A 56958-nucleotide genomic window follows, 5' to 3' on the forward strand; every position below is an offset into this window, starting at 1 on the left:
TTAACCCGTAGGAGCGCGCTTGCCCGCGATCTGGCGCGCAGCGGCAGCAAACCCAAACGACGCGGTTTGCCTGATACAACGCGATTGTCTGGATCACTGCGTCGGCGAGGTCACCGGCGGCGTTTCAGCTTGAGGGGCTGGCGCTACTTGAGGAGCTGGCGCTACGGCCGGGGCTTGCGCTGCGGGTTCGGTTGTCTCGACCTTGACCGGCTCGGGCTCCGCCGGGGCCGGCATCGGCTCACTGCCTTGCTCGGCTGCCGGAGTTTGCGGTGTCGTCGGCGTGGCCAATGCAGCCGGCGCGACGGCAGCCGCTTCGGCTGGCTTCTGTTCGGCTTGAGCGGGAGGCTCTGCTTGCGCGGAAGCCTTTCCGGCAGCAGGTTCGGGCATGCCCAGATCGGTCTTGGGTTTCTCTTCTATGTGCGCAGCCTGCTTGACTTCAGGCGGCAGGAAGTTTTCCACCAACGCGAAGAAACGGTCGTAGAACTTGGGTGATGCCACGGTCTCGCTGGCCACCTTGACCATGGAGTCGTCGGTCGAGCCAATCGGCATCGACACCGAACCGAGCACCCCGACGCCAAGACTGGCCGAGTTGTTCACCTTCTTCAGCGCATAACGGTCCTGCAGGGCATTGGCGAACATGGTCGCCTTACCATCGGCAGCCCCATCTGCGGCACAGACCACATTGAAGCTGATCTCCATGTGTGTCTCGCCGGTCTGCTGGAAGCTCTTGTGACCGGCGATCATCTTCGGATCGTTGCTCGTGATGATGTACCCCTGACTGAGGAGCGCACGCCGTGCCGCTTCACAAGTGGCCGCATCGGACACCGGGTAATTGCGTGAGAAGGTCCCGGCATCATCGAAGTTTTCATGTTCGTAGACAGCCTGCTTCTTGGACGAGCAGCCTGCGGCAGCCAGCAGGGCGAACACCCAGCACGCGGTACGAAAGCTCAGTAATCTAGACATCGAACATCCCGGGAAATAGGTCAACAGAACAGTAGACCGGAGAAAACGCCGGTAAGTCTGCAACAAAGCCTTGCATGGGATCAACGCGCAGTTTGCAACCCTGACGCCGCAGCACGTTATCCACAACCGCTCGGCGTGCTGCAAAGGGCGCCGGGCGGGGAGTTGAGGAACAAGGCGGCACAATGACCGCCCTCCTTCGCCGTCGAACGGGGGCAGGAATCGACTGACGGTCCAGGGGCCTTCAGACCACGCCACGCTCCAGCCGCACACCGAGAAACTCCAGCGCACGCCAGTAACCCGGATAGGTCTTGCCTACGCATTCCGGATCCTGAATGCGAATGCCCGACACTTTCAGCCCGGCGAGCGCAAAACACATCGCGATCCGATGGTCGGAGTGGGTGTCGATCAACCCCGCGCTGACCGTGCCCGCCAATCCCGGATCGGAAGCCACCAGCAAGTCATCGCCCTCGACCGTTGCCAGGCCCGGCCGCACTTGGTTGAGGCCGTCGTACAACGCCTGCACGCGATCACACTCTTTTACCCGCAGGTTGGCCAGGTCGACGAAACGCACCGGCGTTTCATTGAAAGCCGCCAGAACGGCCAGCGTCGGAATGGCATCCTGCATTTGCGAGCCATTGATCACCGCTTGCATATGAGGAAATTGGGCGATCATTTCCATCGCTTTGGCGTCTGGCTGGGTAAACGCCTGGGCTGCGACGCCCAAATCGATTTTCCCACCGGTCAGGGCTTCAGCAGCCCAGAGGTAAGTGGCGGCGGAAGCGTCAGGCTCGATCTGATAATCGCACGCGGTATAACCCGTCGGCGAAACACGCCACAGCGCATCACTGACGACCTCGACCTCGGCGCCGAAGGCGCGCATGCAGGCCAGGGTCAGGTCAATGTAGCCGCGAGCGCCGATTTCCTTGCCGGTCAGGGCGACTTCGATTGGGGCGGCCCCGCAGGCCGCGACCATCAGCAGTGCTGAAACATACTGACTGGACAGACCACCGTCGATTTCAAAACGCGTCGCCTTGATGGCGCCGCTGCCCTGAATGACCACCGGTGGACATCCGGTGGCGCTCTGGGCACTCAGGCCGCCTTTGCGCAGTGATTCCAGCAGCGGCCCAATGGGACGCTTCTGCATGTAATGGTCGCCATCCAGGGTCACCGTGCCATTGACCGTCGCGACCGCAGCCGTCAGGAAGCGCACTGCGGTGCCAGCGTTGCCCAGAAACAGAGGACCTTCTGGAACGTCCAGACTGCCTTTGCTGTTGACGACGAAGCTGGTGTCGTCCGGCTCTTCGATCACCACGCCCATTTGCCGGAGCGCATTGGACATGTGCCGGGTGTCATCGCTTTTCAATGCGCCGCGCAAGTGACTGGTGCCTTTAGCCAGAGCCGCCAGCAGCAGCGCCCGGTTGGTAATCGACTTCGAGCCTGGTGGCGCGACATGCCCCGTCAACGGTACGCCCGGTGGGATCACAGTGATGGTTTGGTTCATGCCCATGGTCCAGCTCTCCAAAGTCGAAATCAGCGCGGCTCAAACAAGCCGCCAATCATGGCATTTATCGGGACGCAGCGCAGCACCGCATCCGCAGTGCTCAACGAGGGGGTTAAATCGCAGGCACAAAAAAAGCGACGCCAAGGTCGCTTTCTTTGTCATTTCAAGGTGTTCAAGGGGCCTTGAAACTGTATATGGCGCAGCGGACGGGACTCGAACCCGCGACCCCCGGCGTGACAGGCCGGTATTCTAACCGACTGAACTACCGCTGCGTGTCGCACAGACTTGCATCTGTTTAACTCTGTCGAAACCAGCTTGAAGTGCCAGTTTCAATGACTCTGACCAGAAGCGTTCGCTTAACGGTCTCGAACCGGAAACATCCGATTCGTAAAATATGGCGCAGCGGACGGGACTCGAACCCGCGACCCCCGGCGTGACAGGCCGGTATTCTAACCGACTGAACTACCGCTGCGCAGTGGTGGACATGTGTCCTGCTGAATCTCAGTAACCTTCAGCGTTTCAAACAGCTTCTCAACGATGGTGGGTGATGACGGGATCGAACCGCCGACCCTCTGCTTGTAAGGCAGATGCTCTCCCGGCTGAGCTAATCACCCTTTGCTTCGCTGAGGCCGCGAAATTTACGCAGGTGCCAAACCTAAGTCAATAGCCTGCTTGAAGTTTTTTTAAAAAAGCAGTTTTTAGCTGCAAGCTATAACCAGCCAGTTAAAAGCAAAAAAGCGAATACCGGGTTCGCTTTTGTTTTTTCTCTGAGCTTGAAGCTTGCCGCTGCTTCACTCCACATAGATCATCTTTTTACTCATGCCGCCGTCGACGACAAACTCCTGCCCCGTCACGAACCCTGAATTCCTCGACAACAGCCAGGCAACGGTCGCCGCGACGTCCTCCACCGCCCCTACCCTGCCAGCCGGATGCTGCGTATGGTCGGCATCGGACAATGGCTCGGCTCGCCGCTGCGAAGGATCTCTTGCATCGATCCAGCCAGGGCTGACGGCATTGACCCGCACTTGCGGGCCGAGGCTCATGGCCAGAGCATGAGTGAGCGCCAGGAGGCCACCCTTGCTCGCTGCGTATGCCTCGGTGTCGGGCTCCGACTGGCGGGCGCGGGTCGAACTCAGATTGACGATGCTGCCGCCGCGGGCACGCAGGTAAGGCGCGCAATGTTTGGCCAGCAGCATGGGGCCGGTCAGGTTTACCGCCAGGACACGGTTCCACTGCGCAAGCGCGAGGCTTTCCAGGACGGTATTGCGTGGATCGGCGACCGCAGCGTTGCACACCAGCGCATCCAGACGCCCGAACATGCCGAGCACCTCGGCAACGCCCGCGGCCACCTGTTCTTCACTGGCGACGTCCATTGCGATGAAGGACGCGTTGTCCCCCAGTACGCCAGCGACGATTTCGCCTCGCTTGCGGTCCACATCCGTCAGCACCACCTGCCACCCCTCGGTGACCAGCCAGGCAGCGATGCCCAGGCCGATCCCCCGCGCCGCGCCGGTGACCAGCGCCACGCGCCCGTTGTGCACTCGGGCAGGATCCATCGTCAACTCAGTCACGGCCTCACTCACAATGCAGCCAGGCCACGCGACAGGTCAGCCTTCAGGTCAGCCACGTCTTCCAGACCCACGGCGACCCGGATCAGGCTGTCGCGGATACCGGCGGCTTCACGCTCCTGCGGCGACAAACGGCCGTGGGACGTGGTGCTCGGGTGGGTGATGGTGGTCTTGGTGTCGCCGAGGTTCGCCGTGATGGAAATCAGCCGGGTGGCGTCGATGAAGCGCCACGCGCCCTCCTTCCCACCCTTGACTTCGAAACTGACCACCGCGCCGAAGGCCTTCTGCTGACGCTTGGCCAGGTCATGCTGCGGATGGCTTTCGAGACCGGCGTAGTGGACTTTCTCGATACCGTCTTGCTGCTCCAGCCACTGCGCGAGCTCCAGCGCGTTCTCGCAGTGCGCGCGCATGCGGATCTTCAGGGTTTCGAGCCCTTTGAGAAACAGCCAGGCATTGAACGGACTCAGGCTCGGGCCTGCCGTGCGCAGAAAGCCAACCACTTCCTTCATCTGCTCGCTACGACCAACCACGACACCGCCCATTGCACGGCCCTGGCCATCGATGAACTTGGTCGCCGAATGCACCACCACATCCGCACCCATGCGCAGAGGCTGTTGCAAAGCCGGTGTGCAGAAACAGTTATCGACCACCAGCATCGCACCCTTGGCGTGAGCGATTTCCGCCAACGCCGCAATGTCCACCAATTCGGCGAGTGGATTGGAAGGCGACTCGACGAACAACAGCCGGGTGTTTGGCTTGATGACTGAATCCCAGCCGGCGAGGTCGGCCAGCGGAACATAATCGACCTGCACGCCGAACCGTTTGAAATACTTCTCGAAGAGGCTGATGGTCGAGCCGAACACGCTCTTGGAGACCAGGACGTGATCGCCCGCACTGCACAGGCTCATCACGGTCGCCAGGATCGCCGACATGCCGGTCGATGTCGCGACCGCCTGCTCGCCACCTTCCAGCGCGGCGATGCGTTCCTCGAACGCGTGCACCGTCGGGTTGGTGTAGCGCGAGTAGACGTTGCCCGCTCTATCGCCTGCAAACGTGGCGGCCGCGTCGGCGGCCGTGCGGAAGACGTAGCTCGAGGTGAAGAACAGTGGATCGCTGTGCTCGCTCTCCGGCGTACGGTGCTGGCCTGCCCGTACGGCGAGGGTATCGAAACCCACGCCGTCCAGATCGCTGTCCAGTCGACCGGCATCCCATTGCTGAGTCATGCCGCTCACTCCTTGTCAGAATTAGTTGTTGTACAGATCGATGATCGCACTGACTGCCTGATTCTTGGCCTTGGACGCGTCGTTACGCGCCTGCTCGATCTTGTTCAGGTAATGCTCGTCGATGTCACCGGTCACGTACTTGCCATCGAAGACCGAGCAATCGAAGTTATCGATCTTGATCTTCTTGCTACCGCTGACCGCCTCGATCAGGTCGGTGAGATCCTGATAGACCAGCCAGTCGGCACCGATGAGATCGGCCACGTCCTGGGTGGTACGGTTGTGAGCGATCAGCTCATGAGCACTCGGCATGTCGATGCCGTAGACGTTGGGGAAGCGTACGGCCGGGGCCGCGGAACAGAAATAAACGTTCTTGGCACCGGCTTCACGGGCCATCTGGATGATCTGTTTGCAGGTGGTGCCGCGCACGATGGAGTCGTCGACGAGCATGACGTTCTTGCCGCGGAACTCAAGCTCGATGGCGTTGAGCTTCTGGCGCACCGACTTCTTGCGCGCGGCCTGCCCCGGCATGATGAACGTCCGACCGATGTAACGGTTCTTCACGAAGCCTTCACGGAACTTGACGCCCAGGTGATTGGCCAGCTCGAGCGCCGCCGTGCGGCTGGTGTCGGGAATCGGGATCACCACGTCGATGTCGTGGTCCGGACGCTCGCGGCGAATCTTGTCGGCCAGTTTTTCGCCCATGCGCAAGCGCGCCTTGTAAACCGAGATACCGTCGATGATCGAATCCGGACGCGCCAGGTAGACGTGTTCGAAGATGCAGGGCGCGTAGCGCGGGTTGGCGGCGCATTGGCGGGTGTGCAGCTTGCCATCTTCGGTGATGTACACCGCCTCGCCCGGCGCCAGGTCACGAATCAGGGTGAAGCCCAGCACGTCGAGCGACACGCTTTCCGACGCGATCATGTACTCGACGCCTTCGTCGGTGTGACGCTGACCGAACACGATCGGGCGGATGGCGTCCGGGTCACGGAAACCGACGATACCGTAGCCGGTGATCATCGCCACCACGGCGTAGCCGCCACGGCAGCGGTTATGCACGTCAGTCACGGCAGCGAAAATGTCTTCTTCGGTCGGTTGCAGCTTTCCGCGCACGGCCAGTTCGTGGGCGAAGACGTTGAGCAGCACTTCCGAGTCGGAATTGGTGTTGACGTGGCGCAGGTCGGATTCGTAAATCTCCTTGGCCAACTGCTCGACGTTGGTCAGGTTACCGTTATGTGCCAACGTGATGCCGTACGGCGAGTTGACGTAAAACGGCTGGGCCTCGGCCGAGGTCGAGCTGCCCGCCGTTGGATAACGGACATGACCGATGCCCATGTGACCGACCAGACGCTGCATATGGCGCTGCTGGAAGACGTCACGGACCAGACCGTTGTCCTTGCGCAAGAACAACCGGCCATCATGGCTGGTCACGATACCGGCAGCGTCCTGGCCGCGGTGCTGGAGGACGGTGAGCGCGTCATACAGCGCCTGATTGACGTTCGACTTGCCGACGATACCGACGATGCCACACATGCGACACAACCCCTACTTAGTGGAACTGGATTTACCGATCACATCCTGCGGTGCTACCGAAGGCAGGAGGTGATCCTTGAACGGGATATCAACAGGTACGCTGACCCCGCTGGCTAGCCACTTGCTGGACATCCCGAGAATCAGGTTTTTCGACCAGTCAGCGACCATCACGAACTGTGGCAGCAGTCTGGACTGCTGCCACCATTGATCCTGTTGTACCGGGCCCAGGCTCAACAGCCCTACCGCAACGACGACCAGCAGGCCGCCGCGCGCCGCCCCGAAAACCATACCCAGAAAACGATCGGTTCCGGACAGCCCGGTGACCCGAATCAGTTCCCCGATAAGAAAGTTGACCATGGCGCCGACCAACAACGTGGCGACGAAAAGGATGGTGCAGCCCGCAATCACGCGTGCCGAAGGTGTTTCAATGTAATTGACCAGATACTGGGCCAGCGAACCGCCAAACATCCAGGCGACGACACCTGCGATGATCCAGGTCAGCAAGGACAGCGCTTCCTTGACGAAGCCGCGCTTGAGACTGATCAAAGCGGAGATGGCGACAATCGCAATGATCGCCCAGTCAACCGGAGTAAATGACACGTTGCAGCCTACAGACTGATGAGGCGGCGCATTTTAGCAGAGCACTGGCCCGCCGGTAAGCGGGGATTGATCGTCGTCGGCAATTAAGGCGAATGATTGGACTTTGGGATCCTGAACAGGACAGGCCGGGGCAAGGGTTCGCCACACCCGCGGCAGCGATGGCCGGAGGGCCAATCGACCGACGCTGCCGGACAGGCGGAGCCCTGGGTTACTTCCGCTCCGGCTGGAAGCGCACCACGATGCCATTGAGCTTCTGCTGCTTGTTCAACTGATCACGCAGACGATCCGCTTCAGCGCGCTCGATCAACGGACCGACGAACACCCGATTGACGCCATCGGCGGTTCGGATGTAGGCGTTGTAGCCTTGGGAACGCAAGGTTTTTTGCAGGTTGTCGGCGTTTGCCCGGTTGGAGAGGCTCGCCACTTGCACCGCCCAGGTGATCGACAGGCCATTGGCGTCGACCCGATTGGTGTCGGCTGACAGCGGCGCAGGCGACGTCGCAGCCGCGGGGGGCGCCGAGGTCGCAGGCTTTGACGGCGTGGGAACAGGCGTGGTCTTGACCGCGGGCGCAGCGGCCGCAGGTTTTGCGGGTGCGGGCGCAGGGGCAATAGGCATCGACGGTGGCTGCTGGCTCGCTGGCGGCTGCACAGGCTGGGCGATTTCCTCGTCGGAAGGCACGGGCTCCTGTGTCAGCGGCTGCTGTTCAGGCACGGTGACCGGTTCGACCTTGACCGGAGCGACTGCAGGCGCTTGAGGCGCGGCCGGCGCCTCGACCTGCACATGGCGGGCCTCGTCCTGACGGGAAAACAGCATCGGCAGGAAGATCACCGCGATGGCGATGAGCACCAGAGCACCCACCATGCGCTGCTTGTACGCCCTATCCAGCAAAGCCATGTGTCACTTCCTCCGTGACGTGTTCGCCAGCCATTCCAAAGCTTCGGCGACGCAATAAAAAGACCCGAACAGAACGATTTCATCGTCCTCTGTCGCCCGTGCGCATTGAGCCTCCAAGGCCTGCGCGACGCTGGAGTAGGACGCCACGTCAGCGCCAAGGTTCTGCAAGGCCTCCGCAATTTCCTGCACCGAACGGCTGCGCGGCGTCGGCAATGGCGTGACAGCCCAATGGTCGAAACCGTCGCCGAGTTCGGCCAGCACGCCGTCCAGATCCTTGTCGCCCAGTAGCCCGAACACGGCCAGACGTCTGCCCGCCACCGGGCGCTGCTTCAGACGTTGAGCCAGGAAGTGAGCCGCATGAGGGTTGTGACCGACATCCAGCAACAGGTGCAACGTCTTGCCCCGCCATTCGACGGTCCGACGATCGAGCCGACCGGTCACCTGGGTCTGCGCCAGCACTGTACCAATGGACGCTTCCTGCCAAGGAAGCCCCGACAAGAGATAGGCCTGCAGCGCCAGTGCGGCGTTCTGCATGGGCAGGTCGAGCAAAGGCAGGCCACGCAGTTCGACACGCTGACCGCCTGCGTCGGTGCCGAACCAGTTCCAGCTTTCGGCGCCAATCGTCAGGTCGAAGTCGCGGCCTCGCAGCGACAATGGGCAGTGCAACGCAGCGGCTTGCGCCAGCAAGGGCTGCGGCGGGTCCAGGTCGCCGCAGAGGGCAGGAAGGCCCGCGCGGAAGATACCGGCCTTTTCGAATGCCACCGACTCACGGGTGTTACCCAACCATTCGGCGTGATCGACGCCGATGCTGGTCACCAGCGCCATGTCCGGGTCGATCAGGTTCACTGCATCCAGCCGCCCACCCAGTCCCACTTCCAGCACGACAGCATCCAGCGCAGCCTGCTCGAACAACCAGAAAGCCGCGAGCGTACCCATTTCGAAGTAGGTCAGGGAGATATCGCCCCGTGCCTGCTCCACCATGTCGAAGGCAGCGCACAGGGCCTCGTCGGAGACCTCGGCACCTTGCACAAGGACACGCTCGTTGTAGCGGACAAGGTGCGGCGAGCTGTACACGCCGACCTTGAGGCCTTGGGACTGCAGAAGCGAAGCCAGAAACGCGCACGTTGAGCCTTTACCGTTCGTCCCCGTCACCGTGATGACGCGGGGCGCCGGACGACCGAGACCCAAATGGTGCGCAACCTGGCGCGACCGCTCCAGCCCCATGTCAATGGTGGAAGGATGCAGTTGCTCCAGGTAGCTGAGCCAATCGCCCAGAGAGCGTGCGGTCATACGTTCGCCGGTGCTGGCGGAACCACGATCGGCTCGAGTTTCGGTGCAACGAATTTCGGCGTCGGCAGGTTCATCATCTGCGCAAGCAGATTGCCCAGACGGGGACGCAGTTCGGCACGGTGGACGATCATGTCGATGGCGCCGTGATCCAGCAGGAACTCACTGCGCTGGAAGCCTTCGGGCAGCTTCTCCCGAACGGTCTGTTCGATCACGCGCGGACCGGCGAACCCAATCAGGGCTTTAGGCTCGGCGACGATGACGTCACCCAACATCGCCAGACTGGCGGATACGCCGCCGTAGACAGGGTCCGTCAATACGGAAATGAAGGGCAGGCCCTCTTCGCGCAGGCGCGCAAGCACCGCCGACGTCTTGGCCATTTGCATCAGGGAGATCAACGCTTCCTGCATCCGCGCACCGCCGGAGGCAGCGAAGCAGACCATCGGGCAGCGATTTTCCAGCGCGTAATTGGCCGCCTGCACGAAACGCTCGCCGACGATCGCGCCCATCGACCCGCCCATGAACGAGAACTCGAAAGCGCTGCACACCACGGGCATGCCCAGCAGCGTGCCACTCATGGAAATCAGTGCGTCCTTCTCGCCGGTCTGCTTCTGCGCAGCGGTCAGGCGATCCTTGTACTTCTTGCTGTCACGGAATTTCAGACGGTCGACCGGCTCCAGATCAGCGCCGATTTCCTGACGACCTTCGGCATCCAGAAAAATATTCAAACGTGCACGCGCATCGATGCGCATGTGGTGATTGCACTTGGGGCAGACGTCCAGGGTCTTCTCCAGCTCTGGACGATAGAGCACCGCCTCGCACGACGGACACTTGTGCCACAAGCCTTCAGGTACCGAGCTTTTCTTGACCTCGGAACGCATGATCGAGGGGATCAGTTTGTCTACCAACCAGTTGCTCATGCTTTCTTTCTCCAGTACCGGTGGGGTGAGCGCAATGGCGAACAATGCCACGCGCAGGCCCTTAAACCCAATTCATGTGCGGTACCGCATCCCTTACACGGTCGGCCTTCGTGCCTGACCTGCCAGTGATCCGGATACCGCGCTTATTCCTTGCTGCGAGACGCCTCGCGTCGTCGCTCGTTCAATCCTGGCGGCTACTGACCGCATTTCGGTCGCCGCAGGCTAGTGGACGGCGACAGGCGATCTGCCGTCACATCGGTGGCCGACGCCGTGGCGAAAACCCTCAGGCCCCATGCACAGCGCTCATGAAAGCACGGATCTTGTCGTGGTCCTTGAGCCCCTTGGCTCGCTCGACTCCGCCACTGACATCCACGGCGTACGGCCGCACCTGGGCAATGGCCTGGGCGACGTTGGCCGAGGTGAGACCGCCGGCGAGTATGATCGGTTTGCTCAGATGATTAGGAATCAGTGCCCAATCGAAGGCTTCGCCCGTGCCACCCGGGACCCCAGCGACGTACGTGTCCAGCAGGATGCCGCTGGCCTTGTGGTAGAGGTCGCAACTGGCGGCAATATCGTCGCCAGCCTGCACCCGCAACGCTTTGATCCACGGACGAAGATACCCCTCACATTGCTCCGGAGTTTCGTCGCCGTGGAACTGAATGAGGTCCAGAGGAACCGCTTCGAGCAGCGCCTCGAGGCTTTCCCGGTCTTCGTTGACGAACAGACCGACCGTACTGACGAAAGGTGGCAACTGAGCGATGATCGCCTGCGCCTGCTCGATCGTCACCGCCCGAGGGCTTCTGGAATAAAAGACGAAGCCGATGGCGTCAGCTCCCGCATCGACAGCGGCCAGCGCATCTTCTATGCAGGTAATCCCGCAAATCTTGCTGCGAACGGCTGACATGTCGTGAATACCTCTAGCCTTGCGAAAGCCCCGGATGTTAGCAAATGCTACTCCGGGCGTCAGCCGTCAAGTTCGGTGAACCCTGTAAGAAAATGCGGCCCTATGTAACGTTCGGGCAGCGGAAACTCGTCGCGATACTCGACCTGCACCAGATACAGACCGAATGGGTGAGCGGTCACTCCGCCCGTCCGGCGAACACGGCTCTCGAGCACATCGCGAGCCCATTCCACAGGCCGCTCTCCTGCCCCGATGGTCATGAGCACGCCCGCAATGTTGCGGACCATGTGATGCAGAAAGGCATTGGCGCGTATGTCGATCACGATCATCTGACCGTGACGGGTCACGCGCAGATGATGAATCTGCTTGATCGGGGATTTTGCCTGGCATTGGCCTGCCCGGAACGCGCTGAAGTCGTGCGTTCCTACCAGACACTCGGCCGCCAGCGCCATCCGTGCGACATCCAGGGGCCGGTGATTCCAGGTGATCTCCTGACCGAGGTGCGCCGGTCGAATCTGGTCGTTGTAAATCACATAGCGGTAGCGGCGGGCGATGGCCTTGAAGCGGGCATGAAAATGCGCGGGCATCTCCTTGGCCCAGGTGACGCTGACGTCATGGGGCAGGTTGATATTGGCGCCCATGGTCCAGGCCTTCATGCTGCGTATGGCTTGAGTATCGAAATGCACCACCTGGCCGCAGGCGTGCACGCCTGCATCGGTACGTCCGGCGCACATCAGCGACACAGGCGAATCCGCCACTTTCGAGAGGGCATTTTCCAAAGTCTCCTGAACGGTCAGCACACCGCTGGACTGGCGCTGCCAGCCACTGTAACGCGAGCCCTTGTACTCAACGCCCAACGCGATTCTGAAATAGCCTTCGGCTGCCATTTCGGCGGCCGCTGTCTCTGCCTCTGTGGTCATGATTGCCAATGCTCAAAGCCTGTCGATACGCGCAAGGGCGGCCATTATACGGATGACGACAAAAGACGCTATTGGGATGTGCGCGACCGGTGCTCCCTGCCCCCACCGACGCCAGCCCCTATCAGCCAAACGAAAACGACCGCCGAAGCGGTCGTTTTCTGTGTAAGTTGAGCAGCGATCACGCCAGGCGCGACAACATCTCCCGCGCTTCGCTTTTCTGCCCGTCGTCACCCTCGGCAACGACTTCATCGAGAATGTCGCGAGCGCCATCGGCGTCTCCCATTTCGATGTAAGCCCGAGCCAGGTCCAACTTGGTGGCGGCCTCATCGGTACCCGACAAAAAGTCGAATTCGGGCTCGCTGTCGTCGGCCAGTAGAGCATCATCCTCACCGAAGGTCGCCTCGTCGAACGGCGTGGCCATCGGCGGTTGCTCGAGGCTTTGCGAAAGGCGCTCAAGCTCTGCGTTCACGTCGTCGATCTCCGAAGCGAACGCCTTGGAAGCCGGGTCGCTTTCCATCTCGTCGGCCAGCGACAGGTCGAAATCGGCAGGCAGTTCAAGTTCATCCTCTTGGGCGAGCTTGTCTGCCCCGAGATCCGCCGGGTCATCGAACGCCGGGAGCTCGCTCAACTCATCCCGCACGCCCAACAGCCGATCATCTTCGGCCTTGAGAGCAGGTTCATCCTCGCCCAGATTCAGATCGAAATCTTCCAGACCGTCGCCCGCCGCAGGCTGGGCCTCGGTCTGTTCTCGCAGAATCGCGTCGAAATCCAGCTCGTCAGGCGTGGAGCCGCCAAAGGGTGCGTCAAGATCCAGATCATCGAACCCTCTATCCGCGAGTGGCGCGCTGCGGTCTTCCACTTCGGCAGGGGATGCGGCTTCGAGATCGTCAAGGCTCAGATCAAATGCGGTGTCGAAATCATCCGGCGCCTCCGCGAGGGTTTCCGGAGCAGGCTCTGATTCCGGGGCAGGCTCCAATTCCGGCGCTGCCGCTGTCTCAGAGTGGTCGGTCAGCAAATCCTCGACGTAGCGGGCATCCATCTGCTGGGCCGCCAACGCGGCAGTCGCCGCCACACCTGCTGCCGCTACAGCCGCTGCCGCCATCGCAGGGTAGCGGGCTTTCAATTGTTCGACTTCGGCGTGGTTCCTGCCTGTCGCGACCAATTGGCGCTCTTGGGCAACGAAACCACGCTCGTTGCCTTGCTGCGCATAGATTTCCATCAGTTTGAGACGCAATTCGGAACGCTGAGGCTCCTCTTTGATGGCCTCCTCCAGCAACGCTGCGGCCTGATTCATACGGCCATAAGCGATATGGATCTCAGCCTGCACCAGCACATCGGTTGGACGCTCGCGGGTCGGCTCAATGATGACGGCCGCCAGCGGTGCCTGCTTTACCGCGGGAGGGGGCACCTCCAGGCCCTCGAAACTGCTTTCGGGCATGTTCATGTCGGCGGCGAAATCTGACTCTTCCGACAGCGCGCGCGCCATTTGCCGGTGTCTTTCCGCTTCAAGAATGGCATTGCGACGACGCACCAGCAGCAGCACCAGCAACAGCAGCACCAGCACCGCCGCGCCCGCTATCAAGCCCATCAGCATCGGGCTGGCCAGAATCTTGTCCAGCGCGCTCTGATTATCACGTGGTTCAGCCTCGGGCTGCGTGGCCGGAGGCTGATCCGCACCCGCGGTGTCTATCTTCGCGCCCTCGACCGGCAGCGCGTCCTCAGGCGCGATTTCATTCGGCGGCTTGCCAGCGCTGTCCGGGGCAGGCGGCACGATTTGCGCGGCAATCGGGTTGGCGGCGTTATTCGGGTTGGTCACGCTGTTAGGGCTGACGGCGCTGTTGGCGTCACCGCCCGCGGGTGGTACCGCGGCCCCGGCGGCCTGCATCTTGGCCAGTTGGTCGTTCTTCAGCTCAATCAGACGCTGCAGCTTGTCGAGCTGGCTTTGCAGGTCGGTCATGCGGCTCTTCAGCTCGGCATTGTCGCGACGGGTACTGTCGAGATTCTCCTGCGCCACGGCCAATTTATTGGCCAGATCAGCATCGCCTGCCGAGCCCTTGGCGCCAGGGTTGGCGTTGGCTGCCACGAGGCTCAGGTTGTCCTTGGCTTCGATGCGCGACGGCGCCGCACCCGCCCGGTCGCGACGGGTAGCGTCCACCTGACGCGCGCCAGCCGGCAGGCGACGACCTTCTCGCCAGGCGCGATTCTGTTCGGCCACTTCGGCAATCGCCCGAGGCTGCGGCGTCGCACTCACCTCTTGCGCCGTCGGCAGTCGCAGAACCTGGCCTTTCTTCAAACGGTTGATATTGCCCCCGATGAAGGCATCGGGGTTGAGCGCCTGAATGGCCAGCATGGTCTGCTGGACTGTACCGCCACTGCGCACGCGCTCAGCGATCTCCCACAGGGTGTCGTTGTTGGCGGTGGTGTATTGCGTGTACTTGGGTTCGGCAGGTGCCTGTGCGGTAGGCGCTGCAGGTGGCGTTACCTGTGCGGCAGGCGCTTGAGCCGGTGCGACGGCTGGCGCCGTCGAGGGCAATTGAGCAGCAGCGGCAGCGGCGGCTTGAGGAGACGCTTTGGGCGGGTCGAGCAACAGGCTGTATTCACGCAGCGCTCGGCCATTGGGCCAGAGCACCTGAACCAGGAATTTCACATAAGGGTCGCGTACGGGCTTGGTCGACGTAATCCGCAGCACGCTCCTACCACCAGGATTCACCACGGGGGTGAACACCAGATCGTCCAGGATGGCCGTGCGTCCGACACCCGCCTGCGCGAATTCGGCGGAGGTCGCCAGACTCGGCACCACTTGTGCAGAATTCAGGTCCTGCACCTGCGTGAGTTCGATTTCAGCCAGCAGCGGTTGATTCAGGCTCGACTTGACGGTCAAACCACCGAGGCCAAGCGCATTTGCCATCCCCGATGACAACGCCGAAGCTGCTGCGATTGCTAAAACCAGTTTACGAACCTGAACCATAGCCCATCCCTTGTTTAAAATTTCCCCGGCGACCGAGAAGATAAAGCCTGCTAGGGCGTAGGGCGTTTCGACACGCCACAGCTAGAATGATTCTTCGAATTGTTGGCAAGTATCTTTTACGAAACAGCTTTTATCAACAACTCAGCGACCTGCACCGCGTTGAGCGCGGCGCCCTTGCGTGCATTGTCCGACGTGACCCAGAAATTGAGCTCACAAGGATCATCGACCCCGGCGCGTAAACGTCCTACATAGACGGCATCTTGACCGACCGCATCGCCGACAGGCGTCGGGTAGTCACCGGCGTCGACCAGGTCGATCCCCTGCGCAGCGTCCAGTGCATCACTGACGGCCGACAGATCGAAAGGCGTGCCGGTTTGTACCGATACGCTCAGGCTATCGCCAAAGAACACAGGGACTTGAATGCAGCTGACGCCGACCTTGATTAAAGGCAGCGATAGCAACTCGCGCAACTCACTGACCATTCGACGTTCAAGTGGCACATGGCCTTGTTCATCCGGAGTGCCGACCTGCGCCAGTACGTTGAACGCCATCTGCCGATCAAACACCCGAGGCTCCAAGGGTCGCATGTTCAGCAGTTCCGCCGTCTGCCGAGCCAGCTCGGTGACACCCTCACGCCCCTGACTGGAAACCGCCAGGCACGCAGTGACATTCACCCGCTGTATGTCCAGAAGGCCACGAAGTGGGCCGAGCACCATCGCCAGCGCCGTTGCAGCCGGGCTTGGGCAAGCCACCTGGAAGGGTTTGGCCAGCAGGCCCAGCCGATCGCCATTGACCTCAGGCACGGCATTCGGCGCCTGATCCGACGGCAGGCCGCCGGACAGATCGATCACGGCACAACCCGCCTCGATCGCACGGGAAGCGAAACTGCGAGTAACCGCTGGACCTGCTGCAAAAAAGGCCAGTTGCACCTTGGCAAAATCGAAGGCATCGACTTCACGCACGCGGACGTTCTTGCCCCGGTAAGCGACCGAACTGCCTGCTGACTCGGCGCTTGCCAGCAGATGCAACGTACCCGCTGGAAAATCGCGCTCTTCAAGGATCTGGACGATGGTTTCACCTACCGTGCCGGTGGCGCCGACTACGGCGATATCGATGGACTGACCCATGAAAACCTCAAAAAATCGGGGGGCGGCACTTTAACCGCGTGATGAACGCCAAGCAAACCACCTGACGGATGAAGACAGCCGGGTATCAGGGCTCCAGGCCGATCTTGAAAAATTCGCCATGACTCCATACGCCGAGCCAGCGCTGGCCATCGATCTCACGCATCACTGCCAGGTCGACCAACTGGTAAAAGACGTTGCGGTGAATCAACGCTTCAAGGTCGGCGCGTACCAGAACATAGGGTGCGGGCTCTTGGGTCTGGGGGTCGATGCGCACACGCAACGGCCGCTCCGCACTGGCTTCGACCACGTCATCGACGTTCGTGGTGAAACGTAGAACCCGGGATTCGCCCTCGCCTGCCACTTCTAGCAACACTGCAACGAAAGGAGCGTCATCCACGGTGATACCGACTTTCTCGACCGGGGTGACCAGGAAGTAGTCATCGCCCTCTCGACGGAGGACCGTGGAGAACAGACGCACCATGGGTTTTCGACCGATGGGGCTACCCAGATAGAACCAGGTACCGTCCCGGGCGATGCGCATGTCGATATCGCCACAAAACGGGGGATGCCAAAGGTGCACGGGCGGCAACCCCTTGCCGGTCTTGGGAACTTGAGCCAACAGATCATTGGCTTTACCCGAACCACTCATACGCTGCTCCTCAGCGGGCGGCGACGCCCAGTAGACTGCGAGCGTAATCCTCCATGGGTGGGCCGAGCAAATCTTCAGGCTTGGTGTTATACAGCGTCAGCAGGCCGCCCCGCAGATGAATGCGCGCCGAATCGATGAGATAACGGGTATTGGTTTCAATCAACATCAGTTGAACCACACCGTTGTCGATCCCCAGCCGGTCGACAGCCTCCTGATCCGACCACTCGTCGAAATTGCCGATGCGGTCATCCGCCCGCGCAAAACGCGTGTACAGCAAATAATGCGCACCCGCGGCGCGAGCCTCGTTCATCGCATCATCGAGCCCTTCTGCTGCCGGTGCCCGGCGGACCATCGGGAAGTATTCGATGAATCCGTTGAAGGCCTCTTCGGCTACCACGTTCGTGCGGGGGTAGGCGCCACCGGGAGGTGCGAAGGCACCTTGGGCGATATAGATGAAGGAATCCGGCTGCAGGCGGAAATTGTTGATTCGACGGGTCGAGCTATGGTCAAGCAAGCCCGCGTCACTGAGCTCGTCATGAGCCCCTTGTGCCAGATCGCTGACATGCATGCAGCCGCTCAATGCCAGAAACGTCAGCAGTAAAACCAGGCTACGCATCACTTCCTCCAAATACCGGCGACGGAAAACCGGCGAATGGCCGGGTAATGCAGCTTTTGCGCCATGTCGAAGAAAGGGGGAAAAGTGCGTGGCACTCAGCGTGGCAGCGGGCTTCGAGTGCCCGCTCCATCGAGGAGCGAGGCAGGGCACTCGCGGGCCCGCAGCGCGCGGGCTGACGGGTCAGCTTCTGGAAGTCTCTGGTTTGAGGTCGTGCGCGGATTCTGGGTCGCGCTTGCGCTTGTTGCCCATGCGCACGCCAATGTCCATCAGGAACTGGAAAAACCCTTCCTGATCCTCCAGCACGTTACTCCAGAACGGCGAGTGATACAGGGCAACCGCGCCATGCACCAGGGCCCACGCTGCACAGTAGTGGAAATACGGCGGTACGTCCTCGAGCTTGCCTTCGGAGATTCGCCCCTTGATCAGCAGCGTCAAATGCTCGAAGTTGGAGGCGCGGATGGTGTGCAACTGCTCGACCATCTCAGGGACCTGGTTGCCCTTGACCACTTTTTCCTCCAGCCGGTCGAACAGGCGGTACCGTTGCGGATCGCGCATCCGGAACTCGAAATACGCGCGGGACAGCGCTTCCTTGTCCTTGTCGACATCGGCCGAGTGCAACAGCTCGTTCAAATCACGCTCGTAGTCGAGCATCAGGCGCAGGTAGATTTCCGCCTTCGATTTGAAATGCTTGTAGATGGTGCCTTTACCAATACCGACGGCATCAGCAATCATCTCGACGGTGACACTGTCTTCACCCTGTTCGAGAAACAGCTTTAACGCGGTATCGAGAATTTCTTGCTCACGGCGCCGAAACTCACGGACCTTACGAGGTTCTTTCTGCATAGGAGGAGGCTGTGGAGTCAAAATCGAAGCCGCACATTATGCCTAACTGGCGGGAAATTGCACGGATCATCCGACCATGTCTACGTTTCACGAAGAGTTCGCGCAAGCAGCCGATGTGCGTTATCTCAACCACGCCGCTGTTGGCCCGTGGCCAAAACGCACGGCCATGGCCATCCAAAACTTCGCTGAAGAGAACGTTTTACGGGGCGCACAGCACTATTTGGACTGGATGAAGGTCGAGCAGCGACTTCGCGAACGGCTGGCTCGCCTTCTGAACGCGCCGTCAACGGATGACATCGCACTGGTCAAAAACACCTCGGAAGCCCTCTCTTTTGTCGCTTTTGGCCTGGACTGGAGGCCGGGCGACAGTGTGGTGATCAGTGATGAAGAGTTTCCGTCCAACCGAGTGGTATGGGAGGCCCTCAAGCCGCAGGGTGTTGAGGTTATCCAGGTCAGCCTCAAAGGCCTGGACCCGGAGGCAGCCTTGCTGGACGCCTGCGGGCCTCGCACCCGTCTGCTGTCTATCAGCTCGGTGCAATTCGCCACGGGCACTCGGCTGGACATTGAACGTCTCGGAGCAGGATGCAAACGACGCAATGTGTTGTTTTGCATCGATGCCATTCAGCACATTGGCGCCCTGCCCTTCGACGTACAGGCCAGCCAGTGCGACTTCGCGATGGCTGACGGGCACAAGTGGATGTGCAGTCCCGAAGGGCTTGGGGTTTTTTATTGCCGGGCCGAGCTGCGGCCCCGGCTGACACTGCACGAATTCGGCTGGCACATGCTGGAGCATTCCGGCGATTACGGCCGCAACGAGTGGCAACCCGCGGCCAGTGCCCAACGGTTCGAATGCGGCAGCCCCAATACGCTGGGAGCGGTGGCGCTGGACGCCAGCCTTTCGCTCTTGGAAGAAGTGGGTATGGATACCGTAGGAAATGCCGTTCTGGAACGCGTGAAGTGGCTCGAGGAGGGGCTCGGCAAAATCAACGGCGTACAACTGCACACTTCACAGGAAGCCGCCCGTCGATCCGGCATCCTGACCTTCAGCCTGGACAGCCAGCCTGCGGCACAGGTCTGGCAGGAATTGATGCACAACCAGGTCGTCTGCTTGCCTCGCGGCCCCGGTATCCGCTTTTCCCCCCACTTTTACACGCCATCGCGGGTGATCGAAGAGACATTGGCGATTGTGCAGGCGATCGCCAAGCATTGAGGTATCAGCAGGGGGCTGGGTATTCCAAAACTGTTTAAAAAACGTACAGGCAAACGCTGGACGCTTGGAGAATATGTCCAATACTGAATCTGTCGGTGCGGCATCTCCCCCAAGTGCCAGCATCGGTAAAGGCACCCACGGATAGCGTGTCTTTGTTTTACTCCTAATGGTCTTAACCCGGATTCACCCCCCAGAACCCGGGTTTTTTTTGCCTGCGATTTGGCGCGCTTAAACGGGTTTCACTCTGGCCAGAGGAAACAGGCGCTTGAAATTCTCGGTGGTCTGCTCCGCGAAGCGCTCGAAACGCTCCCCACGCAACATCGCCAGAAATTCTGCGACTTCGCGAACGTATTGCGGCAGGTTCGGTTTGCCCCGGTACGGTATCGGCGCCAAATAGGGTGAGTCGGTTTCCACGAGCAGACGGTCCGCCGGGACTTTACTGGCCACATCACGCAGCGCGTCAGCGTTGCGGAACGTCACGATGCCGGACAGGGAAATGTAAAAGCCTAGGTCCAGCGCCGCCTTGGCCATGTCCCAATCTTCGGTGAAACAATGCAGCACACCGGCCTGTGGCAGTGCCGCTTCGCGCAGCAGTTCGAGTGTGTCCGCCCGAGCGCCTCGGGTATGCACGATCACCGGCTTGCCGGTCGAGCGAGCGGCTTGAAGATGCAGGCGAAACGACGCTTGTTGCAATTCAGCGGCTTCCGGCTCGTAGTGATAATCCAGCCCGGTTTCCCCGATGGCCACCACACGAGGATGGTTCAGCTCGCCTAACAGCCACTCCAGCGCAGGCGCCTCCCCCGGCTTGAGATCCAGCGGATGAATACCCACCGAGCAGTCCACATCGCCATAACGGTCGGCCAGAGCCTTCACGTCGGCGGCGTTGTCGGCACTGACACCGATGCACAGAAAATGGCCAACGCCTCGTTCGCGCGCTGCTTGCAACGCGTTATCGAGAGAACCGTCGTGTTGAGCGAGATCGAGACGATCGAGGTGGCAATGGGAGTCTACAAGCATGGGGACCGCGGCAAATTACATCGTGTGGGTGGGACGGTCGGACTTGAGGGCACCGGCCAGGTAGTTTTCAATCATGTTGCGCGCCGTGTTGTCACCGTCATTGAATTGCACCCCCACACCGGCGGCGCGATTGCCCTGCGCGCCCTTGGGGGTTATCCAGGTGACCTTGCCCGCAACCGGGATTTTTTCCGGCTCGTCCATCAAGTTCAGCAACATGAACACTTCATCCCCCAGCTTGTAGCTTTTGCTCGTAGGGATGAACAGCCCGCCGTTCTTGATGAATGGCATGTAGGCGGCGTAGAGAACCGATTTGTCCTTGATGGTCAGGGACAGAATGCCGTTACGCGGGCCCGGACCCAGGGGAACGCTCATTTCAACTTCCTCTGCAGATGCTGATGCCAGGCGGCCAGTCTAACCTTGTCCGGTCAAAGATGCCCACTGGACCAATAACGCTTCGAGCAATAAAACCCGGTTCAAGTTCGCCTTGGACAAGACCTTCTGCCGCTGCAGCAGGACCCAGTCCTGTATGGCCAGTACTTTTGGCTGCGGGGACTTCTGCGCCAGGTACTGCACGACCTTGCGCATGTCAGCCAATCCGAGGCCGCTTTCATCCTCGGTCAACTGGTAACGCAACATCAAGTTGGACCAGTCACAGAACCAGTCGAACAACAACAGCAAAGGAACGTCTTTCCACCCTTCCGCCAACTGAGTCGGTGATTGCTGGCCCTTGAGCAATTTCTTCACACCGTCCACGACCAGCGCGCGTTGTTCGCGAACGCCCTGCGCCTGAAGCGCAACGGCTGCCAGGGGAGACCCTGCCGCCAAGGTCAACAATTCGACGCGCTCTTCGACGCTACACTCGGGCAAGGCCTCCGCCAGCCACGCCACGCTCATGGCCTCGCTCGGCAATGGACAGGCCTGTTGCACGCAACGACTCTTGATGGTGGGCAGCAACCGGCTTGGCTGGTGGCTGACCAGCAGCAACACGGTATCGCCTGAAGGCTCTTCGAGGCTTTTCAACAGGGCGTTGGCCGCGTTGATGTTCATCGACTCAACAGGCTCGATCAACACCACTTTGCGACCTCCCATCTGCGCCGTCTGCACCACGAAACTGACCAGATCCCGTACCTGATCGACCTTGATCGCTTTGTCGGCCTCTTCAGGTTCCAGCACATAGTTATCGGGATGACTGCCAGCAGCCAGCAGCGAACATGACTTGCAATGGCCGCAGGCCTCCAGGCCGAGCGGCTGTTGACAGAGAAGCCGGTGCATCAGCCGCTCGGCCAGCGCCCGCTTGCCGATCCCAGCCGGCCCATGCAGCAGATAGGCATGGGCATGCTGGGTGCGCCCGGCCAGTTGCTGCCAGAGGGCCTGTTGCCATGGATAGCCTTCAGCCATGCTGGCGTTCCGTAAGCCGCTGCAGCAGGTCGGGCATCATCGCATCAAGAGAAGCCTGCACCTCGTCGAGCGAACGGGCAGCTTCGACCAGCCGATAACGCTGAGGCGCGGCCGCCGCACGGTTGAGATAGGTGCTGCGCACCGCCTCGAAAAACGCTCGCCCCTCCTGCTCGAAACGGTCCAGGCGCCCCCTGGCCGTGGCGCGAGCCAGGCCAATTTCAACCGGTAAATCGAACACCAGGGTCAGGTCTGGCCGCAGCGCACCTTGCACGAAATCTTCCAGGGCAGCGATACGCTCGACCGACAACCCGCGACCTCCCCCTTGGTAGGCATAGGTGGCATCGGTGAACCTGTCGCACAGCACCACGGCACCGCGGGCCAAAGCCGGCCGAATGACACTCGCCAAATGCTGAGCACGGGCGGCGAAGACCAGCAGCAGTTCAGTGTCGGCGTCCATGACTTCATCGCTCGGCGCCAGGAGCAACTCACGAATGCGCTCGGCAAGCGGCGTACCGCCCGGCTCGCGGGTCAACACCACGTCGATGCCCTGCTCGCGCAGGCGCTCGGCCAGGTACTCGCGGTTGGTGCTTTTACCGGCGCCTTCGGGGCCTTCAAGGGTGATAAACAAACCAGTCACAGGCTGTCCTTGATCAGATTCATTGCGGTTTCGGCTCGCTTTTCTCAGGTTCGCCGCTGGCGTCGGCAGGGGCCGCGGATTGCGCAGGCGTGGGCACCTGAGGCGCAGTGGGGGATGACCCCGTTGCGGACTGCGGCACGTCGGCGCCCGACTCCGGGACTGGGAGCGTCACCGGCGCGGGGCTGGAACGGTAATCGGCACGCCGTTTGAGCTGAAACGCTTTCACGGCCGCATTGTGCGCATCGAGATCAGCGGAGAATACGTGGCTGCCATCCCCTCGTGCGACGAAATACAGGCTGTTGCCCGGTGCCGGGTTCAGCGCGGCGTGAATCGCTTCGCGCCCGACCATGGAAATTGGCGTCGGCGGCAGCCCTGGGATGACGTAAGTGTTGTAGGGCGTTGCCTCTTTCAGGAACGCCCTGGTGATCTTGCCGTTGTATCGCTCGCCCAGACCGTAAATAACGGTCGGATCGGTTTGCAGCAACATGCCTTGCTGAAGGCGCCGCACGAATACGCCGGCGATTTGCCCGCGCTCCTGAGGCACGCCCGTTTCCTTCTCTACCAGGGAGGCCATGATCAGCGCCTGGTAACGGTCGGTGTAAGGGACGTCGGCAGCGCGATCGTCCCACTCCTCTTTCAGCACTTCATCCAGACGGTTGTAGGCCTGCTTCAGCAGCTCGGCGTCGGTCATGCCGCGGACATAACGGTAGGTATCGGGAAAGAAGCGGCCTTCAGGGAAAACGTCTGTATGGCCGATTTTCGCCATCAGTTCACTGTCGCTGAGATGGGCCAATGTCTGTTCCAATTTTGGCTGCTTTGCCAATGCCGCGCGAACCTGACGAAAATTCCAACCCTCAACCAGGGTCAGGCTGTATTGCACCACGTCGCCTTTCTGCCACAACGCCAGCAGCGATCTGGCATCCATCCCGGGGCTCATGCGGTACTCGCCACTGTGCAACGACTGGTCAGAGAGGTTGAAGCGCCAATAAAGACGCAGCCAGAAAGCGTCCTTGATCACCCCTTCTGCTTGCAATCGATTAAGCATGCCATTGGGTGACGCACCGGAGGGCACGTCGAGCAGCCTTTCCTCGGTCAAGTTCAGCGGCTGTTGCAGCGCGTTGCGCTGTTCCCAGAAGGCCAGACCCAGCAACAGCCCCGCCAGAACCAGACCCGTTTCCAGCAAGACGAATAATTTTCGGATCACGAATCAGATATCCAGAAGCCCGCGAGCGAGGTGTTGCAGTTTACGGGTCACAGGGCCAACCGGCCAGTTCAGTTGCTCGAACTCACGCACCGGCCAGATGCCATAGACGCTGTTGCAGACGAAGACTTCATCGGCTTTGCGCAGATCCGACATCCCCAGGTCCAGTGCCCGGACCGCCATGTTCTGCTGCTCGCCCAGACGCAACACCTCGGCACGCATGATGCCAGCCACTCCACACCGGGACAGATCGGGCGTCAGCAACACCCCGCCCTTGACCAGGAACAGGTTGCTGTAGACCGCTTCGACGATTCGCCCGGATGTGTCACGCATCAGGCCTTCGGCGTGCTCGGTATCATGCCATTCATTGCGCGCGAGCACCTGCTCCAGACGGTTGAGGTGTTTCAGCCCTGCCAGCAGCGGCTGCTCCGCCAGACGCGTTCGACAGGGGAAGAGCCGCACCCCATGCTCGGCATTGGACGGCGGGTAGGCCGGCAGCGGGCTGGCCTGGAGGATACGCACACCCCGAGCGCCCGGCACTGGCGCGTAGCCGCGCAGGCCATCACCCCGGGTGATGATCAGCTTCATCACCCCTTCCTGCATCTGATGGGCGAAGGCCCGGCATTCGGACTCGATCAGCGGCAGGTCAAGGGCGAACGCAAGCCGCTTTCCCGTCAAGGCCAGGCGATGCATGTGGCCAGAGAAAAGCAAGGGTTGGCCCGCCTTGACCAGGAGGGTTTCGAAGAACCCATCCCCGTAGGCCAGCCCTCTATCCTTCACGGACAGTTGGCTGGCAGGCTGGCCATCGATCCAGCACAAGGTCATTCAGCGTACCGGCGGAACACCAGCGAACCGTTGGTGCCACCAAACCCGAAGGAGTTGGAGACGACCACATCGATCGGCATGCTGCGGGCCTCATGTGGCACGAAGTCCAGATCACAACCCTCGCTGGGCTCATCGAGGTTGATGGTCGGCGGCGCTACCTGGCCGTTGATCGCCAGGACGCTGAAAATTGCCTCGATCGCCCCCGCTGCGCCCAGCAAATGGCCGGTCATCGACTTGGTCGAACTGACCGCCAGCTTGTAGGCGTGGTCGCCGAACACGGACTTGATCGCGCTGACTTCCGCCAGGTCGCCCGCCGGCGTGGAAGTACCGTGTGCGTTGATGTATTGCACCTGGTCCGGGGTGATCTTCGCATCGCGCAGTGCATTGGTGATACAGCGCGCAGCGCCGGCGCCATCATCAGGAGGGGATGTCATGTGAAACGCATCGCCACTCATGCCGAAACCGATCAACTCGGCATAGATGGTCGCGCCACGAGCACGGGCGTGCTCAAGCTCTTCCAACACCAACGCGCCAGCGCCATTGGACAACACGAAACCGTCGCGCCCCTTGTCCCACGGGCGGCTGGCCCGCGTCGGCTCATCGTTGCGCGTGGACAGTGCGCGGGATGCGCCGAAGCCACCCATGCCCAGACCGCAGGCCGCCATTTCGGCGCCCCCGGCGATCATGACATCCGCCTCGTCGTACGCGATATTGCGCGCGGCCATGCCGATGCAATGGGTGCTGGTGGTGCAAGCCGTGGCGATAGCGTAGTTAGGCCCCTGCGCACCCAGGTGGATGGACAGGAAGCCTGAAATCATGTTGATGATCGAACCCGGTACGAAGAACGGGGAGATCTTGCCTGGCCCCTGTTCATGCATCAGCCGGCTGGTGTTTTCGATGTTGGTCAGGCCACCGATGCCGGAGCCCATGGCTACACCCACGCGCTCGCGATTGGCGTCGGTGATTTCGATACCTGCGTTGCGCACAGCCTGAAAGCTGGCCGCCAAGCCGTACTGGATGAACAGGTCGAGACGGCGAGCCTCTTTGGGCGACAGGTATTCTTCGACGTTGAAGCCTTTGACCGATCCGCCGAAACGGGTCGTATAAGCCGAAAGATCCGTGTGTTCGATGGGGCCAATGCCACTCTGGCCAGCCAGAATGCCTTGCCAGGTGCTAGGCACATCGTTGCCCAATGGCGTCAGCATACCCATACCGGTGACCACGACGCGTCTACGCGACACAGGACTCTCCTTTATTCTATTGACGAAACGCTGGCCCTATTCAAAGAAAAAACCGCACGCCTGAGGCAGTGCGGTTTCTCCAGGACAGCGAACTACGGCTACGAAAGCTTACGCCTGGTGGGCGGTGACGTAGTCGATAGCCTCTTGAACGGTGGTGATCTTCTCGGCGCTTTCGTCAGGGATTTCGGTCTCGAATTCCTCTTCCAGAGCCATCACCAGCTCAACGGTGTCAAGGGAGTCGGCACCCAGGTCTTCAACGAAAGAAGCGGAGTTGACCACTTCCTCTTGTTTGACGCCAAGTTGCTCGGCAACGATTTTCTTGACGCGCTCTTCGATGGTGCTCATACCGTGTTTTAACTCCTAGTGGACAAATTCGGGCCGCGGGCCGATGGGTAAGTGTATAGAAGAGGTTTTGCGTATTTCAAGCTAATCGCAAATCCTGCTTCTTCCATCGCTCCGCAACCCATCAATAGATTTCAGCTTTATAACGGATTTCGGACAGCCCGTATGACAATTTTTCGGTACGGGAAGTCACATGTACATGCCGCCGTTCACGGGGATTGTAGCCCCGGTCACGTAGCCTGCACCTTCCGAGGCAAGAAAAGCGACCACATGCGCGATCTCTTCCGCCTGCCCCAGTCGGCCCAGCGGAATCTGGGCCGTCAGGGAATCGCGTTGCGCCTCCGGCAGCTCGCGCGTCATGTCGGTGTCGATGAAGCCCGGCGTCACCGAGTTCACCGTGACCGCCCGCGAACCGACTTCACGTGCCAGCGCGCGGCTGAAGCCTTCCAGACCCGCTTTCGCGGCGGCGTAGTTTACTTGACCGGCATTGCCCATGGCACCCACCACCGAGCCGATGCTGATGATACGCCCCCAGCGAGCCTTGGTCATGCCGCGCAGCACACCCTTGGTCAGGCGATACAAGCTGGTCAGGTTGGTGTTGATGACATCATGCCACTCGTCATCTTTCATACGCATCATCAGGTTGTCACGGGTAATTCCGGCGTTATTGACCAGGATCAACGGGGCGCCAACGCGTTCGGTGATCTGTGCCAGCACCGCACTGACGGATTCGTCATTGCCAACGTCCAGCGCCAGACCGAAACCCTCGACACCATTTTCCTTGAAGTAAGCGGTGATTTTCTCGGCACCGGCTTCGGAAGTCGCGGTACCCACGACCGTAGCGCCATTACGGCCCAGTTCAAGGGCGATAGCCCGACCGATGCCACGGCTGGCGCCGGTGACCAATGCAACTTTACCTTGCAGACTCATGCAGGCGTCTCCTTATCAGGCCAGCGCTGCACGAGCGGCAGCGAAGGCATCCGGGGTATTGAGGTTGTAAGTGTTCACGCCTTCGGCGCAGCGCTTGTTAAGGCCGGCGAGTACCTTGCCCGGACCGCACTCCACCAGTTGCAGCGCGCCGTTGGCGGCCAGCGTCTGGACGGACTCGACCCAACGGACAGGCTTGTACAACTGTTGAAGCAGGTCGGTTTTCAACGTGTCCAGGTCCGAAGCCACGGCGGCGGTGACGTTTTGCACCAGGGGAATCTGTGGCACTTGCCAATCGATGGCAGCGACGGATTGTGCAAAACGCTCGGCCGCAGGACGCATCAGTTCGCAATGCGAGGGAACACTGACTGGCAGTGGCAATGCACGTTTGGCACCTTTGGCCTTGCACACTTCGATTGCACGGTCCACGGCGGCCTTGGCACCTGCGATGACCACTTGACCCGGGGAGTTGAAGTTGACTGCGCTGACCACATCACCGTGGGCCGCTTCGGCACAGGCTGAAATGACATCCGCATCTTCCAGGCCAAGAATGGCCGCCATGCCGCCTTGCCCTGCAGGCACGGCCTCCTGCATCAATTGACCACGACGCTCGACCAGCTTCACCGCATCGGCCAGCGACAGACTGCCCGCTGCGACCAAGGCGCTGTACTCGCCCAGGCTGTGCCCGGCAACGAACGCCGGACGTGCGCCTCCTTCGGCCAACCAAAGGCGCCACAGGGCAACCGAAGCGGTCAGGATCGCAGGCTGGGTTTTATCGGTCTGATTGAGGGTTTCTTCGGGCCCCTGCTGGGTGAGCGCCCACAGGTCATAGCCCAAGGCGTCGGAGGCTTCTTTGAACGTATCCAGCACCAGCGGAAACTGCGCGCCCAATTCAGCGAGCATGCCGAGGGATTGCGAACCCTGGCCCGGAAAGACGAATGCGACGGAAGCAGACATTAACTAGCCCCTGATGGTTGTCGTCAAAAAGAACGCCCGGCAGAACCGAACGTTTGGAAATTCAATGTGTTGCGCGAGAACCGTTGGATGACCAGACGGTCACGAGGGTCACATTCTAGCGCACGGCACCTCATAACAACTCTTCCAGTCGACCATGCAAGCGCTCCGGCAGATTTTCCTGGATCTCGATCAACGCCCGCTGAATCGCGCTCTGGAACCCTTGGACACCTGCAGACCCGTGGCTTTTCACCACAATGCCTTGCAAGCCCAGAAAGCTGGCGCCATTGTGCCTCGCCGGGGCCAAGTCCGCTCGGAGGCGCTTGAGCAACGGCATCGCCAGCACCCCTACGGCCCTGGACATCACACCCTGCCGAAACAAGGTCTCGATTCGGTCACCGATCATCGTGGCGAGCCCCTCGCTGGATTTGAGCAGAATATTTCCGACAAAACCGTCGCAAACCACCACGTCCGCCTCGCCCCGGTATAACCCGTCACCTTCGATGAAACCGGTGTAGTTCAGACCGGGCGCCGCCTGGAGCAGGCTCGCCGCGAGCTTGACCTGCTGATTGCCCTTGATGTCTTCAGTGCCGACATTGAGCAAGGCCACCTTAGGCCGCACCACGCCCAACGCTTCGGCAGCCACCCCCCCCATCACCGCAAACTGATACAGGTGCTCGGCGCTGCAATCGACGTTGGCGCCCAAGTCGAGCAATTGGCAATAGCCCTGCTGTGTGGGTATCGCGGCGACCATCGCGGGCCGGTCGATCCCCGGCAGCGTCTTGAGGACAAAACGCGACAGCGCCATCAAGGCACCCGTGTTTCCCGCACTCACGCATGCCTGGGCACTGCCCTCGGCCAACAGGCGCAGCGCCACACGCATCGAGGAATCCGGCTTGCCACGCAGCGCGAGCGAAGGCCGATCATCCATGGTGATGACCTCGCTGGCATGCACAACGGACAGGCGCGACCTGTCGACGCCGGAATGACGTGCGATAAGTTCTTCAATAAGGGGAGCATGACCGACGAGGGTCAGATGAAGCGAGGGGGTAGCGAGCAGGCAGGCAATGCTGGCCTGGACAATGCTGCGGGGACCGAAGTCCCCGCCCATTGCGTCGATCGCGATGATCGGAGCGGACAAGAACTTACTCGTCAGCGCCCTTGTCGATCACTTTACGGCCACGGTACACGCCTTCTGGCGATACGTGGTGACGCAGGTGAACTTCACCAGTGGTTTTTTCTACAGACAGAGCGCTAGCCTCGAGAGCGTCGTGCGAACGGCGCATGTCACGGGCAGAGCGGGATTTTTTGTTCTGCTGAACAGCCATAATTGATTAACTCCTAAACGTTTGGGTCACGCTTTAACTGCGCCAATACACTGAACGGGTTGGACCGCGTTACCTCGTCCACGCTCGGCTCGGGCTCATCGAGGCCCGCCGGCTGCTGGCATTCTTTCGGATCATGAGCAGGCACGATGGGCAGGGCGAGCAACAGCTCTTCCTCGATCAACGCCAGCAGATCCAATGGATCTTCGCCGAGTTCCAGCACGTCATAGCCTTTCGGCAACGACTGGGTGTCTGCACCCTCCTTGACCACGGCGTAACTGCATTCGCTATGGATCGGCAGGGTGACCAGCTCAAGACAACGCTGGCAAACCATTTTGACCTCGACGTCGATTTCACTGTGAAAAACCACAGCGCGTCGCTCATCTCGCTCAAAAACGAATTTCGCCTGCACTGTACCGAGATTGTCAGCAAGCGGGTCGCAGAGTCTCTCCAAATCGGCCAGCGGCAGCGCACCTTCGAGAGAGGCGCCACGATCGGCTAATTTGCGCGGGTCAACGTGAGGTGGAATCGGGTCATTCAACATAGGCGCAGCATTCTAGGGACGACCCCGGCGGCTGTCAAAGGAAATTCAGGGCTGTTCGGCACCTGGCCCGCTGATTACACTCGCCCCTTCTGTTTCGGAGACCACCATGCTGCCTTTGCTTCTTGCCTCCAGCTCGCCCTACCGCCGGGAATTGCTCGCTCGCCTCAGCCTGCCGTTCGTCTGTGCATCGCCGGACATCGACGAGCGCCGTCGCGACGACGAGCCTGCCATTGCATTGGTCCAGCGCCTGGCGCAGGAAAAAGCCAAGGCCTTGTCAGGGCTGTATCCCGACCACCTGATCATCGGTTCCGATCAAGTGGCCGTACTGGGCGAGCGGATTCTTGGCAAGCCGCACACCTTGGATAAAGCGCTCGAGCAATTGACCGCCAGCAGCGGGAAAAGCGTGAGCTTCCTGACGGGCGTTGCGCTGTACAACAGCCAGACCGGCCACTGTCAGGTGGACTGCGTGCCGTTTACCGTGCACATGCGCGAACTGAGCGCCGAACGCATTGCCCGCTACCTGGACGCCGAGCGCCCGTACGACTGCGCAGGCAGCTTCAAGGCAGAAGGCCTCGGCGTCAGCCTGTTCCGGAGCACCGAGGGGCCCGATGCAACCAGCCTGATCGGCCTTCCTTTAATAAGGCTGGTGGACATGCTGATGGCCGAAGGTGTGCAAATCCCCTGACTGCCTGAGCTGCCACAAAAAACCCGACCAACGGCCGGGTTTTTTCTCAGTTCGATAGCTTCAGCGCAGAGAAGGCCCACCGAACCCCGCCCACATGGCGATCTTTTCCGCGACGCTGGAGCCAATCTTTTTGGAGAATCGGTCCAGGGGCGATTCCTGAACGGTGTAATCGACGATTTCTTTCTCGCCAATCACTTCGCGCGCTACATAGCTGGAACTGCCCAGGCCGTCGACCAGCCCGAGCCCGACCGCCTGCTCTCCCGTCCAGACCAGCCCCGAGAAGAGCTCCGGATGGTCCTTATCTTTCAGTCGATCCCCACGCCCGGCTTTCACACTGGCAATGAATTGCTTGTGCGTGGTGTCCAGAACACCTTGCCAGAACGCAGTCTCGTCTGCTTTGGGCGGCTGAAAGGGATCGAGAAAGGCCTTGTGCTCGCCGGAGGTGTAAACCCGACGGTCGACTCCCAGTTTTTCCATGGTTCCGACGAAGCCGAAACTGGCAGCCGTCACCCCGATGGAGCCTACGAGACTGGCCTTGTCGGCATAAATCTCATCGGCGGCGCTAGCGATGTAATAAGCGCCCGAGGCGCCAAGATCACTGATGACCGCGTACACCTTGATGTCCGGCTTCTTGGCGCGCAGGCGGCGGATTTCATCGTAGATGTAACCGGACTGCACTGGACTGCCGCCCGGACTGTTGATACGCAGGATCACGCCCTTGGTTTTTTCGTCATCGAACGCTGCCCTCAAGGCAGTGACGATGTTGTCGGCGCTGGCGGCCTCCGTGTCGGCGATCATGCCTTTCACGTCGATCAAGGCCGTATGGCTGGTACCACGCGACGCCCCCTTGCCGAACTCCATCAGCGGCGAGAACAGTGCCAATGCCGCGAACAGATAAATGAAGGTCAGTGATTTGAAGAAGATGCCCCACCGCCGGGTGCGACGGTGCTCCTGAACGTTGGCCAGTAGCGTCTTCTCCAGCAGCTTCCAGCTTTTCGCATCACCCGTGTCGTCTTGCGCTTGCGAAGACGGCGATTTCCATTCGTCCGACATAGATCATTTACCCCGACAACTAAGATTTGGCCAAAAGTCTGTAATAAGGCTGCGCTCGATCAAACCCGCCGAAAGCAGGCGGACGCCCGAGCTCATAACGCCTACTCAACGCTCTACGCACCCAACCATGTGCGCAATTCGGAAAAGTGCCCGATCGTCAGTCGAGGCTTGTACGCCAGGAGCGCCTCGAGCGACTGCGCGCCGTAACCGACGGCGACTGCATCCATTCCCGCATTGTTCGCCATCATCAAGTCGAACGACGCGTCGCCGACCATCAAGGCCTTCTCCGGCTTGACGCCACAATGATCGAGGATTTGGTTGAGCATCAATGGATCGGGCTTGCTGGCCGTTTCATCTGCGGCCCGAGTGGCATCGAAATAATCGAGCCAGCCATGCGCCTTGAGTACGCGATCCAGCCCACGACGCGCCTTACCGGTCGCCACCGCCAGCCGGTATCCCTCGGCGCGGAAGGCTTCCAGCGATTCACGCACCCCATCGAACAGCTTCGACGGCTCGGCATCCATGGCCATGTAGCTGTCGGCATAGTGCTGACGAAAATCGAGAAGGTCGTTGCCGGAGATGTCGGGATAGAGCGTCCGGATCGCTTCGGGCAGGCCCAGACCGATAATGCCTTTGATGGCCTGGTCGTCCCGCACGGGCCGCCCCGCAAGGTTGGCGGCCTGCCGCATGGCGTCGAGGATGCGCCCGATGGAGTCGGACAGCGTGCCGTCCCAGTCGAAGATCAGCAGTTCATAATCAGGACGCACTCAATCGCTCCACGGTCTTGGCCCACATGTCGTCGACTGGCGCCTGCAACTCGAGTTTCCCGCCATCAGGCAGGGGCACGGTCAGCGCGTAGGCATGCAGGAACAGGCGCTTGCCACCCAGGTCGCGAATCTCACGGCTGAAGTTTTCGTCGCCGTACTTGCTGTCACCCGCGATGCTGTGACCGGCGTGCAGGGTGTGCACCCGGATCTGATGCGTCCGCCCAGTCACCGGACGCGCCTCGACCATGGTCGCGAAATCGCCGAAGCGGCGCAGGACCTTGAACAGCGTCAGCGCCTCCTTGCCCTCATCGTTCACTTCAACCATGCGCTCACCGGACCGCAGGTTGCTCTTGAGCAGCGGCGCGCGCACCTGCTTCTGCGAAGTCGGCCAGTGGCCGCGCACCAGCGCCATGTACCGCTTGTCGACGCCATCGCCGCGCAATTGCTCGTGCAGATGACGCAGCATGCTGCGTTTCTTCGCGATCATCAGCAGCCCTGAGGTGTCCCGGTCCAGCCGGTGAACAAGCTCCAGCTCCTTCGCATCGGGGCGCAACTGACGAAAGGCTTCGATGACCCCGAAACTGAGCCCGCTGCCGCCGTGGACCGCGATCCCAGCGGGCTTGTTCAACACGATCAGCCCCTTGTCTTCGTGAACGATGGCCTCTTCCAGCCGCTGCAACAGCCCCTGTGCTACCGGTACCGGCTCGTCACGCTCGGGCACGCGCACAGGGGGAACACGCACGATGTCGCCCGCCTGGACTTTATATTCCGGCTTGACCCGCCCCTTGTTCACCCGCACTTCGCCTTTGCGCAATATGCGGTAAATCAAGGTCTTGGGAACGCCCTTGAGGTAGGTGATCAGAAAATTATCGATGCGTTGACCGGCAAGTTCCGGCGCAACCTCAACCAGCTGAACGCCGGGGGTTGGAGGGGTGATATTCGTCATGGCGCAAATCATAACAATTTTTTATGGATTTGAAGCACTTAATGATTGCTGCTATAGTCGCGAACGCCGCCAAAAGCGGCCTGGGCAGCGGATAAACGGTAAGAATACCGGCCCTGACCAACGCAATTCACAAGGGCGCGAGGCCGTCCTACGGGGCTTTCGGTGACAACGAACGGCCAGCCGGTGTAACGAGCGCAGGTGACATGAGGCCTGAAACAAGCCCGATCGCAGAGTGAAACGCTCGCCATCGAGGCCCACGTTCAAGGGCAGTTCACAAAGTGCAGTCACGGGCGGTTACTTCGAGCGAATGCTGCGCAAACCACGCCTTAATTTGAGCCATGAGGCGCGAACTTCCCATCGAAGATCGCGTGAATGCAAACCCGCTGCGGATTCAGCGCGCGGCAGCACCCGAATTATCAGGGATACGTGTGGGGTGGAGACGCACAACCGTCGGACTGTGTAGCAAAAGGCTTTAATCAAGACGCTTCATATCGTCCGCTACCGATGGTTGATTCCTCCTCCTGACAAAGCTTTTGCTGACAGGGTGTCATTTGTCACCACAGCAAGCAGGAAACGTCGTCGCGACGATGGCCCCTCTGGCCGGACATCGCTAGACACTGGAGTGTCCAAGCACTCCTGACGCGCCCTGACACCGACCGTGAGAAGTCGTGTGTGCCGAACGCCGTTTCCGGCAGCCCGGAAACCGACGGTACTACATGAAAAGAATGCTGATTAACGCAACTCAACCCGAAGAGTTGCGTGTTGCGCTGGTAGACGGCCAGCGCCTATACGACCTGGACATCGAATCCGGGGCCCGCGAACAGAAGAAGGCCAACATCTACAAAGGCCGGATCACGCGTATCGAGCCGAGCCTGGAAGCCGCTTTCGTGGACTTCGGTTCCGAACGTCACGGCTTCCTGCCGCTGAAGGAAATCTCCCGCGAATACTTCAAGAAAGCCCCGGAAGGTCGCGTCAACATCAAGGAAGTCCTGAGCGAAGGCCAGGAAGTCATCGTCCAGGTCGAGAAGGAAGAGCGTGGCAACAAGGGCGCGGCCCTGACCACCTTCATCAGCCTGGCCGGTCGTTATCTGGTGCTGATGCCGAACAACCCGCGCGCCGGTGGCATTTCGCGCCGCATCGAAGGCGAAGAACGCAACGAACTGCGCGAAGCGCTGAACGGCCTGATCGCCCCCGCCGACATGGGCCTGATCGTGCGCACCGCCGGCCTCGGCCGCAGCAGCGAAGAAATGCAGTGGGACCTCGATTACCTCCTGCAACTGTGGACCGCTATCAAGGAAGCGTCTCAAGACCGCGCTGCCCCGTTCCTGATCTACCAGGAAAGCAACGTCATTATCCGCGCCATCCGCGACTACCTTCGCCAGGACATTGGCGAAGTCTTGATCGACAGCGTCGAAGCCCAGGAAGAAGCTCTGACCTTCATCCGCCAGGTGATGCCGCAATACGCCAGCAAGATCAAGCTCTACGAAGACAGCGTTCCGCTGTTCAACCGCTTCCAGATCGAAAGCCAGATCGAAACCGCCTTCCAGCGCGTGGTCGAACTGCCTTCCGGCGGCTCCATCGTCATCGACCCGACCGAAGCGCTGGTGTCGATCGACATCAACTCGGCGCGTGCCACCAAAGGCAGCGACATCGAAGAAACCGCCCTGCAGACCAACCTTGAAGCGGCCGAGGAAATCGCCCGCCAACTGCGTCTGCGGGACATCGGCGGCTTGATCGTCATCGACTTCATCGACATGACCCCCGCCAAGAACCAACGCGCCGTGGAAGAAAAAGTCCGCGAATGCCTGGAAGCCGACCGCGCCCGCGTGCAGATCGGTCGCATCTCGCGTTTCGGCCTGCTGGAAATGTCCCGCCAACGTCTGCGCCCATCACTGGGCGAAAGCAGCGGCATCGTTTGCCCGCGCTGCAGCGGCACCGGCATCATTCGTGATGTCGAGTCGCTTTCGCTGGCGATCCTGCGCCTGATCGAAGAAGAAGCGCTGAAAGACCGGACCGCAGAAGTGCGCGCTCAGGTCCCGATCCCGGTCGCCGCCTTCCTGCTCAACGAAAAACGCAACTCGATCACCAAGATCGAACTGCGCACCCGGGCCCGCATCGTCATTCTGCCGAATGACCACCTCGAAACGCCGCATTTCGAAGTGCAGCGCCTGCGCGACGACAGCCCGGAAGCCCACAGCCTGCAGTCCAGCTACGAAATCGCTGCTGCCGCCGCCGAAGCCGAAGAAGTTCAGCCAACCGCCGCGACCCGGACCCTGGTCCGTCAGGAAGCAGCCGTCAAGACCGCACCCGCTCGCGCCAACGCTCCGGTCCCGACCGAAGTGGCTGAACCTGCCGCTGCAGCACCGGCCCCTGTGGCTCACGAGCCAAGCCTGTTCAAAGGCCTGGTGAAGTCGCTGGTCAGCCTGTTCGCCAGCAAGGAAGAGCCGGCTGCGCCGGTCGCCGCCGTCGAAAAACCGGCCACCGAGCGCCCTGCCCGCAATGAAGAGCGCCGCAACGGTCGTCAGCAGAGCCGCAATCGCAATGGCCGTCGCGATGAAGAGCGCAAGCCGCGTGAAGAGCGTGCTCCGCGTGCCGAGCGTGAAGAACGCGCACCGCGCGAAGAACGTGCACCGCGTGTCGACCGGGAAGAACGCGCGCCGCGCGAGCCGCGTGAAACGCGTGACGACAGCGCACCTCGTGAAGAACGCGCTCCACGTGCACCGCGTGAAGAGCGTCAGCCACGCACACCACGTGAAGACCGCAAGCCGCGGGAAGAACGTGTGCGCGAACTGCGCGAGCCACTGGACGCCGCACCGGCCGCCAACGCACCGCGCGAAGAGCGTCCGGAGCGCGCGCCACGTGAAGAGCGTCAGCCACGCGCGCCGCGCGAAGAGCGCAAGCCGCGTGAAGAGCAGGCAGTCGCGGCCGTTGATGACGAAGCTTTGTTGAACAACGAAGAACAGCACGACGACAACCAGGAGCACGCCGAAGGCGATCGCCCTCGTCGTCGTTCCCGTGGGCAACGTCGTCGCAGCAACCGCCGTGAGCGCCAGCGTGACGCCGATGGCAATGTGATCGAAGGTTCGGAAGGCAGCGAAAGCGGCGAGGTCCGTCAAGAGGGTTCGAGCGAGGAAATCGCAGCGGGTCTGGTCGTGACCGAAGCGGTTGCCGAAGTGGTGATCAGTGCTCCGGCAGAAGCCGAAGCCCAGCATCAGGCTGAACGTGCTACCGCAGCGGTGGAATCCGCGGCGGCAGAAGTTGCACCTGCCGAACACGTTGAAGCGCCGGCCGTGGAACAGCCAGCGGCACCGGCCAGACGTTCGGTCATGCCTGAAGTTGAAGTGGCACAATTCGACGCCTCGCTGAGCCCGTTCGAGCGCCAAGTGAAGGCGGCCGCACAGGCAGAGACGCCCGCAGCAATCGCGGCGGAAGCGCCAGCCGCCGAGCCAGCCCCGGAAGCACCAGCGCCTGTCGTTGAGGCCCCTGCCGTTGCGCCAGTGGAAGCTCCAAAAGCTGCCGAACCTGTGGTGGAAGCGCCCGTCGCAGCCGCTCCGGCTTCGGTCGAGACGCCTGCAGCGGCGCCAGCAGCCACTGCAGCGAGCACCGAAAAGCCGTCCTTGCCGATGGCCAGCACCGGCCGGGCAGCGAATGACCCTCGCGAGGTTCGTCGCCGTCGTCTGGAAGCCGAGCGCCTGCAAAAGCAAGCCGAGGCCGCCGCCACATCGTCGACAGAGGTACCGGCCCCGGTGGCAGCAGAAGTCACCGTTGAACCGGCAGCATCGTCGCCCGTCACTCACGAGCCTGCCAAGGCGGTCGTGACTGAAAACGGTGAGGAACTGGACGAAAGCAAAGCGCCTAAGTCCTTGTAATATCAGCGGCACGTAAAAAGCCCCGCCTGTGTCACACAGGTGGGGCTTTTTAATGCGCGCCATTTAGGCGCTACAGGTTGCCGCCCTTGTCGGGAACACGACCGGCTTATTTGAAAACCAGTGCGGCGGGTACATCCACGTCCCACAACACGCCTGGGTCATCGACCAACAGCTGGTTGACCTCGACACCCTGGAACAGGCGCCTGGCACCCTTCTCTCCTGCCAGCCCCCTCAGCGCCGGACCGAAACTGCGCCCAAAACCCACCGGATGGCCATACTGCCCCCCATGGACCGGAACGCTGATGAGATCAGCGGTCAACGATTGCGCCACGCACTCCAGGGTCTCCACTTGAATGAATGGCATGTCGCCCAAGACGATCAACCAGCCACGGTGATCGGGCTCGGCTGCCACCGCCGCTGCGATACTGTCGCCCATTCCGGGCGAATCCAGCACCACCACCTCGCAGCCGTGGCGCAAGCCCAGCTCTGCCACGCTGGTGTACTCGGGACGCGTCAGCAGGACGGTCTTATCGACGACCGTTCGCAGATTTTCCAGCACATGTTCGAGTACGGCACGCTCGACACCGTCGCGGCCCATGCATTGGGCGAGCAGCTTATTGCGATGGGCGCCGGCAACCTGCCGGAAACGTGCCCCCTGCCCCGCGGCAAGGACGATGGCGCACAGGGTTTCACGCATGGGTTATCTCTGATCGGAGGTTTTCAATCGAAAATGCAAACGTCAGGCCAAATGGGGCGTGCCATGCGTTGCCTGATGCCCCGAAAGACGCTCGGGCAACGGAATGGCGATCGCAAGCGTCCTTCAATAGAGGTTCGGTTCCATCTCCAGCGTAACCCCAAAGCGGGCGTGAACATCGGTCTGGATGCGCTCTGCCAGATTCAGCAGATCGCGTCCGGTCGCACGGCCGTAATTCACCAGCACCAGTGACTGAAGCGCGTGAACCCCGGCATCGCCGTCCCGATACCCCCTCCAGCCTGCCTGCTCGATCAACCAACCCGCGGCGAGCTTCACTTGGCCGTCGGCCTGTGGATAAGCCACCAGCCCAGGGTGAGCTTCGCCAATTCGCGCAGCCAACTCGGCAGACACCAGGGGGTTCTTGAAAAAACTGCCTGCATTGCCCAGCACGGCCGGGTCAGGCAATTTTTCGCTGCGTATCGCGCAAATCGCTCGACTCACGTGCATCGGCGTTGGCTCCGTGACACCTTGCTCCTGCAGGCGCTGACGCACCGGGCCGTAATCCAGGTTCAACCTGGCCGGATAGCTCAAGCGAAAACGCACCCGCAGCACCAGCCAGCGGCCCGGCTGATGTTTGAACAGGCTGTCGCGGTAACCGAATGCACACGCAGCGAGATCGAACTCGCGCTGTTCGCCGGTCTCGCGGTCCAGCGCTGTCAGGCTGTGGAAAACATCCTTCAGCTCCACGCCATAGGCGCCAATGTTCTGCATTGGAGCAGCCCCGACGGTGCCCGGGATGAGGCTCAGGTTTTCCAGCCCTGACAACCCCCTGGCAAGCATGTCCTGAACGAAAGGATGCCAAGGCTCGCCGGCCTCCGCTTCGACAATGGCCATGTCGCAATCCTCGCGAACGATCCGGACCCCACGACTGGCCATGCGCAGCACGAGGGCGTCGACGTTCCGGGTCAACAACAGGTTGCTGCCGCCGCCGATCACCAGCACCTCAAGACGATGTTCGGCGGCATAGGCCAGCGCTTCATGGACATCGGCATCCGAATGGGCCTCGGCGAACAGCCGCGCCCTGACATCGACGCCAAACGTGTTAAAGGGCTTGAGCGAAATGTCAGCGTGGATATCCAGGCTCATGAGCAGGCCTGCGCTGTGATTACCTGAGCACGACGATCACGCACGATCAGGCCTCCAGCAAGCGTCGAACGCGCTCGAGGTCTTCTGCTGTGTCGACGCCAGCAGGGGGCGCCTCCACTGCATCGGCCACGTGAATGCGCATGCCGTGCCAAAGCGCCCGCAGTTGTTCGAGGCTTTCGGTATTTTCCAGCCAGCACGGCCCCCAGCTGACGAAATCGTGCAGGAACCCGGCGCGGTAAGCGTAAATGCCAATGTGACGGCGATAGGGCACGCCCTCGGGCAATTCGTCGCGACTTCGGGCCAGGGCATCGCGAGCCCATGGCAGCGGCGCCCGGCTGAAGGTCAGGGCCAGGCCATTGATGTCGGCAATGACTTTGACCACGTTCGGGTTGAACAGGGCCGTGACATCCTCGATCGGTTCGGCCAGCGTCGACATGCGGGCTTCGGGATGGGCGGCGAGGTTCTCGGCGACCTGGTCGATCACCGCCGGTGGAATCATCGGCTCGTCGCCCTGCACGTTCACCACAATGGCATCGTTGGCAAGGCCCAGTTGCGCGGCCACCTCCGCCAGCCGGTCGGTCCCGGAGTTGTGGTCGTCACGCGTCATCAGCACTTCGGCTCCGAACCCTTCACAGGCCTCGACGATCCGCGGGTCATCGGTGGCCACGACCACGCGCTGCGCACTGCTTTTGCGCGCCTGTTCCCAGACGTGCTGGATCATCGGCTTGCCCGCGATGGTTTTCAACGGTTTGCCGGGGAAACGACTGGAGCCATAACGCGCCGGAATGACAACGGTGAATCCAGCCGTCATTTGTCCAACCGCTCTTCGGTGGTCAGGGTGCGCGCTTCGCTTTCCAGCATGACCGGAATGCCATCACGGATCGGATAAGCCAGGCCTGCGCCCTTGCTGATCAGCTCGGTCTTATCGGCGCTGAGCTTGAGCGGGCCTTTGCAGACCGGGCAGGCAAGGATGTCGAGCAATTTGGTGTCCATAAAAAATCCTGAGCGAGTCATGGCAGAAGCCGGGTTAACTGCGTATCGAACCAATCGACGAAGGCCGGAGAAGGTACCGCTTCCACGGCCAGGTACCACCAGTCCGGCGCTGCAAAAGGGGTGCACTTCACAGCGTCTTTCTCGGTCATGACCAGCGGCAGGGAGGGCGTGAACGCCAGGGCATCTGCGGTGAACTGGGCATGGTCGGGGAAGGCATGTGGGACCGGCCGCCAGTTTAGTCCTTCGAGCGTATTGAAGAAACGGTGCGGATTACCGATGCCCGCCACGGCATGCACGGCCTGACCGGCTGGAAAATGATCCAGCCCCGCGCGCGCTCCCGTCACCAGATTGACCAGCGCAGAGGGCTGCAGATGAAACGCGAAACCGTCGTCGCAGTCACTGCGTGCGCCGTTGTACAAAAGCGCATCGACGCTGTTCAGCCGCTCGACCGGTTCGCGCAGCGGACCGGCGGGCAGGCAACGGCGATTGCCCAGCCCTCGCGCGGCATCGATCAGCACCAGCTCCAGATCGCGAGCGAGCCGATAATGCTGCAAGCCGTCGTCGGAGAGAATGAGGTCCAGTGGTTCTGCCGCGAGCAACGCCCGTACGGCGCGAGCACGATCAGGGTCGATCATCAGCGGCACCTGGGTGCGCTTGACGATCAGCAGCGGCTCGTCTCCGGACTGTTCGGCCGGCTGATCGGCATGGACGCGCCACGGCAGGCTGGGAGGTTTGGCCCCATAACCGCGACTGACCACGCCAACGCGCAGGCCCTGCTGGCGGCAGTGTTCGATCATCCAGAGAATCAGCGGGGTCTTCCCCGTGCCACCCACGGTAATGTTACCCACGACGATCACGGGCACCGTCGGCCGGTACACCTCGCTTGCACCGGCGACGAAGCGTGCCCGCTTGCGGTTGACCACGCGTCGATAGAGGGCTTCCAGCGGCCGCAACAGGACCAGCGCCGGATGGCCGTTGTACCAGGCATCGAGCAAGCGATCGGTGAGTGCCATCAGTTAGCCGAAGCCGCCTCGACAGTGGTCATGCGCAGGTGGGCGAAACCCAGCTTGCCCGCCGCATCCATGGCCGTGATCACCGCTTGATGCGGCGTCTTTCCATCCGCACTGATGGACAACGGCAGGCTGGTGTCGCCGCCCGACTCTTTCTGCAGGGCGTCGATCAGGGTCTCGAGTTTGCTGTCGGCCAACAGGGTGTTGTTCACCGAATAGACGCCATCGGCGTTGATCGTGATGTCCACGTGCTTTTTATCGACATCGTCGGCAGACGCCCCGGTCACCGCCTGGGGAAGGTCCACACGCAGTTGGGTTTCGCGGGTAAACGTGGTGGTGACCACGAAGAACAGCAGCAGGATGAACACCACGTCGATCAGCGACACCAGATTGATGTCGATGGTCTCGCGGGGCTTGCGACGGCGGAATTTCACTTCTTGCGACCCTCGCCGCGGGCAGCGGCCTTGAGGTCCGGTTTGGCGTCGGTCAAGTCGACGTCACGGTCACCCTGCACCACTTCCACCAGCTTGATGGCTTCCTGCTCCATGCCGACCACCAGTTCATCGACCCGGCTTTGCAGATAGCGGTGGAAGAAAATAGTCGGGATTGCCACGGTCAGGCCCGAGGCGGTGCAGATCAGCGCCTTGGAGATCCCCCCGGCGAGCATCCCGGCGTTGCCGGTCATGCCGGTGGCGGTGAACGAGCCAAAGATGTCGATCATGCCCAAGACGGTACCCAGCAGCCCTAGCAGGGGTGCCATGGCAGCGATGGTGCCGAGGGTCGCCAGGTAGCGCTCCAGATCATGAATCACCCGAGCGGCCGCTTCTTCGATGCACTCTTTCATGATTTCGCGACCGTGTCGGGAATTGGCAAGACCGGCGGCGAGGATCTCACCCAAGGGCGAATCGGCACGCAGCTCCTTGAGTTTTTCGCTGCTCAGTTGCTTGTCCTGAATCCAGCGCCATACCTGACCCAGCAGATGCGGTGGCGTAATGCGGCTGGCGCGCAGGGTCCACAGACGTTCGATGATGATCCCGACGGCGGCGATGGAACTCAAAATGATCGGCAGCATCATCCAGCCACCCGATTTGACCAGCTCCCACACAGCAACCACCCCCTGAAAAAAAGTGGCGCCACTCTACCATAGGGTTGACGCCTCGCCGAACCCGCCGATCACCGAACGCACACTTCAATCTCGCCAGAATCGCCGTACCTCCCGCTCCGCCTTCGCCTTGCCGAAGGCGCCTAATTGAAGGGTAATCGCACCGCGTTCGGCGCTGTCATGGGTCTCGATACCCAACCAGCGATAGCGGGACATGACCAGCGGATGGGGATGCCCGAAGGCGTTGTTTCGGCCCCGGGAAATCAGCACGCCTTCGGGCGACACCGCTTGCAGGAAACGTTTTGACGAAGAGGTCCGGCTGCCGTGGTGGGGCGCCTGCAGCCATCGGGCGCGCACGTCGACACCCTCCTCCAGCAGCGCCTGCTCGGCCTGGGCGTCAATGTCCCCAGTCAGCAATAACCGCTCGCCTGCGGCGTCCACCCGTAACACACAGGACCCTTGGTTGCCCTCCGCTGCCTGGTCCCACAGCCATGTCGAAAACGTCACCCCGTTCCAGGTCCAGGTTTCACCTTTGTTGCAACGTTGAACGGACAAGCCGGGTGGCATGCGTTCGATGTCCCCACCCAGGGTGCGTACCACGGGCAAGGCGCGCTTTACGGCCTGGGCGCCGCCCGCGTGGTCGGCGTCGGCGTGGCTGAGCAGCATCACGTCCAGCGTCCCGATCCCTGCGCGGCGAAGCGCCGGCAACACCACGCGTTCGCCGATATCGAACTCACCAAACCGTGGGCCGGCGTCGTACAGCAAGGCGTGGTCGCGGGTACGCAGTAAAATCGCCAGCCCTTGCCCGACGTCCAGTTGCTGAACGCGGACCTCGCCGGGCGGCACCACCTCCCGCGGCGCGAACACGCAGAGCAGGAGCATGGGCCAACCAAGCGGACGCAAGGGGACGCCAGCAGGCAACAACAGGAGCACGGCGCCCAACAGGCTCAGGGGCCAGACCCAGACCGGGACCGCTGGCCCCGTCCAGGCGGGCAAGGCCTGCGCCATGTAGGAAAGAAAGCGGAAAAGCCCCTCCATCGAACCACCCGCCAGCCAGAGCAATGTCTCGCCAAGGGGCGGTATGGCGAGAAAAAAGGTGCCGAACAGCGCCATGGGCAAGATGAAAAGGCTGACCCAAGGCACCGCGATCAGGTTGACCAGCGGACCACTCAAGCTGACGGGCAGATTGAGGGCTAGCAGCACCGGCAACAGGCCGACGGCGATGAGCCACTGCGATCGCGACCAACTGTGCAACCCATGCCAGGGACCGAGTCGCCCGGCAAAAATCAGAATCAGGATGCCAACCGCGGTGAATGACAACCAGAACCCGGGACGCAGGCTGATCAAAGGATCCGCGAGCAAGAGCAGATTCAGCGCGATCAGCAACGGCCAGGTCACGCCCAGATGGCGAAAACGCAGGCGCCATATCAGCACCAACCCCAGCATGACGCAGGCGCGTTGCACCGGCACACCGAACCCGGCCAGAAAGCCATAGGCCAATGCGCCAGCGAAGGCCAGCCCACAGGCTGATGGCAGCCACGGGATGACGCGGGGCCACAGGCCCAAGCGGGCGAGCCCGGCGACCAGGCCATATAGCAGCCCTGCGAGCAAGCCGATGTGCGTGCCGGAAATCACCAACAGGTGCACGGTGCCGGTGTCTTGCAACACCTGCCAGTCCTTCGCGCTCAAACCCGAGTCATCCCCGAGCACAAGCGCGGCCAGGCCGCCCTCATGCCCTTGCGCGTCGACGGCGAGCAGGCGTTGCCTTATCGCATCGCGCCACACTGTGCCGGTGGCCGCGAGCAACGTGCCGTCGACCACCGTACCGGTGGCACCGATCCGCTGGGCAAGCAGCCAGGCTTCGTAATCGAACGCATCAGGGTTGGCCACGCCACCCGGGCGCTTGAGTTTGACCGCCAGCCGCCAGCGTTCGCCACTGTTCACGGGCGGCCCGTCATACCATGCGACCCGAATGCGTTCGGGCAAGGGGGTGCGCCGCGACACGAGGTTGTCGAGCTGAAAGCGCGTGGCCCCTTCCGCAACACTGGGCAAACCGACCACGGTGCCCTCCAGCCAGAGGGTCTGGCCATCGAAGCGCTCGGGCAGCCGATCCTCAAGCGCGCCTTTCGCTGACACCGTTGCCCAGGTCAACCCGAACAGAAAAAACGCCAGCGGATAGGTGCGAAATGGCAAGGCCATGAGCCCGACCCACAGCATCGCCACTATCAACCAGACCGGCGGTAGTACTGGCAGAAAACGCAGCACCAGCAACCCCAGTGCAAGCGCCACCATCCCTGTGCGCATAAGGCTTTCCTTCATCGACCGATGACATTCACCTTCATGACTTAGCGCACTGAATCCATCGCGCATTTATTAATTGTCACAATGTCTGAATTTCCATCCGCCATCATCCATGCATACTTTCTCGACCTCCCCGCCCAGCCCCTCGGATTTCCCGTATGCCACGCCAGTTGATCAAGCGGTACATGCCCGATCCGAACAGCATTCGGGAACACAAATCCTTACGCTTTCTCGGCACCTTGCTGCACGACCCGAACCTCTGGCACCTCAATCGACATTCCGTGGCGCGCGCCATGGGGATGGGGCTGTTTGCGGCGCTGATGCCCATGCCGTTGCAGATGCTGCTGGCAGCGTGTCTTGCCGTTTGGGTGCGGGCCAACATGCCTATCGCCGTGAGCCTGTGCTGGCTGACCAACCCGTTGACGATGCCGCCGGTGTTCTATTGCACGTACAAGATCGGCGCGCTGCTGATGGGCTTGCCACCCCGGCACTTCCCGGACGAGATGAGCTGGGACTGGATCAGCGGGCAATTATCGACGTTATGGCAGCCGTTCCTGCTGGGCTCGGTGGTGGCAGGCGTGGTGCTGGGGGTGGTGGGGTACTTCGCAACGATGGCCTACTGGCGCTGGTGGGTCGGACGGCAATGGAAACGGCGCCAGCGCCTTCGTAGTTGAAAGACCACGAATTTGATTGCCGCCGCCAACCCGTAGGAGCGCGCTTGCCCGCGATGACATCCGCATAAACAACACGGAGGGTAACTGACACCACGCAATCGCGGGCAAGCGCGCCTCTACAGGTCAGGTATTACTGCCGCATCCCGCGCCCACTGACCAGCAGCCGCGCGCAACCGAAATACAACACGACGGTCGCCACGACCATGAAGGCCAGCGCAATGCTGATCCGGATGTCCGAAACCCCCAGAATCCCGAAGCGGAAAGCGTTGACCATGTGCAGCACGGGGTTGGCGAGCGAAACGGTTTGCCAGAACGGCGGCAGCAGGTTGATCGAATAGAACACCCCGCCCAGGTAGGTCAGCGGCGTCAGCACGAAGGTGGGGATGATCGAGATGTCATCGAAATTGCGGGCGAACACCGCATTGATGAAGCCCAGCAGCGAAAAGATCGTCGCGGTCAACACGACCACCACCACCGTGACGCCCAGGTGATGCACCTGCAGGTCGGTGAAAAACATGGACAGGATCGTCACGATCACGCCCACGGCCAATCCGCGCAGCACACCCCCGATGGTGTAGCCGATCAGGATGGTATGTGGCGAAACCGGGGACACCATCAGCTCCTCCACCGAACGCTGAAACTTGGCGCCGAAGAAGCTGGACACGACGTTGCCGTAGGCGTTGGTGATCACCGACATCATGATCAGCCCCGGCACAATGTACTGCATGTAAGTGAAGCCACCCATGTCGCCGATCTGCCGACCGATCAGGTTGCCGAAGATCACGAAGTACAACACCATGGTGATCGCCGGGGGCAGCAGCGTCTGCGGCCAGATGCGCATGAACCGGCGGACTTCGCGATAAACGATGGTGTTCATCGCAATCAGGTTGGGGCGCAGTTCCGAACTCATATCGCCACCTTCGACAGGTTTTTTTCCACCAGGCCCACGAACAGTTCCTCCAGGCGGTTGGTCTTGTTGCGCAGGCTCAGCACCTGAATGTTTTGCAGCGCCAATTGGCTGAACAACGCCGTGATGCCGACGGTCTTGTCGACCTGCACTTCGAGCGTGTGGTTATCCACAAGGCGCGCCGGGTAACCGGCCAATTGCGGGGCGGCCGGCAGCGGGTCTTTGAGGTCCAGCAGAAACGTCTCGACGTGCAACGTATTGAGCAGCGTCTTCATGCCGGTGTTTTCGATGATGGTGCCGTGATCGATGATCCCGATGTTTCGGCACAACTGCTCAGCCTCTTCCAGATAATGGGTGGTGAGGATGATGGTGATGCCTTTCTGATTCAGCTCGGTGAGGAACGTCCACATCGAGCGGCGCAGTTCGATGTCCACGCCCGCCGTCGGTTCATCGAGGATCAGCAGACGCGGTTCATGAATCAGCGCACGGGCAATCATCAGGCGCCGCTTCATCCCGCCCGAGAGCGAGCGCGACTGCACGCCGCGCTTGTCCCAGAGCCCCAACTGCGTCAGGTACTGCTCGGCACGCTCCTTGGCGACTTTCGGGGGGATACCGTAGTAGCCCGCCTGGGTCACGACGATGTCGAAGGTCTTCTCGAACTGGTTGAAATTGAATTCCTGCGGCACCACGCCGATCGAGCGTTTGAGCTGCGCCGGTTGGCTGTCCAGATCGTGGCCGAAGATGTTCACGGTGCCCGATGTCTTGTTGACCAGGGTCGAGATGATGCCGATGGTGGTGGACTTGCCCGCGCCGTTGGGGCCGAGCAAAGCGAAGAAATCGCCTTCGGCAACATCCAGGTCGATGCCTTTGAGGGCCTGGAAGCCGTTGCCGTAGGTCTTGGTTAGCTGTCGGATGGACAGGGCTGAACTCATGACGGAAACACACCAATAAAAGGAAAGGAAAATTAAACGAAAGAAACACGCGGGCGTTGCGAGCAACGGAGGCAATCGCCGCCGAAGTATTCAAAGGCAAGCGCGACGCGGACCCCAATGTTGCGTGCCGACGTCGCGCAAGTACAGCGAGATCTATCGATAGTACTTATCGATCTGACGCTTTCGTATCAGGTCAACGCCGTCATGACCGCCTTGCGGAACGCAGGACGCTGCTGCAAACGCTCGTACCAGGCTTTGAGGTGAGGCTGCTCGACACGTTCAATCGGCATTTCGAACCAGGCGTAAATGAAGCTGCCCAGCGGAATGTCACCCATGCCGAATTCAGATCCCGAGAGATAAGGCTGTGCAGCGAGTGCATCCTCGACGATGCGCAACAACCCTTCGATCGTCGCTTTGGCCGCGTTGATCTGGGCCCAGTCCTGCTGCTCCGGCGGAGTGCGCAAAACACCCCAGAATACGGTGCGAAAAGGCGTAGCGAAGGTCGAGGTGGTCCAGTCCATCCATTTGTCCGCCTGTGCCCTGGCCTTCGGATCGCGAGGGAACAGTGCCGAATCTGCAGCGTATTGCGCGGCCAGATAGCGCACGATGGCGTTGGATTCCCACAGCACGAAATCACCGTCTTCAATCATCGGCACCACCCCATTGGGGTTCTTGGCCAGGTACTCGGGCTGGTTATTGAGCCCGAACGCGCCGCCAGCGTTGATCGCCTCGTACGCCAGCCCCAGCTCTTCAGCGATCCACAACGCCTTGCGAACGTTGGACGAGTTCTTGCGGCCCCAGATTTTCAACATGATGAGGTGTTCCCCTGTGCGCGATCGGACGAGTTAGTGGCATATGCCTGCGGCAACTCAGTCTACTCCATCGAACAGCACTGAATGCTGAATTCACCGTTGGCTCTCTCCTGGTCACGCCCGATGGAAAAACCCGGCCCGAGGCGAAGGGGGTATTCGAGCCACACCTTCATGCACATCGGCCACGCTCCGAACTCCCTTTACCATGCAGTGTCACTAACGATGCGCGGGCCAGAGCGGCTGCCCGGGTTGCCGATGGTGCTCGATGGCGCCGTCATCATGGAGGGATGCTTATGCTGTTGTTGTGGATTGTGGGGCTGGTGCTGGGCGTGGCCTGGCTGGCCCACCGGCGGATCGCGCCGTTCCCCGCCTTGGGGGTCGTGGCGGTGTACCTGCTGCTGATGGGGGCTTTCAGCCATGCCCATGGCTGGATGATCATCCCCTGGTTGCTGTGGCTGGCGGTCGCCTTGCCGCTTGCCCTGCCCGACCTTCGTCGCCGCTATTTCAGTGCGCCGATGTTCGCCTGGTTCCAGAAAGTCCTGCCCCCTATGTCGGACACCGAGCGCGATGCCATCGACGCCGGGACCGTCTGGTGGGACGGCGAATTGTTCAGCGGTCGTCCGGACTGGAACACCCTCCTTGCTTATCCGAAAAGCCAACTGACCGAAGAGGAACAGGCCTTTATCGACGGTCCGACCGAAGCGCTCTGCGCGTTGGTCAGCGATTGGCAGATTGGCCAGGACATGGACCTGCCACCCGAAGCCTGGGCGCACATCAAGGAACACGGTTTCTTCGCCCTGATCATCCCCAAGGCCTACGGCGGCAAAGGCTTTTCGGCCTATGCTCACTCGCAGGTCGCGATGAAGCTGGCGACCCGCAGTGGCGACCTCGCCTCGACCGTGATGGTCCCCAACTCCCTCGGCCCGGCCGAATTGCTGCTGCATTACGGCACCGACGAGCAGCGCAATCACTACCTGCCGCGGCTCGCACGAGGCGATGACATTCCCTGTTTTGCCCTCACCGGTCCACTGGCGGGCTCGGATGCCGGGGCGATGCCCGATACTGGCATCGTCTGCAAAGGCCAATGGCAGGGCGAAGAGGTCATCGGCCTGCGCTTGAACTGGGAAAAACGCTACATCACGCTGGGGCCGGTGGCCACGCTGCTCGGTCTGGCGTTCAAGGCCTACGATCCCGAGCATCTGCTGGGTGAGGAAGAAGACCTAGGCATCAGCCTGGCGCTGATCCCCACCGACACCCCGGGCGTGAACATCGGCCGTCGCCACCTGCCTTTGGGTGCAGCGTTCATGAACGGCCCCAACTCGGGCAAGGATGTCTTCATCCCGCTGGACTACCTGATCGGTGGTCAACCAATGCTCGGCAAAGGCTGGATGATGTTGATGAATTGCCTGTCCGTGGGCCGATCGATTTCACTTCCTGCGGTTGGCACCGGGGCGGCGAAATACACCAGCCTGGTGACCGGGCAGTACACCCGGGTTCGCGAGCAGTTCAACGTGCCGCTCGCTGCCTTCGAGGGGATTCAGGAATCGCTGGCACGCATCGGTGGCAATGCCTGGCTGATGGACAGCGCACGCATGCTGACCGCCAACGCTGTGGACCTGGGGGAAAAACCCTCGGTGCTCTCGGCCATTCTCAAGTACCACCTGACCGAGCGCGGCCGCGAATGCATCACCCACGCCATGGACGTGCACGGTGGCAAAGGCATCATCATGGGCCCCAACAACTACCTGGGACGCTCATGGCAGGGCGCGCCGATTTTCATCACGGTCGAAGGCGCGAACATTCTGTCGCGTAACCTGATGATCTTCGGCCAGGGTGCGATTCGCTGCCACCCCTTCGTGCTGAAGGAAATGGCCCTCGCCGGGCGTGAGGATCATGACCGCGCGGTGGCGGAGTTCGACGACTTGCTGCTGCAACACATCGGTTTCGCGGTGCGCAACGCTTCCAGCACGCTGGTGCTCAACCTCGGCTTGGGTCATTTCGAAAGCGTCCCGGGCGACCGTCTGAGTCAAGGGTACTTCCGTGCGCTGAATCGGCAGGCGGCGGCCTTCGCCATGCTGGCGGACCTGAGCATGATGGTGCTGGGCGGCGAGCTCAAACGTCGCGAGCGGCTGTCGGCGCGGTTGGGCGACGTGCTCAGCCATCTGTACCTCGCCTCCGCCGCCCTCAAGCGTTATCACGATTTGAACTGTCCCGAGGCACTGGTGCCGCTGTTTCGCTGGTCAATGGAAGAGGCCCTTGGCCAATCCGAGCGTGCGCTGGATGCACTGTTGAGCAACTTCCCGAATCGCATCGTCGGCGCTCTGCTACGGGTGATAGTGTTTCCACTGGGCCGCCGTCACAAAGGTCCGTCCGATACCTTGGACGCCGAAGTTGCACACATCCTGGGCCGCGCGAAAGGTGATCCCGCCCTGGAGTCGATCCTGGCTGGCTGTTATCGCCCGACCTCCGAGGACGACCCCGTTGGCGCCCTGCAGCGGGCCGTCGATCTGCTGAACGAAGCCAACCCCTTGCACGAAAAACTGCACCGAGCAGTCAAAGGCGGCCAGTTCAAGGCCGCTGGCGGCGAGCCGCTGGTCGACGCCGCATTGCGTGCCGGTGTGTTGCAAGCCTCCGAGGCGCAGAAACTGCACGCAGCGCAAGCCGCGCGACGCAAAGTCATCGATGTGGATGACTTCGATAAAGAGCAGTTGAAACCCTCCGACGGAAAAATCCGGTAACGCTGACCTGGGCAGGTGGGATTTGGCGCCGCGATCGGACGACTGCGTCTGGTCGTCGGTGCAAGCGACGACAGACGGGCTTCGTAACAATCGAGCCCGTCCCACCTCACCCGGTTTTACTTGGATTTTTTTAAATCCACCGCTCTAGCCTGCACATCCTCGAAGATTGGCCTAGACTCCCCGGTAACAACAAGAAAACACCAAGGGGACGCACCATGATCGATCAACGCCTGACCCACCGCTGCCTGCTTGCCGAAATTGCCTCTGGAGAGGATATCTACAGCGGCAGACCGACCCAAACCCTGCAAACCTTGCTGCTCATCGGCTTCGTCACCCGCCAGCCGAACCCCAATCATCCGTATGCGAACCTCGCTTTGACCGAAGCCGGGCATCGCTACCTGGCCGGCCTCTGGCACTGAGACGGCCGGGGCTGTTCACGGCGGCCCGGCAATCTTGCCGGGCGCGCGGAGGAAAGCTGCTTTCATTCTCGCTCGCTTACCCTGCCGCCGCATGTCACAACCCGTCGCAACGAGTGGCGAGGGATTGCCACCAGTCCTCATTGGGGTATCGGTCACCCGTGCAGGGATCTATACTCCCGCGCCTGTTTTTGTCTTTGAGGACTTCATCATGGCCGACGCCAATCTCGACCGCACTCTCAACCTGCTGACGCACCTGCGCAGCATTCTGGTCGCGCTCGGTGAAGCCGAACAGGTGCCCGAAGAAAGCCATGCGCTGTTCATCGAACGGTATGACGAATTGCTCGCCTTGCTGCCGGTCGAACCCATCGAAAGCCAGTACCTGGGCCAGGACCTGCTGTGTCAGGTCATCCAGAGGTACCCGCAAATCGCCCACTTGGTGCCGCGCGACCTGTTGTGGTACTTCGGCGGCGACTGCCTGCATTACATGCCCGACGAGGAAATCGACCTGTACACGGCATTGGAAGAGCGCCGTTACGAAGCCGAGCAGAACGAGGAGCCGTTCGATTGGGATCAGGAAAAGCAATTGCTGGCGATGGATCAGGAAGCGTCTCGCCACTGAGCGGACGGCTGATCGGTACAGCTCTCATGGGGTAGGCGAGTTGCCCATGAGAGCTACTGTCATTCCGGTGTCTGTCACAGACACTACTGTGCAACCGGCGCGATGTTCGCCGTTCTCGAGCGATTCGGTTACTGGCTGCCAACCCCGTTCACCGCAACAACACCCCGTGAGCGCTCGGAAATACCTCACGGTCCACCAGTGCGGACACCTGCACCGGCCGCGGGAATATCTTCTTCGCCACGAAAAGGTCGTCGACCCCCTGCAATGCGGCGATATCGGACGGCTCGACGGGCTGCAAGGACTCCACTCCCCAACTCTGTAGCCGCTGCGACACCGGCAGCGGAACGTTGTTGGCACTGGAGAACACCTGCGCGTAACGCTCCGGGTTCGCCCTCGCCCAATCGAACGCCTTGGCCAGGCGTTGCAGCACGTCGTTCAGGGCCTGGCATTTGACCGAGTCAGCCAAAGCCTTGTCCGACGCCGTGATGAACGTCAGCCCGGTGTTGATCCCTTCTCCGCTGAGCAGCAGCCGCGCGCCATTCTCTTCGGCGAAGGCCTGGTAAATACCAAACGTCGCCCAGGCGTCGATCTTGCCGGCATGAAACGCAGAAAGCGCGTCGGTCGGCATCACGAATCCGATGTTGACGTCCGACTCCTTGACACCTGCGTTCTCCAGCGCGCGGATCAGCAGGTACTGAGAAATGCTGCCTCGGGCCGATGAGATCGACACACTTCGGCCTTTCAGATCGGCCACGGTCTTGATGTCCGAGTCGGGTGGCACCAGGATTCCGATGCTGCGCGATTGGCCTCGCCTGACCGCGACAATACGCAACGGTGTGCCACCCGTGGCAGCTGCCAGGACAGGCGTATCACCCGCTGGAGCAAGGTCGACGGCACCGGCGCGCAGTGCCTCGAACAACGGCGCAGCGCCCTGAAAGTTCGCCCACTCCACCTGATAAGGGATGCCATCCAACGCCTTCGACGCCTCGACCACCGTCCGCAGGCCTTTGGCCTGATCGCCGAGGATCAACCTGACCTTCGACCAATCCACCGCGTCGACGACGGCTGCTCGATGGTGGTCCTCATCGCCACACCCACTGGCCAGCAGCGCTACACATGACAGCAACAGCGTAACACCCTTGCGCCCAACCCCACGACTGATAAACCCCATGCAACGACATCCCTGCAAAACGCATTAGAAGTGAAGCAACCTGGCGCATTTCGCATCGAGAGGCGCCACGTGTTGCTCGTTGAGGAGATAGCCTAAGCGCATAAAAACGAGGATAGAAATGACGATTGGCAATAACCTAATATTCTTATTTTTCAGCTCTATGTGAATATGAATGCATATTTTTCATAATTAGCTTAGCGCCAAATCGAATTTCACAGACGTGTAGCAGACCCTTATGTTGCAGAACGGACTTGCGCGACGGTGCGCTCCCGCCCATTCGGCCTACCCCACAAGGAACTGCCATGAGCCTAGAATTCATCGGTTACATTGCCACGCAGCCTTTCTCCGAGATCCACCCTCGCAGCGGAGCCGCTGTCCAACCCGCGTATGTCGAAAAGGTGGCACGGGCCCACGAGGAGGCCGGATTCGACCGGGCCTTGGTGGCCTACCACTCGGACAGTCCGGACAGCGCGTTCATTGCTTCCTACGCCGCCAGCGTCACGACCCGACTGAAGTTTCTGGTCGCTCATCGACCGGGGTTCATCTCCCCCACCGTGGCGGCACGTCAGTTTGCGACGCTAGACGTGTTCAATGGAGGGCGCACCGCAATCCACATCATTACCGGTGGCGACGATCAGGAGCTGAAGGCCGACGGCAGCTTTATCGGTAAGGACGAGCGGTATGCGCGGACCGATGAGTACCTGAGCGTGCTGCGTCAGGAATGGACCGCGGACACGCCTTTCGATCACCACGGCACCTACTACCAATTCGAGGGTGCCCATTCTCGGGTCAAATCCCCCCAACTTCCCCACATCCCCGTGTATTTTGGAGGGGCTTCCCAAGCCGCCATTGAAGTGGCCGGCAAACACGCCGATGTGTACGCCTTGTGGGGCGAAACCTATGAACAAGTCAGGGACATCGTTCAACGGGTGCGGGAAGAAGCGGCGAAACACGGACGCACCGTGCGTTTCAGCCTGTCACTGCGTCCGATTCTCGCCGACACCGAGGAACAGGCCTGGGCGCGAGCCGACAGCATCCTGGAACGTGCTGCGGCGCTGGCGAAGGCGAACGGCACGCCCCGTCGCGAGCCTGCGAACGAAGGGTCCCGGCGTCTGCTTGCAGCAGCAGAGCAAGGCACCCGCCTGGACAAACGCCTGTGGACCGGCATCGCCGGACTGCTCGGGGCGAAAGGCAACTCGACATCGCTGGTCGGCACGGCGGAACAGGTCGCTGACGCGCTGTTGGATTATTACGACCTGGGCATCACCACCTTCCTGATTCGCGGGTTCGATCCGCTGGAAGACGCCATCGATTACGGGAAAAAGCTGATCCCGCTGACCCGAGAACGCGTGGCCCGGCGGGAGCGGGAAAAACACGGAAAAGTCGCCTGACCGGAACAGGATCGAACCCATCGCAGCAGGCCATCGATGGGTTCCGAGCCACGCGACAACGACAAGCGGTGTGCGTGGCTCAGGGTCAATCCTTGTAGTCCGTCCCGTGGCGATCCAACTCGCGAATCAACGCATTCCAATGCCGCTTGACGCCAGGCCCGTTGCCATCGTGGAACACCTTGGCCTGGGCTTCGACTTTCTTGACCACGTCTTGCGGCGGGAAAATCAACTCGGCATTGCCCGCGGCCTGGGCCGCTACTTGGATGTTGCAGGCGTATTCAAGATTGTGCAGTTGCTTGAATGCATGCTCGACACTGATGCCCGCCGTGAGCAGGCCGTGGTTTCTAAGAATCATCACGCTCTTGTCTCCGAGATCCGCCACCAAACGCTCACGCTCGCCAAGGTCCTGCGCGATCCCCTCGTAGCCGTGATAGGCCACTCGCCCGGAGAACGCCAGAGCGTGCTGGGAAATCGGCAACAAGCCTTGCTTCTGCGACGAAACCGCAATGCCATCACGGGTATGCGTATGCAGCACGGCTTTAAGGTCGGGGCGTGCGGCATGGATGGCGCTGTGGATCACATAACCGGCATGGTTGATGCCCAGGCCCGTAGGGTCGTCGACGAGGGTGCCGTCGATGTCGACCTTGACCAGGTTGGAAGCTGTGATCTCGTCGAACAACAGGCCGAAGGCATTGATCAGGAAATGTTCGTCCGGACCAGGCACACGCGCGGAAAAGTGGGTGTAGATGTGATCAGTCCAGCGCTTGAGCGCAGCGAGACGGTAAGCGGCAGCGAGCTTCACCCGCACTTCCCACTCTTCCGGGGTGACCCGGTCCCGCACACTGCTTGCACCAGACGAGACCGGCAAAGGACTGACGTTGCTCATGCATGACTCCCTATTAGTCTGAATAGACATGTCGAGGGAGCCTAAACGCGCTGCTGGCTATTTAAAAATCACATTTTATTCTAAGGTAATTATCAATTTCTTTTATTAACAATCAGGCCATTCACGCCGCCTCGCGCGCCTGCTTCAGGGCCTCTGCCACCAGGCGTCCGAAGAGACTCACCGGGGCTTGAAGATTGCCCAGGAAGCGCGGGTAAATCAGCCACAGGTCAAGCACCGGCTTGAAATCCTTCAGCGGCATCACGGCCAACGTGTCGCGATGCACGCTGCGCTCCAGCAGTGGACGCGGCACCAGGCCCAGGCCCATACCATCGGCCACCAGCCCCAATTGCAGTTCGGTGCCGAAGGTCTCGAGATTGACCTTCAGGCTCAACCCCTGATCGACCAGCGTGCGCTGGAGACCAGCGCGAAAGCCGCAGCCATCCGGGTTAAGCACAAACCCCTGTTCATAACAATCCGCCAGCCGGACGGGCTTTTTCGGTAGACGTTCTCTGGCGCAGACCACCACCAACTCCATTTTGCCAATGGATTCGCCCATGATCGCCTCAGGAAAAATCTTGCCGGCCGGAAACAGCGCAGCCGCGGCATCGAGCTCACCCTTTTCGATCTTCCCGATCAAGTGGCTCCCCCAGCCGGTGACCACCTGCGCGCGCAAATCCGGAAACTCGCCACGCAGGTGTTTCAGCGCGTCCAGCAAAACGACATCGCCAATGGTTTGCGGTACACCGAGACGCAGCAGGCCGCTAGGGGGGGTATCGCTGGCCACCAATTCTCGCAGCGAATCCATTTCCCGCAGGATCGCCAGGCATTTCTGGTAGACCTGCATGCCCATGGCCGTCGGTTTGAGCGGCTTGGTATTACGGTCGAACAACTCGACGCCCAGAGCCTGCTCGAAGTTTTGCACCCGACGGGTGATGGCTGGCTGAGTCAGCTCCAGCGTTTCAGCGGCATGGCTGATCGACTGGCAACGAATCACCGCCACGAAGGCGTCGATGTCATCAATTTTCATTCTATTCGCACATGGAAAAGGAAAGACAAGATAGGTAAAAAGCATAATTCCAATCGGCGGAAGTGGATACCCCGCCGTCCAAGAGGCGCGGAGCAAATGCTTTTTCGTTATAACCTAATCATCAATAAATAGCATATTAATACACATTATTATGCTTATATTGGCTATCCAAACCGATCATGGAGTCGACATGAGCCATCCTCGTCACGCCGAACGTCTGCGCGCTTTCATCGGTGCGCTGGCCGAACTGATCGACAGTCATCCCAGCGAGGGCGATCTGCTGCATCGCGGCGGTAAACTGTTGGGCCAACTGGTGAAACACGACGACTGGCTCCCTGACGAATTCGCAATGCCCGACCCGACGCGCTATCAACAATTTTTGCTGCATGCCGACTCGCGTCAGCGGTTTTCCGTCGTCAGTTTTGTCTGGGGCCCGGGTCAGAGCACGCCCATCCATGATCACCGGGTCTGGGGACTGATTGGCCTGTTGCGCGGTGCTGAATACTCCCAAGGCTTCGCCCGCAACGCCGAAGGTCGCCTTGAAAAGGACGGGGCGCCCGTTCGGCTCGACCCCGGCCATGTCGAGGCGCTCTCCCCTCGCCGCAACGACATTCATCAGGTCAGCAACGCGTTCGACGATCGAGTGTCGATCAGCATTCATGTCTACGGCGCCAACATCGGTGC

54 protein-coding genes, 3 tRNA genes and 1 pseudogene (1 of these 58 only partly in view) are annotated in these 56958 nt (G+C 61.0%); 9 read left to right on the plus strand and 49 right to left on the minus strand.

Going from position 1 to position 56958, the window contains the following annotated elements; translation table 11 throughout:
• Positions 1-93: 93 nt before the first annotated feature.
• From N5D61_RS17275 to N5D61_RS17365, 19 genes and pseudogenes are all read right to left on the minus strand, one after another.
• The gene (locus N5D61_RS17275) at positions 94-963 is read right to left on the minus strand and encodes a DUF2242 domain-containing protein (protein WP_279893653.1); all 870 of its coding nucleotides are present in this window, start codon (positions 961-963) and stop codon (positions 94-96) included.
• Between the two features lie 241 nt (positions 964-1204).
• Positions 1205-2470: a 3-phosphoshikimate 1-carboxyvinyltransferase gene (locus N5D61_RS17280; protein WP_279893654.1), complete on the minus strand. Its 1266-nt coding sequence runs from the start codon at positions 2468-2470 to the stop codon at positions 1205-1207.
• A gap of 189 nt (positions 2471-2659) precedes the next feature.
• Positions 2660-2736 (minus strand) — tRNA-Asp (locus tag N5D61_RS17285).
• 123 nt (positions 2737-2859) lie between these two features.
• A tRNA-Asp gene (locus tag N5D61_RS17290) sits at positions 2860-2936 on the minus strand.
• Between the two features lie 66 nt (positions 2937-3002).
• A tRNA-Val gene (locus N5D61_RS17295) sits at positions 3003-3078 on the minus strand.
• Positions 3079-3255: 177 nt separating this feature from the next.
• Positions 3256-4020: an SDR family oxidoreductase gene (locus N5D61_RS17300; protein WP_108237113.1), complete on the minus strand. Its 765-nt coding sequence runs from the start codon at positions 4018-4020 to the stop codon at positions 3256-3258.
• Positions 4021-4043: 23 nt separating this feature from the next.
• Entirely contained in the window at positions 4044-5255 is a 1212-nt protein-coding gene (locus tag N5D61_RS17305; protein ID WP_279893655.1) for an O-succinylhomoserine sulfhydrylase, read from the minus strand.
• Positions 5256-5276: 21 nt separating this feature from the next.
• Entirely contained in the window at positions 5277-6785 is a 1509-nt protein-coding gene (gene purF / locus N5D61_RS17310) for an amidophosphoribosyltransferase (protein ID WP_108237115.1), read from the minus strand.
• Between the two features lie 12 nt (positions 6786-6797).
• Positions 6798-7385, minus strand: coding sequence for a CvpA family protein (locus N5D61_RS17315; RefSeq protein WP_108237116.1), 588 nt, complete (start codon positions 7383-7385; stop codon positions 6798-6800).
• A 208-nt stretch (positions 7386-7593) separates the two neighbouring features.
• Entirely contained in the window at positions 7594-8280 is a 687-nt protein-coding gene (locus tag N5D61_RS17320) for an SPOR domain-containing protein (RefSeq protein ID WP_279893656.1), read from the minus strand.
• Positions 8264-9570 (minus strand): annotated as a pseudogene (gene folC, locus N5D61_RS17325) (bifunctional tetrahydrofolate synthase/dihydrofolate synthase). Before folC ends, N5D61_RS17320 begins: the two are co-directional and overlap by 17 nt.
• On the minus strand, positions 9567-10487 hold the full coding sequence (accD, locus tag N5D61_RS17330) for an acetyl-CoA carboxylase, carboxyltransferase subunit beta (protein ID WP_108237312.1): 921 nt from the start codon (positions 10485-10487) through the stop codon (positions 9567-9569). The pseudogene folC and the gene accD overlap by 4 nt, the downstream one beginning before the upstream one ends.
• Positions 10488-10770: 283 nt before the next feature.
• Complete coding sequence (locus N5D61_RS17335; RefSeq protein ID WP_108237119.1) at positions 10771-11391, minus strand: phosphoribosylanthranilate isomerase; 621 nt, start codon at positions 11389-11391, stop codon at positions 10771-10773.
• 59 nt (positions 11392-11450) lie between these two features.
• Complete coding sequence (truA, locus tag N5D61_RS17340) at positions 11451-12275, minus strand: tRNA pseudouridine(38-40) synthase TruA (protein WP_108237313.1); 825 nt, start codon at positions 12273-12275, stop codon at positions 11451-11453.
• Between the two features lie 211 nt (positions 12276-12486).
• Positions 12487-15276: a FimV/HubP family polar landmark protein gene (locus N5D61_RS17345; RefSeq protein ID WP_279893657.1), complete on the minus strand. Its 2790-nt coding sequence runs from the start codon at positions 15274-15276 to the stop codon at positions 12487-12489.
• 116 nt (positions 15277-15392) lie between these two features.
• The gene (locus N5D61_RS17350; protein WP_279893658.1) at positions 15393-16403 is read right to left on the minus strand and encodes an aspartate-semialdehyde dehydrogenase; all 1011 of its coding nucleotides are present in this window, start codon (positions 16401-16403) and stop codon (positions 15393-15395) included.
• Between the two features lie 85 nt (positions 16404-16488).
• Positions 16489-17052, minus strand: coding sequence for a DUF1285 domain-containing protein (locus N5D61_RS17355; RefSeq protein WP_279893659.1), 564 nt, complete (start codon positions 17050-17052; stop codon positions 16489-16491).
• Positions 17053-17062: 10 nt separating this feature from the next.
• Positions 17063-17668, minus strand: coding sequence for a DUF4823 domain-containing protein (locus N5D61_RS17360; protein WP_108237123.1), 606 nt, complete (start codon positions 17666-17668; stop codon positions 17063-17065).
• 180 nt (positions 17669-17848) lie between these two features.
• On the minus strand, positions 17849-18511 hold the full coding sequence (locus N5D61_RS17365; RefSeq protein WP_279893660.1) for a TetR/AcrR family transcriptional regulator: 663 nt from the start codon (positions 18509-18511) through the stop codon (positions 17849-17851).
• A 76-nt stretch (positions 18512-18587) separates the two neighbouring features.
• On the opposite strand from N5D61_RS17365, the gene N5D61_RS17370 reads away from it, so the two are divergent.
• Positions 18588-19721, plus strand: coding sequence for an aminotransferase class V-fold PLP-dependent enzyme (locus tag N5D61_RS17370; RefSeq protein ID WP_279893661.1), 1134 nt, complete (start codon positions 18588-18590; stop codon positions 19719-19721).
• A gap of 228 nt (positions 19722-19949) precedes the next feature.
• Here the strand turns inward: N5D61_RS17370 and N5D61_RS17375 are convergent, their stop codons facing one another.
• From N5D61_RS17375 to N5D61_RS17435, 13 genes are all read right to left on the minus strand, one after another.
• On the minus strand, positions 19950-20738 hold the full coding sequence (locus N5D61_RS17375; protein ID WP_279893662.1) for a TatD family hydrolase: 789 nt from the start codon (positions 20736-20738) through the stop codon (positions 19950-19952).
• A gap of 15 nt (positions 20739-20753) precedes the next feature.
• Entirely contained in the window at positions 20754-21110 is a 357-nt protein-coding gene (locus tag N5D61_RS17380; protein WP_108237127.1) for a PilZ domain-containing protein, read from the minus strand.
• A 39-nt stretch (positions 21111-21149) separates the two neighbouring features.
• Positions 21150-22136 (minus strand): DNA polymerase III subunit delta', encoded by a 987-nt coding sequence (locus N5D61_RS17385; protein ID WP_279893663.1) that lies wholly within the window; start codon positions 22134-22136, stop codon positions 21150-21152.
• Positions 22129-22773, minus strand: coding sequence for a dTMP kinase (gene tmk, locus N5D61_RS17390; RefSeq protein ID WP_279893664.1), 645 nt, complete (start codon positions 22771-22773; stop codon positions 22129-22131). Before tmk ends, N5D61_RS17385 begins: the two co-directional genes overlap by 8 nt.
• Positions 22774-22792: 19 nt before the next feature.
• Complete coding sequence (gene mltG / locus N5D61_RS17395; RefSeq protein WP_279893665.1) at positions 22793-23977, minus strand: endolytic transglycosylase MltG; 1185 nt, start codon at positions 23975-23977, stop codon at positions 22793-22795.
• A gap of 3 nt (positions 23978-23980) precedes the next feature.
• A complete protein-coding gene (gene pabC / locus N5D61_RS17400; protein ID WP_279893666.1) occupies positions 23981-24799 on the minus strand; it encodes an aminodeoxychorismate lyase in 819 nt (272 codons plus the stop codon).
• Positions 24796-26040: a beta-ketoacyl-ACP synthase II gene (fabF, locus tag N5D61_RS17405; RefSeq protein WP_108237132.1), complete on the minus strand. Its 1245-nt coding sequence runs from the start codon at positions 26038-26040 to the stop codon at positions 24796-24798. Before fabF ends, pabC begins: the two co-directional genes overlap by 4 nt.
• A 108-nt stretch (positions 26041-26148) precedes the next feature.
• The gene (gene acpP, locus N5D61_RS17410) at positions 26149-26385 is read right to left on the minus strand and encodes an acyl carrier protein (RefSeq protein WP_108237133.1); all 237 of its coding nucleotides are present in this window, start codon (positions 26383-26385) and stop codon (positions 26149-26151) included.
• Positions 26386-26571: 186 nt separating this feature from the next.
• A complete protein-coding gene (gene fabG / locus N5D61_RS17415; RefSeq protein ID WP_279893667.1) occupies positions 26572-27312 on the minus strand; it encodes a 3-oxoacyl-ACP reductase FabG in 741 nt (246 codons plus the stop codon).
• A 15-nt stretch (positions 27313-27327) separates the two neighbouring features.
• On the minus strand, positions 27328-28266 hold the full coding sequence (gene fabD / locus N5D61_RS17420) for an ACP S-malonyltransferase (RefSeq protein WP_108237135.1): 939 nt from the start codon (positions 28264-28266) through the stop codon (positions 27328-27330).
• 130 nt (positions 28267-28396) lie between these two features.
• Entirely contained in the window at positions 28397-29404 is a 1008-nt protein-coding gene (plsX, locus tag N5D61_RS17425) for a phosphate acyltransferase PlsX (protein WP_108237136.1), read from the minus strand.
• A gap of 4 nt (positions 29405-29408) precedes the next feature.
• Positions 29409-29591: a 50S ribosomal protein L32 gene (gene rpmF, locus N5D61_RS17430; RefSeq protein ID WP_010447173.1), complete on the minus strand. Its 183-nt coding sequence runs from the start codon at positions 29589-29591 to the stop codon at positions 29409-29411.
• A gap of 13 nt (positions 29592-29604) precedes the next feature.
• Positions 29605-30132 carry a YceD family protein gene (locus N5D61_RS17435; protein ID WP_108237137.1) on the minus strand — a complete coding sequence of 176 codons (528 nt, stop codon included), beginning with the start codon at positions 30130-30132 and terminating at the stop codon, positions 29605-29607.
• A 106-nt stretch (positions 30133-30238) separates the two neighbouring features.
• Here N5D61_RS17435 and N5D61_RS17440 point away from each other — a divergent pair, with 106 nt between their 5' ends.
• Positions 30239-30817, plus strand: coding sequence for a nucleoside triphosphate pyrophosphatase (locus tag N5D61_RS17440; RefSeq protein ID WP_108237138.1), 579 nt, complete (start codon positions 30239-30241; stop codon positions 30815-30817).
• A 60-nt stretch (positions 30818-30877) separates the two neighbouring features.
• On the opposite strand, the gene sppA is transcribed toward N5D61_RS17440, so the two are convergent.
• The 3 genes from sppA to rluC form a co-directional block, all read right to left on the minus strand.
• Positions 30878-31870, minus strand: a complete 993-nt coding sequence (gene sppA, locus N5D61_RS17445; protein WP_279893668.1) for a signal peptide peptidase SppA — start codon at positions 31868-31870, stop codon at positions 30878-30880.
• A gap of 113 nt (positions 31871-31983) precedes the next feature.
• The gene (locus N5D61_RS17450; protein WP_279893669.1) at positions 31984-32637 is read right to left on the minus strand and encodes an HAD-IIIA family hydrolase; all 654 of its coding nucleotides are present in this window, start codon (positions 32635-32637) and stop codon (positions 31984-31986) included.
• Positions 32627-33583, minus strand: coding sequence for a 23S rRNA pseudouridine(955/2504/2580) synthase RluC (gene rluC / locus N5D61_RS17455; RefSeq protein ID WP_108237141.1), 957 nt, complete (start codon positions 33581-33583; stop codon positions 32627-32629). Before rluC ends, N5D61_RS17450 begins: the two co-directional genes overlap by 11 nt.
• Positions 33584-34299: 716 nt before the next feature.
• Between rluC and rne the strand changes: the two genes are divergently transcribed.
• Complete coding sequence (rne, locus tag N5D61_RS17460) at positions 34300-37452, plus strand: ribonuclease E (RefSeq protein WP_279893670.1); 3153 nt, start codon at positions 34300-34302, stop codon at positions 37450-37452.
• A 106-nt stretch (positions 37453-37558) separates the two neighbouring features.
• Here rne and N5D61_RS17465 read toward each other — a convergent pair whose 3' ends face one another.
• From N5D61_RS17465 to N5D61_RS17500, 8 genes are all read right to left on the minus strand, one after another.
• Complete coding sequence (locus N5D61_RS17465; RefSeq protein WP_108237143.1) at positions 37559-38149, minus strand: nucleotidyltransferase family protein; 591 nt, start codon at positions 38147-38149, stop codon at positions 37559-37561.
• 123 nt (positions 38150-38272) lie between these two features.
• Positions 38273-39292: a UDP-N-acetylmuramate dehydrogenase gene (gene murB, locus N5D61_RS17470; protein ID WP_279893671.1), complete on the minus strand. Its 1020-nt coding sequence runs from the start codon at positions 39290-39292 to the stop codon at positions 38273-38275.
• A gap of 46 nt (positions 39293-39338) precedes the next feature.
• Positions 39339-40103, minus strand: coding sequence for a 3-deoxy-manno-octulosonate cytidylyltransferase (gene kdsB, locus N5D61_RS17475; RefSeq protein ID WP_279893672.1), 765 nt, complete (start codon positions 40101-40103; stop codon positions 39339-39341).
• The gene (locus N5D61_RS17480; RefSeq protein ID WP_108237146.1) at positions 40100-40285 is read right to left on the minus strand and encodes a Trm112 family protein; all 186 of its coding nucleotides are present in this window, start codon (positions 40283-40285) and stop codon (positions 40100-40102) included. Before N5D61_RS17480 ends, kdsB begins: the two co-directional genes overlap by 4 nt.
• A gap of 17 nt (positions 40286-40302) precedes the next feature.
• Positions 40303-41298 carry a tetraacyldisaccharide 4'-kinase gene (gene lpxK, locus N5D61_RS17485; protein ID WP_279893673.1) on the minus strand — a complete coding sequence of 332 codons (996 nt, stop codon included), beginning with the start codon at positions 41296-41298 and terminating at the stop codon, positions 40303-40305.
• Positions 41298-41729: a biopolymer transporter ExbD gene (locus tag N5D61_RS17490; RefSeq protein ID WP_279893674.1), complete on the minus strand. Its 432-nt coding sequence runs from the start codon at positions 41727-41729 to the stop codon at positions 41298-41300. The genes lpxK and N5D61_RS17490 overlap by 1 nt, the downstream gene beginning before the upstream one ends.
• Positions 41726-42400 carry a MotA/TolQ/ExbB proton channel family protein gene (locus N5D61_RS17495; RefSeq protein WP_108237149.1) on the minus strand — a complete coding sequence of 225 codons (675 nt, stop codon included), beginning with the start codon at positions 42398-42400 and terminating at the stop codon, positions 41726-41728. The genes N5D61_RS17490 and N5D61_RS17495 overlap by 4 nt, the downstream gene beginning before the upstream one ends.
• Positions 42401-42484: 84 nt before the next feature.
• Complete coding sequence (locus N5D61_RS17500; protein WP_279893675.1) at positions 42485-44701, minus strand: DNA internalization-related competence protein ComEC/Rec2; 2217 nt, start codon at positions 44699-44701, stop codon at positions 42485-42487.
• A gap of 155 nt (positions 44702-44856) precedes the next feature.
• Between N5D61_RS17500 and N5D61_RS17505 the strand changes: the two genes are divergently transcribed.
• The gene (locus tag N5D61_RS17505; protein WP_108237151.1) at positions 44857-45372 is read left to right on the plus strand and encodes a DUF2062 domain-containing protein; all 516 of its coding nucleotides are present in this window, start codon (positions 44857-44859) and stop codon (positions 45370-45372) included.
• A 130-nt stretch (positions 45373-45502) separates the two neighbouring features.
• Here the strand turns inward: N5D61_RS17505 and N5D61_RS17510 are convergent, their stop codons facing one another.
• From N5D61_RS17510 to N5D61_RS17520, 3 genes are all read right to left on the minus strand, one after another.
• Positions 45503-46282 carry an ABC transporter permease gene (locus N5D61_RS17510; protein WP_279893676.1) on the minus strand — a complete coding sequence of 260 codons (780 nt, stop codon included), beginning with the start codon at positions 46280-46282 and terminating at the stop codon, positions 45503-45505.
• On the minus strand, positions 46279-47211 hold the full coding sequence (locus tag N5D61_RS17515; RefSeq protein ID WP_108237153.1) for an ABC transporter ATP-binding protein: 933 nt from the start codon (positions 47209-47211) through the stop codon (positions 46279-46281). The genes N5D61_RS17510 and N5D61_RS17515 overlap by 4 nt, the downstream gene beginning before the upstream one ends.
• Before the next feature lie 188 nt (positions 47212-47399).
• The gene (locus N5D61_RS17520; RefSeq protein ID WP_108237154.1) at positions 47400-48023 is read right to left on the minus strand and encodes a glutathione S-transferase; all 624 of its coding nucleotides are present in this window, start codon (positions 48021-48023) and stop codon (positions 47400-47402) included.
• Between the two features lie 293 nt (positions 48024-48316).
• Here N5D61_RS17520 and N5D61_RS17525 point away from each other — a divergent pair, with 293 nt between their 5' ends.
• The 3 genes from N5D61_RS17525 to N5D61_RS17535 all read left to right on the plus strand — a co-directional run bounded on the left by N5D61_RS17525 (position 48317) and on the right by N5D61_RS17535 (position 51799).
• Positions 48317-50761 (plus strand): acyl-CoA dehydrogenase, encoded by a 2445-nt coding sequence (locus tag N5D61_RS17525; protein ID WP_279893677.1) that lies wholly within the window; start codon positions 48317-48319, stop codon positions 50759-50761.
• Positions 50762-50976: 215 nt separating this feature from the next.
• Positions 50977-51180, plus strand: coding sequence for a hypothetical protein (locus tag N5D61_RS17530; protein WP_108237156.1), 204 nt, complete (start codon positions 50977-50979; stop codon positions 51178-51180).
• 208 nt (positions 51181-51388) lie between these two features.
• Complete coding sequence (locus tag N5D61_RS17535; protein WP_108237157.1) at positions 51389-51799, plus strand: PA2817 family protein; 411 nt, start codon at positions 51389-51391, stop codon at positions 51797-51799.
• Positions 51800-51947: 148 nt separating this feature from the next.
• On the opposite strand, the gene N5D61_RS17540 is transcribed toward N5D61_RS17535, so the two are convergent.
• Positions 51948-52970 carry an ABC transporter substrate-binding protein gene (locus tag N5D61_RS17540; protein WP_279893678.1) on the minus strand — a complete coding sequence of 341 codons (1023 nt, stop codon included), beginning with the start codon at positions 52968-52970 and terminating at the stop codon, positions 51948-51950.
• 302 nt (positions 52971-53272) lie between these two features.
• On the opposite strand from N5D61_RS17540, the gene N5D61_RS17545 reads away from it, so the two are divergent.
• Positions 53273-54361, plus strand: a complete 1089-nt coding sequence (locus N5D61_RS17545) for an LLM class flavin-dependent oxidoreductase (RefSeq protein WP_279893679.1) — start codon at positions 53273-53275, stop codon at positions 54359-54361.
• Positions 54362-54446: 85 nt separating this feature from the next.
• Here N5D61_RS17545 and N5D61_RS17550 read toward each other — a convergent pair whose 3' ends face one another.
• Together N5D61_RS17550 and N5D61_RS17555 are read right to left on the minus strand one after the other, a co-directional pair.
• Entirely contained in the window at positions 54447-55247 is an 801-nt protein-coding gene (locus N5D61_RS17550) for a class II aldolase/adducin family protein (RefSeq protein WP_279893680.1), read from the minus strand.
• 121 nt (positions 55248-55368) lie between these two features.
• Entirely contained in the window at positions 55369-56274 is a 906-nt protein-coding gene (locus N5D61_RS17555; RefSeq protein WP_108237161.1) for a LysR family transcriptional regulator, read from the minus strand.
• A 190-nt stretch (positions 56275-56464) separates the two neighbouring features.
• On the opposite strand from N5D61_RS17555, the gene N5D61_RS17560 reads away from it, so the two are divergent.
• Positions 56465-56958, plus strand: the 5' portion of a protein-coding gene (locus N5D61_RS17560; RefSeq protein ID WP_279893681.1) for a cysteine dioxygenase. The gene runs 115 nt beyond the window's last position; the window shows 494 of its 609 coding nt (coding positions 1-494); its start codon is at positions 56465-56467; the stop codon falls past the right edge of the window.

Source organism: Pseudomonas sp. GD03842, from assembly GCF_029841165.1.
Taxonomy (GTDB): Bacteria; Pseudomonadota; Gammaproteobacteria; order Pseudomonadales; family Pseudomonadaceae; genus Aquipseudomonas.

Coding starts and splice junctions, on each gene's coding strand:
- truA (WP_108237313.1), bottom strand. CDS start 12,275: ATGGCAGCCGAAGGCTATTTCAGAATCGCGTTGGGCGTTGAGTACAAG.
- N5D61_RS17305 (WP_279893655.1), bottom strand. CDS start 5,255: ATGACTCAGCAATGGGATGCCGGTCGACTGGACAGCGATCTGGACGGC.
- rpmF (WP_010447173.1), bottom strand. CDS start 29,591: ATGGCTGTTCAGCAGAACAAAAAATCCCGCTCTGCCCGTGACATGCGC.
- acpP (WP_108237133.1), bottom strand. CDS start 26,385: ATGAGCACCATCGAAGAGCGCGTCAAGAAAATCGTTGCCGAGCAACTT.
- N5D61_RS17370 (WP_279893661.1), top strand. CDS start 18,588: ATGTCTACGTTTCACGAAGAGTTCGCGCAAGCAGCCGATGTGCGTTAT.
- accD (WP_108237312.1), bottom strand. CDS start 10,487: ATGAGCAACTGGTTGGTAGACAAACTGATCCCCTCGATCATGCGTTCC.
- N5D61_RS17555 (WP_108237161.1), bottom strand. CDS start 56,274: ATGAAAATTGATGACATCGACGCCTTCGTGGCGGTGATTCGTTGCCAG.
- N5D61_RS17545 (WP_279893679.1), top strand. CDS start 53,273: ATGAGCCTAGAATTCATCGGTTACATTGCCACGCAGCCTTTCTCCGAG.
- N5D61_RS17530 (WP_108237156.1), top strand. CDS start 50,977: ATGATCGATCAACGCCTGACCCACCGCTGCCTGCTTGCCGAAATTGCC.
- N5D61_RS17550 (WP_279893680.1), bottom strand. CDS start 55,247: ATGAGCAACGTCAGTCCTTTGCCGGTCTCGTCTGGTGCAAGCAGTGTG.
- rne (WP_279893670.1), top strand. CDS start 34,300: ATGAAAAGAATGCTGATTAACGCAACTCAACCCGAAGAGTTGCGTGTT.
- purF (WP_108237115.1), bottom strand. CDS start 6,785: ATGTGTGGCATCGTCGGTATCGTCGGCAAGTCGAACGTCAATCAGGCG.
- N5D61_RS17435 (WP_108237137.1), bottom strand. CDS start 30,132: ATGTTGAATGACCCGATTCCACCTCACGTTGACCCGCGCAAATTAGCC.
- N5D61_RS17375 (WP_279893662.1), bottom strand. CDS start 20,738: ATGCTTGTAGACTCCCATTGCCACCTCGATCGTCTCGATCTCGCTCAA.
- N5D61_RS17480 (WP_108237146.1), bottom strand. CDS start 40,285: ATGGACACCAAATTGCTCGACATCCTTGCCTGCCCGGTCTGCAAAGGC.
- N5D61_RS17365 (WP_279893660.1), bottom strand. CDS start 18,511: ATGCAGAAAGAACCTCGTAAGGTCCGTGAGTTTCGGCGCCGTGAGCAA.
- rluC (WP_108237141.1), bottom strand. CDS start 33,583: ATGACGAATATCACCCCTCCAACCCCCGGCGTTCAGCTGGTTGAGGTT.
- N5D61_RS17350 (WP_279893658.1), bottom strand. CDS start 16,403: ATGGGTCAGTCCATCGATATCGCCGTAGTCGGCGCCACCGGCACGGTA.
- N5D61_RS17300 (WP_108237113.1), bottom strand. CDS start 4,020: ATGGATCCTGCCCGAGTGCACAACGGGCGCGTGGCGCTGGTCACCGGC.
- fabD (WP_108237135.1), bottom strand. CDS start 28,266: ATGTCTGCTTCCGTCGCATTCGTCTTTCCGGGCCAGGGTTCGCAATCC.
- N5D61_RS17385 (WP_279893663.1), bottom strand. CDS start 22,136: ATGGCTGAAGGCTATCCATGGCAACAGGCCCTCTGGCAGCAACTGGCC.
- N5D61_RS17465 (WP_108237143.1), bottom strand. CDS start 38,149: ATGCGTGAAACCCTGTGCGCCATCGTCCTTGCCGCGGGGCAGGGGGCA.
- N5D61_RS17525 (WP_279893677.1), top strand. CDS start 48,317: ATGCTGTTGTTGTGGATTGTGGGGCTGGTGCTGGGCGTGGCCTGGCTG.
- N5D61_RS17380 (WP_108237127.1), bottom strand. CDS start 21,110: ATGAGCGTTCCCCTGGGTCCGGGCCCGCGTAACGGCATTCTGTCCCTG.
- N5D61_RS17345 (WP_279893657.1), bottom strand. CDS start 15,276: ATGGTTCAGGTTCGTAAACTGGTTTTAGCAATCGCAGCAGCTTCGGCG.
- pabC (WP_279893666.1), bottom strand. CDS start 24,799: ATGACCTTGTGCTGGATCGATGGCCAGCCTGCCAGCCAACTGTCCGTG.
- sppA (WP_279893668.1), bottom strand. CDS start 31,870: ATGTCGGACGAATGGAAATCGCCGTCTTCGCAAGCGCAAGACGACACG.
- fabG (WP_279893667.1), bottom strand. CDS start 27,312: ATGAGTCTGCAAGGTAAAGTTGCATTGGTCACCGGCGCCAGCCGTGGC.
- N5D61_RS17320 (WP_279893656.1), bottom strand. CDS start 8,280: ATGGCTTTGCTGGATAGGGCGTACAAGCAGCGCATGGTGGGTGCTCTG.
- lpxK (WP_279893673.1), bottom strand. CDS start 41,298: ATGGCACTCACCGATCGCTTGCTCGATGCCTGGTACAACGGCCATCCG.
- N5D61_RS17500 (WP_279893675.1), bottom strand. CDS start 44,701: ATGCGCACAGGGATGGTGGCGCTTGCACTGGGGTTGCTGGTGCTGCGT.
- N5D61_RS17505 (WP_108237151.1), top strand. CDS start 44,857: ATGCCACGCCAGTTGATCAAGCGGTACATGCCCGATCCGAACAGCATT.
- N5D61_RS17535 (WP_108237157.1), top strand. CDS start 51,389: ATGGCCGACGCCAATCTCGACCGCACTCTCAACCTGCTGACGCACCTG.
- N5D61_RS17335 (WP_108237119.1), bottom strand. CDS start 11,391: ATGTCAGCCGTTCGCAGCAAGATTTGCGGGATTACCTGCATAGAAGAT.
- N5D61_RS17280 (WP_279893654.1), bottom strand. CDS start 2,470: ATGGGCATGAACCAAACCATCACTGTGATCCCACCGGGCGTACCGTTG.
- N5D61_RS17510 (WP_279893676.1), bottom strand. CDS start 46,282: ATGAGTTCGGAACTGCGCCCCAACCTGATTGCGATGAACACCATCGTT.
- N5D61_RS17440 (WP_108237138.1), top strand. CDS start 30,239: ATGCTGCCTTTGCTTCTTGCCTCCAGCTCGCCCTACCGCCGGGAATTG.
- N5D61_RS17515 (WP_108237153.1), bottom strand. CDS start 47,211: ATGAGTTCAGCCCTGTCCATCCGACAGCTAACCAAGACCTACGGCAAC.
- murB (WP_279893671.1), bottom strand. CDS start 39,292: ATGAGCCTGGATATCCACGCTGACATTTCGCTCAAGCCCTTTAACACG.
- N5D61_RS17360 (WP_108237123.1), bottom strand. CDS start 17,668: ATGCGTAGCCTGGTTTTACTGCTGACGTTTCTGGCATTGAGCGGCTGC.
- N5D61_RS17275 (WP_279893653.1), bottom strand. CDS start 963: ATGTCTAGATTACTGAGCTTTCGTACCGCGTGCTGGGTGTTCGCCCTG.
- N5D61_RS17355 (WP_279893659.1), bottom strand. CDS start 17,052: ATGAGTGGTTCGGGTAAAGCCAATGATCTGTTGGCTCAAGTTCCCAAG.
- N5D61_RS17540 (WP_279893678.1), bottom strand. CDS start 52,970: ATGGGGTTTATCAGTCGTGGGGTTGGGCGCAAGGGTGTTACGCTGTTG.
- N5D61_RS17520 (WP_108237154.1), bottom strand. CDS start 48,023: ATGTTGAAAATCTGGGGCCGCAAGAACTCGTCCAACGTTCGCAAGGCG.
- kdsB (WP_279893672.1), bottom strand. CDS start 40,103: ATGACGGCTGGATTCACCGTTGTCATTCCGGCGCGTTATGGCTCCAGT.